Source organism: Pirellulales bacterium (genome assembly GCA_036490175.1).
GTDB lineage: Bacteria > Planctomycetota > Planctomycetia > Pirellulales > JACPPG01 > JACPPG01.
This window is the reverse complement of sequence record DASXEJ010000144.1, coordinates 1-56,834: the sequence shown is the minus strand read 5'-3', so window position 1 is coordinate 56,834 and position 56,834 is coordinate 1. Positions and strand designations below refer to the sequence as shown.

Annotated in this window: 45 protein-coding genes; 8 read left to right on the top strand and 37 right to left on the bottom strand. The window is 59.2% G+C overall.

Annotation, left to right across the window (positions count from 1 at the left end; translation table 11 throughout):
• The first annotated feature begins 589 nt into the window (after positions 1 to 589).
• Positions 590 to 2,545, top strand: coding sequence for a prenyltransferase/squalene oxidase repeat-containing protein (locus VGG64_11250; GenBank protein ID HEY1600173.1), 1,956 nt, complete (start codon positions 590 to 592; stop codon positions 2,543 to 2,545).
• 121 nt (positions 2,546 to 2,666) lie between these two features.
• On the opposite strand, the gene VGG64_11245 is transcribed toward VGG64_11250, so the two are convergent.
• The 3 genes from VGG64_11245 to VGG64_11235 form a co-directional block, all read right to left on the bottom strand.
• A complete protein-coding gene (locus VGG64_11245; protein ID HEY1600172.1) occupies positions 2,667 to 3,560 on the bottom strand; it encodes a hypothetical protein in 894 nt (297 codons plus the stop codon).
• A gap of 556 nt (positions 3,561 to 4,116) precedes the next feature.
• The gene (locus VGG64_11240; protein HEY1600171.1) at positions 4,117 to 6,429 is read right to left on the bottom strand and encodes a CehA/McbA family metallohydrolase; all 2,313 of its coding nucleotides are present in this window, start codon (positions 6,427 to 6,429) and stop codon (positions 4,117 to 4,119) included.
• A 94-nt stretch (positions 6,430 to 6,523) separates the two neighbouring features.
• Positions 6,524 to 7,141 carry a class I SAM-dependent methyltransferase gene (locus VGG64_11235; GenBank protein ID HEY1600170.1) on the bottom strand — a complete coding sequence of 206 codons (618 nt, stop codon included), beginning with the start codon at positions 7,139 to 7,141 and terminating at the stop codon, positions 6,524 to 6,526.
• A 1,081-nt stretch (positions 7,142 to 8,222) separates the two neighbouring features.
• Between VGG64_11235 and VGG64_11230 the strand changes: the two genes are divergently transcribed.
• Both VGG64_11230 and VGG64_11225 read left to right on the top strand, forming a co-directional pair.
• Positions 8,223 to 9,029 (top strand): PEP-CTERM sorting domain-containing protein, encoded by an 807-nt coding sequence (locus VGG64_11230; GenBank protein HEY1600169.1) that lies wholly within the window; start codon positions 8,223 to 8,225, stop codon positions 9,027 to 9,029.
• A 401-nt stretch (positions 9,030 to 9,430) separates the two neighbouring features.
• Positions 9,431 to 9,838, top strand: a complete 408-nt coding sequence (locus VGG64_11225) for an NUDIX domain-containing protein (GenBank protein HEY1600168.1) — start codon at positions 9,431 to 9,433, stop codon at positions 9,836 to 9,838.
• 68 nt (positions 9,839 to 9,906) lie between these two features.
• Here the strand turns inward: VGG64_11225 and VGG64_11220 are convergent, their stop codons facing one another.
• From VGG64_11220 to VGG64_11210, 3 genes are all read right to left on the bottom strand, one after another.
• Positions 9,907 to 10,848: a DUF6263 family protein gene (locus VGG64_11220; protein HEY1600167.1), complete on the bottom strand. Its 942-nt coding sequence runs from the start codon at positions 10,846 to 10,848 to the stop codon at positions 9,907 to 9,909.
• 218 nt (positions 10,849 to 11,066) lie between these two features.
• Positions 11,067 to 11,774: a metal-dependent hydrolase gene (locus VGG64_11215; GenBank protein HEY1600166.1), complete on the bottom strand. Its 708-nt coding sequence runs from the start codon at positions 11,772 to 11,774 to the stop codon at positions 11,067 to 11,069.
• A gap of 121 nt (positions 11,775 to 11,895) precedes the next feature.
• Positions 11,896 to 12,159, bottom strand: coding sequence for a hypothetical protein (locus VGG64_11210; GenBank protein ID HEY1600165.1), 264 nt, complete (start codon positions 12,157 to 12,159; stop codon positions 11,896 to 11,898).
• 17 nt (positions 12,160 to 12,176) lie between these two features.
• Between VGG64_11210 and VGG64_11205 the strand changes: the two genes are divergently transcribed.
• Complete coding sequence (locus tag VGG64_11205) at positions 12,177 to 13,382, top strand: 2,3-bisphosphoglycerate-independent phosphoglycerate mutase (GenBank protein ID HEY1600164.1); 1,206 nt, start codon at positions 12,177 to 12,179, stop codon at positions 13,380 to 13,382.
• Between the two features lie 37 nt (positions 13,383 to 13,419).
• Here VGG64_11205 and VGG64_11200 read toward each other — a convergent pair whose 3' ends face one another.
• From VGG64_11200 to VGG64_11155, 10 genes are all read right to left on the bottom strand, one after another.
• Complete coding sequence (locus tag VGG64_11200; GenBank protein HEY1600163.1) at positions 13,420 to 14,589, bottom strand: NPCBM/NEW2 domain-containing protein; 1,170 nt, start codon at positions 14,587 to 14,589, stop codon at positions 13,420 to 13,422.
• Positions 14,590 to 14,634: 45 nt separating this feature from the next.
• On the bottom strand, positions 14,635 to 15,690 hold the full coding sequence (locus tag VGG64_11195; protein HEY1600162.1) for a prenyltransferase/squalene oxidase repeat-containing protein: 1,056 nt from the start codon (positions 15,688 to 15,690) through the stop codon (positions 14,635 to 14,637).
• Positions 15,691 to 15,731: 41 nt separating this feature from the next.
• On the bottom strand, positions 15,732 to 16,556 hold the full coding sequence (locus tag VGG64_11190) for a hypothetical protein (protein HEY1600161.1): 825 nt from the start codon (positions 16,554 to 16,556) through the stop codon (positions 15,732 to 15,734).
• Entirely contained in the window at positions 16,553 to 20,188 is a 3,636-nt protein-coding gene (locus VGG64_11185) for a hypothetical protein (GenBank protein HEY1600160.1), read from the bottom strand. Before VGG64_11185 ends, VGG64_11190 begins: the two co-directional genes overlap by 4 nt.
• A 39-nt stretch (positions 20,189 to 20,227) precedes the next feature.
• Positions 20,228 to 22,609, bottom strand: a complete 2,382-nt coding sequence (locus VGG64_11180; GenBank protein ID HEY1600159.1) for a vWA domain-containing protein — start codon at positions 22,607 to 22,609, stop codon at positions 20,228 to 20,230.
• Positions 22,606 to 24,807, bottom strand: a complete 2,202-nt coding sequence (locus tag VGG64_11175) for a BatA domain-containing protein (protein HEY1600158.1) — start codon at positions 24,805 to 24,807, stop codon at positions 22,606 to 22,608. The genes VGG64_11180 and VGG64_11175 overlap by 4 nt, the downstream gene beginning before the upstream one ends.
• 64 nt (positions 24,808 to 24,871) lie before the next feature.
• Positions 24,872 to 25,774, bottom strand: coding sequence for a DUF58 domain-containing protein (locus tag VGG64_11170; GenBank protein HEY1600157.1), 903 nt, complete (start codon positions 25,772 to 25,774; stop codon positions 24,872 to 24,874).
• On the bottom strand, positions 25,731 to 26,786 hold the full coding sequence (locus VGG64_11165) for an AAA family ATPase (GenBank protein ID HEY1600156.1): 1,056 nt from the start codon (positions 26,784 to 26,786) through the stop codon (positions 25,731 to 25,733). The genes VGG64_11170 and VGG64_11165 overlap by 44 nt, the downstream gene beginning before the upstream one ends.
• 182 nt (positions 26,787 to 26,968) lie before the next feature.
• Positions 26,969 to 29,365, bottom strand: a complete 2,397-nt coding sequence (locus VGG64_11160; GenBank protein HEY1600155.1) for a PQQ-binding-like beta-propeller repeat protein — start codon at positions 29,363 to 29,365, stop codon at positions 26,969 to 26,971.
• A 299-nt stretch (positions 29,366 to 29,664) separates the two neighbouring features.
• Complete coding sequence (locus VGG64_11155; protein ID HEY1600154.1) at positions 29,665 to 29,835, bottom strand: hypothetical protein; 171 nt, start codon at positions 29,833 to 29,835, stop codon at positions 29,665 to 29,667.
• Between the two features lie 123 nt (positions 29,836 to 29,958).
• On the opposite strand from VGG64_11155, the gene VGG64_11150 reads away from it, so the two are divergent.
• Positions 29,959 to 30,327: a DUF983 domain-containing protein gene (locus VGG64_11150; GenBank protein HEY1600153.1), complete on the top strand. Its 369-nt coding sequence runs from the start codon at positions 29,959 to 29,961 to the stop codon at positions 30,325 to 30,327.
• Between the two features lie 141 nt (positions 30,328 to 30,468).
• Here VGG64_11150 and VGG64_11145 read toward each other — a convergent pair whose 3' ends face one another.
• The 18 genes from VGG64_11145 to VGG64_11060 all read right to left on the bottom strand — a co-directional run bounded on the left by VGG64_11145 (position 30,469) and on the right by VGG64_11060 (position 51,860).
• Positions 30,469 to 30,777 carry a hypothetical protein gene (locus VGG64_11145; protein HEY1600152.1) on the bottom strand — a complete coding sequence of 103 codons (309 nt, stop codon included), beginning with the start codon at positions 30,775 to 30,777 and terminating at the stop codon, positions 30,469 to 30,471.
• Between the two features lie 47 nt (positions 30,778 to 30,824).
• Positions 30,825 to 31,310: a DUF420 domain-containing protein gene (locus tag VGG64_11140; protein HEY1600151.1), complete on the bottom strand. Its 486-nt coding sequence runs from the start codon at positions 31,308 to 31,310 to the stop codon at positions 30,825 to 30,827.
• Complete coding sequence (locus VGG64_11135; protein ID HEY1600150.1) at positions 31,307 to 32,128, bottom strand: SCO family protein; 822 nt, start codon at positions 32,126 to 32,128, stop codon at positions 31,307 to 31,309. The genes VGG64_11140 and VGG64_11135 overlap by 4 nt, the downstream gene beginning before the upstream one ends.
• Positions 32,125 to 33,069 carry an ABC transporter permease gene (locus VGG64_11130; protein ID HEY1600149.1) on the bottom strand — a complete coding sequence of 315 codons (945 nt, stop codon included), beginning with the start codon at positions 33,067 to 33,069 and terminating at the stop codon, positions 32,125 to 32,127. The genes VGG64_11135 and VGG64_11130 overlap by 4 nt, the downstream gene beginning before the upstream one ends.
• A complete protein-coding gene (locus VGG64_11125) occupies positions 33,062 to 34,009 on the bottom strand; it encodes an ABC transporter ATP-binding protein (GenBank protein HEY1600148.1) in 948 nt (315 codons plus the stop codon). Before VGG64_11125 ends, VGG64_11130 begins: the two co-directional genes overlap by 8 nt.
• Before the next feature lie 132 nt (positions 34,010 to 34,141).
• Positions 34,142 to 34,633: a cytochrome C oxidase subunit IV family protein gene (locus VGG64_11120; GenBank protein ID HEY1600147.1), complete on the bottom strand. Its 492-nt coding sequence runs from the start codon at positions 34,631 to 34,633 to the stop codon at positions 34,142 to 34,144.
• 42 nt (positions 34,634 to 34,675) lie between these two features.
• Complete coding sequence (locus VGG64_11115) at positions 34,676 to 35,662, bottom strand: heme-copper oxidase subunit III (protein HEY1600146.1); 987 nt, start codon at positions 35,660 to 35,662, stop codon at positions 34,676 to 34,678.
• Between the two features lie 31 nt (positions 35,663 to 35,693).
• A complete protein-coding gene (gene cyoE, locus VGG64_11110; GenBank protein ID HEY1600145.1) occupies positions 35,694 to 36,614 on the bottom strand; it encodes a heme o synthase in 921 nt (306 codons plus the stop codon).
• Positions 36,611 to 37,648, bottom strand: coding sequence for a COX15/CtaA family protein (locus VGG64_11105; GenBank protein HEY1600144.1), 1,038 nt, complete (start codon positions 37,646 to 37,648; stop codon positions 36,611 to 36,613). The genes cyoE and VGG64_11105 overlap by 4 nt, the downstream gene beginning before the upstream one ends.
• Before the next feature lie 66 nt (positions 37,649 to 37,714).
• The gene (locus tag VGG64_11100; protein ID HEY1600143.1) at positions 37,715 to 39,532 is read right to left on the bottom strand and encodes a cbb3-type cytochrome c oxidase subunit I; all 1,818 of its coding nucleotides are present in this window, start codon (positions 39,530 to 39,532) and stop codon (positions 37,715 to 37,717) included.
• Entirely contained in the window at positions 39,529 to 40,287 is a 759-nt protein-coding gene (gene coxB, locus VGG64_11095) for a cytochrome c oxidase subunit II (GenBank protein HEY1600142.1), read from the bottom strand. The genes VGG64_11100 and coxB overlap by 4 nt, the downstream gene beginning before the upstream one ends.
• Before the next feature lie 78 nt (positions 40,288 to 40,365).
• The gene (locus VGG64_11090; GenBank protein ID HEY1600141.1) at positions 40,366 to 41,685 is read right to left on the bottom strand and encodes a cytochrome c; all 1,320 of its coding nucleotides are present in this window, start codon (positions 41,683 to 41,685) and stop codon (positions 40,366 to 40,368) included.
• A gap of 37 nt (positions 41,686 to 41,722) precedes the next feature.
• Positions 41,723 to 42,607, bottom strand: coding sequence for a hypothetical protein (locus VGG64_11085; protein ID HEY1600140.1), 885 nt, complete (start codon positions 42,605 to 42,607; stop codon positions 41,723 to 41,725).
• Between the two features lie 18 nt (positions 42,608 to 42,625).
• Positions 42,626 to 43,405, bottom strand: coding sequence for a methylamine utilization protein (locus VGG64_11080; protein HEY1600139.1), 780 nt, complete (start codon positions 43,403 to 43,405; stop codon positions 42,626 to 42,628).
• Positions 43,406 to 43,601: 196 nt separating this feature from the next.
• Positions 43,602 to 48,143, bottom strand: coding sequence for a hypothetical protein (locus VGG64_11075; GenBank protein ID HEY1600138.1), 4,542 nt, complete (start codon positions 48,141 to 48,143; stop codon positions 43,602 to 43,604).
• A gap of 128 nt (positions 48,144 to 48,271) precedes the next feature.
• A complete protein-coding gene (locus tag VGG64_11070) occupies positions 48,272 to 49,627 on the bottom strand; it encodes a hypothetical protein (protein ID HEY1600137.1) in 1,356 nt (451 codons plus the stop codon).
• Positions 49,628 to 49,768: 141 nt separating this feature from the next.
• On the bottom strand, positions 49,769 to 50,542 hold the full coding sequence (locus VGG64_11065) for a cytochrome b N-terminal domain-containing protein (protein ID HEY1600136.1): 774 nt from the start codon (positions 50,540 to 50,542) through the stop codon (positions 49,769 to 49,771).
• A gap of 232 nt (positions 50,543 to 50,774) precedes the next feature.
• A complete protein-coding gene (locus VGG64_11060; GenBank protein ID HEY1600135.1) occupies positions 50,775 to 51,860 on the bottom strand; it encodes a ubiquinol-cytochrome c reductase iron-sulfur subunit in 1,086 nt (361 codons plus the stop codon).
• 190 nt (positions 51,861 to 52,050) lie between these two features.
• On the opposite strand from VGG64_11060, the gene VGG64_11055 reads away from it, so the two are divergent.
• The 3 genes from VGG64_11055 to VGG64_11045 all read left to right on the top strand — a co-directional run bounded on the left by VGG64_11055 (position 52,051) and on the right by VGG64_11045 (position 55,362).
• Positions 52,051 to 53,367, top strand: coding sequence for a glutamate cyclase domain-containing protein (locus tag VGG64_11055; protein HEY1600134.1), 1,317 nt, complete (start codon positions 52,051 to 52,053; stop codon positions 53,365 to 53,367).
• Positions 53,368 to 53,609: 242 nt separating this feature from the next.
• On the top strand, positions 53,610 to 54,902 hold the full coding sequence (gene purD, locus VGG64_11050; protein HEY1600133.1) for a phosphoribosylamine--glycine ligase: 1,293 nt from the start codon (positions 53,610 to 53,612) through the stop codon (positions 54,900 to 54,902).
• A gap of 85 nt (positions 54,903 to 54,987) precedes the next feature.
• A complete protein-coding gene (locus VGG64_11045; GenBank protein HEY1600132.1) occupies positions 54,988 to 55,362 on the top strand; it encodes an STAS domain-containing protein in 375 nt (124 codons plus the stop codon).
• 218 nt (positions 55,363 to 55,580) lie between these two features.
• On the opposite strand, the gene VGG64_11040 is transcribed toward VGG64_11045, so the two are convergent.
• The 3 genes from VGG64_11040 to VGG64_11030 form a co-directional block, all read right to left on the bottom strand.
• Positions 55,581 to 55,796, bottom strand: coding sequence for a hypothetical protein (locus VGG64_11040; protein HEY1600131.1), 216 nt, complete (start codon positions 55,794 to 55,796; stop codon positions 55,581 to 55,583).
• 258 nt (positions 55,797 to 56,054) lie between these two features.
• Positions 56,055 to 56,591, bottom strand: a complete 537-nt coding sequence (locus tag VGG64_11035; protein ID HEY1600130.1) for a hypothetical protein — start codon at positions 56,589 to 56,591, stop codon at positions 56,055 to 56,057.
• Positions 56,588 to 56,834 (bottom strand): hypothetical protein (locus VGG64_11030; GenBank protein HEY1600129.1); only part of this gene is annotated, 247 nt, incomplete at its 5' end. The genes VGG64_11035 and VGG64_11030, both read right to left, overlap by 4 nt.

Here is a 56,834-nt window from a genome sequence, read left to right as displayed (position 1 = left end):
TGAGGTGGTCGCTGGCCAGTCGCCTAGTCCCAGTCGGGGACAGTGACGACGACATGCGACTGCGGAAGTATACCACTCTCGACCGGCAGTGGGCAAGGCGGGGGCCGAATTGCCAGGACTTCGTCAGTTGAGTGTCAGTTGAGTCCAGACTCGCATAGACACATCCGTCGCACGATCAGGTCGCAACGGTTGAGAATTAATGCTGCGTCAATGAAAGGGTCCTCGGCATCGCACCGCCATCATATGCGGTCTCTACACCGCTCCTATGATGACCCAAAGGCCTACATCGTTCTTCATATGCGCACAAATTCGGACCCAGGGCGCTTGATTGGAGCCCGGCATTAGGCACAGCTGGTATAATCCGCCCGGGCGATCCCATTTCAGCAGGCGCATTTCGCTCGCCAGGTCGCCGCAAATGGCTCTGCTGCTTGTACTTTCTTGCTCGACCGTAGGCACGCTGGTACAGTGGAATGTGTGGGCCGTTTCGGCCCATTAATGAGGTGCGGCCTGTCCGCGACGCCGGCCAAATCACGTCTGTTGTCGCTGAAAGTGATCGTGGGCGACCGCACTCGGACAGAGGGACTTGCTCATGGCGGATTCGGACTCCTTGCCGTTGCAAGGACCGCCCCTGCCCGCGCCTCCGGTGCGCGGTTACGCTGAGCCTCCGTCCGTACCTCAGCCGGGCTACGTTCACAGCCCGCCAGCCACGTCCCTCGTGCCTTCCCAGCAAGTGTCGGGTGGTACGTCTGCCGCGGACGCACAGGCGAGCACAGGCCCGGATAAAGGCAATGTTTGGTTATCGATTCCTGTCGGCGTCACCAGCCCAGGCAGCCTGCCTGTCGGACCGCCGCCTGCGCCTCCTGTGGTGCCTATGCCGCGCGGCGCGAATGGCAGCGTAGCACCTGTGCGGGCGGCCTCGCCCTCACCGCCACGCGTAGGGGCAAATCCACGTGCCTCGATGCAGCAAGTTACAGTTGCCGAAGTCCACATTTCTCAAGGGGCCAATTCGCGGACCGCAGCGCCGAGCGGCGCTGCGGATCCTGCGGGCACTCGTACGAATCCAACAGCGGCCCAGGCTCCGCTCGTGCCCACGGCGCGTCCGGCGGCCGGCGTCATCCCGCCTGAAACCGGACGTCGAAAGGATGATAAGACCTCTGATGATTCCTTCGAGGACTTGGCCTACCGGGCAGCGCCACCGTGGCTGGTAAGCGCCCTAGTCCATATGTTGATGTTGATCATCCTAGGTTTGATTTTTGCGGCGCCACGCATGAATCTGGGCCGCGACTCGTTCGAGATCGATCCGATCTATTCCGATCGACTAGGAGACCAACTGCTCGACCCGACGATCGATTCGGGCACAACCGCCCCGGATCATGCCGACAAGATGATGATCACGCCCACGGATCTCAATTCGGTCGAGGATCCTTTTGCCGCGCCCAAACAGCCAGAGATCTCGCTCGACGGCTCGTCGGCCGCGGCGGCGCTAATGGCGCCGACGATTGGCTTAGCACTTTCCGGGCGGCAGGAAGGAAGCCGACAATCGCTACTGGGGCGCTATGGCGGTAACACAATCACGGAGGGGGGCGTCCAGGGCGGGCTGGCCTTCCTCGCCCGGCAGCAAAGGCCCGACGGATCATGGAGCCTGAAGGGCCCGTACAGCGGCGGCGCCTACAATGAGAACGTCGAAGCCGCGACAGCCATGGCGCTGTTGGCATTTCAGGGGCACGGCAACACGCATAATTCCGGGCAGTACAAGAAGAATGTTGCTAACGGAATTAAGTACCTACTGAGTGTGCAGGCACCTGACGGCAACTTCTATCAAGGGAACCGCCAGGACTGGTTGTATACACATGCCCAGTGCACGATCGCCGTCTGCGAGTTGTACGGCATGACCAAAGATTCGCACTTGCGTCTGGTGGCCGAAAAGGCCGTGCAGTTTTGTGTAGAGGCGCAAGATTCTCTTGGCGGCTGGCGCTATCGGCCGCGCATGGACAGCGACACCTCGGTAACCGGCTGGATGGTAATGGCCCTGCAGAGCGCGCGGATGGCCGGCCTGGACGTGCCCAAAGAGACACTTGATCGCGTCGGCACGTATCTCGACAAGGTAACGACCGACGGAGTCCTGTATGGCTACCAGGTCGGCCAGCATCCAGATCCCGTGATGACGGCCGAAGCGCTGCTCTGCCGACAGTATCTAGGTTGGACCCAGTACGACCCGAAGCTAGTGGCTGGCGTCGAATACCTTGGCAGCCATCTCCCCACCTGGTTAGAGCGCGACGTCTACTACTGGTATTACGGCACGCAGGTCATGCATCACTTCGGCGGCGATCATTGGAAGCGCTGGAACGATGCGCTAGCCCATATGCTCGTCGAAAATCAGGAGAAGAACGGACCAGAGAAGGGAAGCTGGGACCCGAAGGGCAAGAGTCCAGATGCCTGGGCCGTGCGTGATCAGGGAGGACGGCTGTACGTGACCTGCTTGTCGCTCTACATGCTCGAAATCTACTATCGCCACATGCCGCTGTATCCGCAGGGCGTGCAGTGAAGAGAATGATGCGTGCCCAATGATGACTGATGAGTGGCCGAGGCGCGTTCTTATGGCGCGCAGTCGTTATTAATCAATTTGCCCTCATCATCTATCATTTCTCTCAGAGCTCTCGCGTCCCTCAGAACTCTCGCGGGCCTTGAGTGCGTGGCAACTCTTCGTCTAGCAACAGACCCGGTCGCGGCCTGGGCGCCGCTGAGGTATCTGCGGCTGGGGCCAACAGCGCGTGGGCCAATTCGTCACTGCCGGTCATGAGCTGGAGCGCCGTTTGCAACTCCCGTTCGGCTTCCGTCGCACGGCCGAGGTACCCGTAATGGTAGCCCAGCAGAAAGTGACCGGCTCCGACGTCTGGATGCAGGCGGACATAACTTTCTAGCGCACGCAGGCGGGCAGTGTATTCCTCCGGCGAGCGAAAATAGTCGCGCCGTTTGACGATGGGCCGGCCCCATTCCTCACGCGGCAAGACCCGTAACGCCACGTGCAGCGATTCGGCCGCCTTGCCGTAATCGGCCAGACCGAACATCGCCTGGGCGCGGAGCAGCCACACGTCGCCATCGTCCGGCGTCTCTGTCAACAGCGGATCGAGCTCAACCAGCACTTGGGCATAATTCGCCTCACGTAGCGCCGCGACGGCACGTTGGAGAAAATCGCCCAGGTTCGCAACCGGTCGATAAATGTAACCATTAGGCCCAGTCGGAATGATCTGATGACCCAGGGGCTGGGGATACCCTAGATTTGGCGCCGGCGGGCCGAAGACCGAAACGAACGGGAACGCATAGAACGACAGTTGGGGCACCGGCGATATGGCCGCGGAGGAGCCCAGCCCAAGGCGAATCGCCGGATCGGTGCGCCCGATTCGCTCAACAGCGGCTTGTCCGCCGCTGCGAACCTGTGCCGGCGATGCAGCGGCAGACTGTGCCGTCGCCTGCGCTGCGGACATGCCAACTATCACCGCACCACAGACCACTGCGTTGACACCCGGGAAGCTGCTCCACGAGAAAGCGAACCGCGTCATCGGCAGGAACTCCTTCGGCCTCGCATCGCTGCGATGCCTAAATTGACACCGGCCCTCGCTGTCAATCCTCGCAAAATGCCGCCAGTGCGGCAAGCAAATTGCGCGGCTGAGGGCATAGAGCTTATGAAACGAAAGCAGCCGACCGCGAACGGTCGGCTGCTTTCTTAAAGACTCGTCAGAATCGGCTGCCTGACGCGCTTCCCGAAAGAAGCATCAGCAGCCCGTCGGCTGATGCGTCAGACGAGCCACCTCTGGAATGGACTACACATATAGGGACCACCTCCTTCCTCTAGAGCCTCCCCGCTGGACTGCCGATTCCAGAACCGGCTTCTCGGCGGGCCTCTAGTCCGGTCGGGACCACGTTAGCCCACGACACCTGCGACCAGTGCATACTATGCAAACGCCCTCAAAAGGGTCAAGCAAATTCTCGCTGTTGGCTGGTCTAACCCGACGCAGTCAAGGTACGAATTCAGCCTGCTAACCCGACAGAACAATCGACACCGGTCGGGCATATCAGGTTCGCACAAAGGTCATTCGCTTGCCCGGGGGAGGAGTCTCACTCGGCCGGCGCCTCGGCCAGAGCCTTGCGATAGGCCTGCCGCGCCACCTCATAAGCCGCGGCGGCCGCGGGCTGCTCGCTTTCGCGCGTATTGCGCACCTTTTGCTTCCAGCACACGTCGACCGCATCGAGGCACCACTGCGCGCTGCGACGACTGGCACAAATCGGCTTTTTGTCGACTTCGACAAACACAGGATTTGTATGCGCCGCGGCGAAGACGCGCAGGGCGATCCAACAAGACGCTTGCGGGACGTAATCGAATTGCAAATCGGCGATGTGACCGTCGGCCTCGATTTCGCGTGTTTCGACGACGCGACCGTTAACAATCAACTCGACCGGTACTTTGCGCGATTCACCGACGCGAGCCCGCTCGACATGCCAATACGGCTTCTGATCAAGCTTGCGGCGGCGAATGTCATCGCGCGGCTTTTCTTCAAGCATCGCCGCGGCGCGGACGCGTATTGGCAATTTGTCGCCCGCCTTGACGGCCAACTTGCTGGCCCGGCCCCCGGCCCCAGGCTCGCCGACCCCGAGATCGTTGACAGTAAAGTCGAACAAATGCGCCAGCCCATCGGTGCAATAGCTGCGACCGTCGCGAATACCTAGGGCCCATTCGTCGTAATTGAGGGGTTGGTCGGCGCTCCCCTTCAGTTTGACATAGGCGCGGCCCAGCCCGACACGCTCGCCGTAGATACAGGGAAAGTCCGTCTCGCCACTGATGCGACACGTGTAGCCGCAGTTGAGTGTGTGATACCAGATGTTCATTTCCCATACGAACGGGGTGTCGACTGCGGAAATGAAGTCGCACGCATCGTGAACGACGTCCACGATGTACTCGTTCGCCCCGATGCCGTCGAAGGGGGGCATGTCGTAGGTGGGTAGCGTCGTTGCCGGAACTTGCAGTCCCCAGCCGCTGTGCGAGTAGCCAACGATGCCCCCCTGCTCTTTGCCCCACTTCAACACAGGCAGATCCCAACTGGGCCACTCTTCGATCTTGGTTGTGCCGGGATAATCGTCTTCCTTTAATCGCAGCAAGCACAGATGGCCGCAGTGCGAACTAGGGAACCCGGAAACTTCGACGTCATATCGCATCAAGTTGGTAGGAGTCGAGAGCGCGCTGACTTTGCCTTCGAAATACTGCTTCTGAAAATACCAGCACGGTCCCCACGACAATACGCAGCCGATATTCAGATCTTCGCCCTGAATATGCCGCATCATATCCTCGGGCTGCACTCCTTCGGCTGGCGATTCGTAGTGCGCGCAACCGGCGCTATGGACGTGATGATCGCCGGAATACCATCGGTGATCGGCCAGCTTGATCCACCGCTCAAGGCGAAAGCTTTCGCGATGCGTGGCTGCGTGCGGAACTTCGATCTCGCGAGTTAGAATCCGATACTCCGGCCCGCGTGAATAGGTCACCGTGAACTTACCGGGGGGCAGCAGCACAGTCTCGCCGCTGTGGCGATAAATCTGATCGTGGAAAAAGAGGTCCGGTGCCATGCGCCGCGCCCGAGACGGATAAACGCGCCCCAATTGGTCACGAAAGACGAATTGCCCGGTCGTCGGCTGGCCGTCGACATCCAAAACTTCCAACGCCACATGCACGGCAGGCTCACAATTAAAGAGGACGTTCAGCTCGTTGCGAAAGCCAAGATCTTGGGTTCCTTGCCCAACGTCGAACATCAGCTTTGCTTCGCGCTGGCCGACATCGCGACTGTAGAGTTCGATCAATCGATACTCGAGCGGCAAGCCCGACAATTCCTTGTTGAGAGGCTGAGAGGTGGTTAATTGCACATCGAGCCATCGCTCGCCGACATCCTGTGGAGTGATCGATTGGGGCGGCGCCGGATTGCCGCTAGAGGATTTGTGAAGTTTAGCAGCGTTGGGGCTGGTGACGCGCAGCGGGGCCGTAACGCCGGCTTCGTTGGCAACTTTGACGAGAAACACACGCCAGCCGTGTTGCACAAGATTCTTCTCAGCCTGCCCTGCGGCAACCTTGACGCGGCTTTCCGGATTGATCGTGACCCCCGCCAGGCAGAGCGGGTCCAGAACGGACTGAATCTCGGCCAGGCTCTTCTCCGCATCCTGCTCAGCGTAAGCCGTTTTGAGCGACTGTTGCTGCTCGGGCGTGAGCGGTGCTCCTGCCAACTCGAGTGCTTGAGCAACACGATCTACCTGCGCCCGAACTGGCTGCAACTCGACGCCGCTGACCAACGGCAGTGGCTCGACCGCGCTCACGGCCGTTGCCAACGCGACAACTGAAAGAATGCCCGCGGCGCGTAGCAGATACGTATTTCGATCGAAGCTCATTGACAGGTTCCTCACGGAGATATTGCGCAGCTACCGACCCGCGTTCGCTGGCCGGACATTGCTCCACAGCCATTTTGTACTCTGGCTGGCAAGCTTATGCCACTGTTGCGATACCTCGATAGTGAGCGGCCAAATACTGGGGCGTACGGGCCAGCACGAAGCGATCGAGCCGTTCGATCGATAGTCCGGCCGCGGTGATCAGGCGATCGATCGGACGATTTACGTGGCAACCGCCTGTGAAGAGGCCGTGTACGCGATCGAGCCGATCTTGCCAGCGTGCCACACGCGGATCGACGCTGAGGCCGTGTTCCAAAAACAAATAGCGGCCCGTCGGCTTCAATACGCGTCGTATTTCTCGAATTGCCGCCTCGACATCCGGGATCGTACACAGCGTCCATGTGCTGGCCACGCAGTCGAACCGACCAGCGTCGAAGGGGAGCGAGGCACCATCCCCTCGAGCCACGGTGATCGGCATCTTGGCCGCTCCGATGCGCTCGGCGACGCGAGTGTCGAGCATCGACACGGGATCGAGCAACGTGAGGCTCGTAATTCCGTCTGGATAACAGGCCAGGTTCAAACCGGTGCCGAAACCGATCTCGAGCACATCACCATGCGCCTCGGCCAGAGCCGTGGGGCGCTCGCGCATCACCTGCGGCTGGCTCATGGCGAATTCTAGCACCCGCGGCAAGATGAATCGTGAGTAGATTCCCATGAAAACACTCAACGCGTGCAGGCGCGACGGATAACGGACCGGTGCAGGCCGGCTTTTGATCGGCGAAACCGTGTGCGGCAATCTTAGACGAAGGCATGCGCAACCACCACCTTTGCAAAATCGACTGCAGCGCAAGGCTTCGCGCTAAATACCACGCGGGGCCGCGACGATCGAGAGGGGTGCGCTCGGCGGCGGCGAAGACGCCGGTTCAAGCGAACACAGATGGCCTCGACCTCGTCCCGACAAGCAGACTCGAAAAGAACATGGCCCGAGGGGGAACTGATCTGCCACAGGCCTGCAGGACAGTTGTGGGCAATTACATAGCCGGGCGTTGCAAACATTATTGACTCCTGAGAGGGGTGACCGCACGTCGAGGCGCGAATGTTGAAAGTTATTGAGGGGCATTTAGTGTCGAGAGGCTTTAGTTCCGTCCGGATGCCAAATGAGCGCCAGGAGGAGCGTTCGCATTGTCGGCCGGATTACCTAGCCAAGCCGCGCTGCCGCCGTCCTATTTGCGAACGGCATGCCAAGCATCTTGCCGGTCAAAAGATGCCAAACTCGGGATGTTTGGCAGGCTGGGAATGCGACGCGTCCTTCCCAGCTTACGTATAGACCGCCCCGCCTTGCCCCACGCTTTGTAGGATTGGAAAAGCAGCCGACCACGGACCAGTCCGGCCCCTCGACGTATCAGTTTGTTGTCAGAGGCCCAAATGCGGCCTGGTAATTGGGGGCTTTCTCCGATGATCTGAGGCGTCCTGGAGCACGGCATGACAAAGCCTCGCCCAGGCTCTAGAAGAAGGGGATCGGAAATCGGGCCAAAAATCATCAGGATTGGGGCCCGGATGGCCAACGGGGCTACTCACCGGGGCCCCGTCATCCCTTGGCACCTCGGATGGTGCCCCTTGAAAGCAATTGAGTTTTTCGTTGACAGGAATGGAATGCACCCCTAAAATCGGCCCCGGTCGGGCACACCGTGCGCCCGCTCTTCTAAAACCCGCGGTTGGCCAGCTAGTGAAATCCGAAAAAGAGTTGCGTTAGTCACTCTTTACGTCACTCGGATTCAACTAGGTAGGTACACACCGTGAGGTTTTTCTCGATGCTCGACACTCGAATTGTCTGTCTATGCGCCGCTATTTTCTCGGGCGCAATTGTTATCGGCTCTGCGTCAACCGCTAGTGCCACTCCCGCGAGCTTCGCCCAATTCTCCGAGGCGTCGCCGGGCGGCAACCTGTTCGCGCTGAACACAAACAGTCCAGAAACAGACTTCGGAACTTCCACGGGTGGCCCCTTGGGTGCCGCTATCCCTGTCAACTTTACGTACCTCACCCTGGGCGGGCTCCCCGCGGACCTGCAGGGCGTTCAACAAGCCACGCTGAGCATGACGTCGAGCACCGTTAGTCCGGTTATAACCGGCTTCGGTGGAACGGTCGCCACGCAAACATTCACCGGCGCCGGCACCCTCCCCAACTCGATCAGCCTCATTCGCGACACGCCGGCCGGAGAAGGTCTTGGCGCAAAGGACAATCTGCTAACGATCACCTTTACGAATTCGACCTTGATCGGCATTTTGGGCAACAGTGCCCCACAAATGACGGCAGACACTGCAACGGCAGGCGTCGTGGTCACCTATTCGTCCGATTTTCTGACCTTCGCCAACGGCGAGAAGAACTTCTCCCTGACGTTCAGCTCGTGGAATACGCCCGGTGACGGCAACGGTCTTGCCACCAATGGCGATGAACAGGCTCTGCTGTTCCTCGCAGCCACCGCTGCCGGTGCGGGCACTTTCGGCGGTAATGCCTCGGTCTTTATTCCAGAGCCTAGCACGATGGTGTTGGCCGGAATCGGAGTTGTCGGGCTGGCGTTGGCCGCACGACGTCGCCGGAAGTAGGAAGCACACGTCATCAGCCAGGGACGGCTGTCAGGCTACTAAATGGTCGCATGGAATCTTTGTTTTCTACTGCGACAAAGTGTGAAGCGCATTAGGTGCGGACGCCGACCGGAGTTCTGTTACGCGACAGACTCCGGTCCGGTGGGAGGGCGGGCAGGGAGTTCATGAACGGAAACTCTCCTGACATTTCACACGCATTGACCGCGCCGGATTCCGGACCTCGGCCGCTTGTCTGCCTAGGCCTGTTGATGTTCGTGGGCGGTGCGTGGCCACGAAGTACGCACCGTGAATAGCTCTGCTGTCAGGGCGGGTGCTCGCTGCTATCGGGCTGCACGTCGAATCGCACTCGTTGTTTATCTCTGTGTTTGATCCTGCGACGCCGCGATTGCTAGACTGCCGACATGAAGCAATCTGCCGGCGTGCTCCTCTACCGGCACGGCGAGGACGACTGGGAAGTATTGCTCGTCCACCCATCGGGCAATTACAACCGCCGCGCGCCGTGGAGCATTCCCAAAGGTTTGCCCAACGCAGGGGAAGACCTTGAACGGGCGGCGAGGCGTGAGTGCGCTGAGGAAACCGGCGTCGAGGCGGGCGGACTTATCTCGCTGGGCTCGGTCACGTTGACGAAAAGCCGCAAGCAAATCTTTTGCTTTGCCGGACCTGCACCACCCGCTGCGATACCGCGCTGCGCAAGCTGGGAAGTCGACCGGGCGGAATTTGTCTCGCTCGACCTGGCCAAGCAGTTTCTGCACGCGGATCAGGTCCCGCTCTTGGACCGACTGCTTGCAATCGTCGGCAGCCGACCGTAGGCCACGCCACGTTTGGGTGGGACAACTACCTGGCAGCGGATTCGGTTACCGATCTCTCATCGATCGCACTACAACTCGCGAGCGTTCGACGGCGCGACGAGATTCATCATCACCTTGGTCGTCACATCCTGCTCGATCGACATGCCGCCGATCGTAAGTTCGAACGTCATTTTGCTGTCGATCGTGGATGTCACCGGGTGGCCGGCCTCATTGTCCCACAGAACCTCTCCGCCAGCCTCGTTGCTCTTGATCTTCATCTTCGTCGGCGCGTTTTCACTCGTCTCGAATTTGGCGTCTAACGTGACGTCGATCTTGTCAAGCTTCTTTCCATCGTGAGTTTCTTCGCCCACGAATTTGTATTCTGTTTTGGTCAATTGCTTGCCAAACGGGGGTGCGGGGAGTTCTGCCGACTTTTCCCAGGTCGCGCCTGTGGAAACCGCCTCGGCCGGAAAGGGCATCATGCTCTGACTGATCATTTGCTTGAGGGAATCCTCGGTCACCGCGCCCCCGACGGCGCTCCCCTTGAGAGCCGCCACCATGCCTTCGGGAGATTTCAGGTCCTTCACTTCGCCGCTTGGTGTGACCGTCAGCACGAAGGGCTTTCCCACCATGGCGGCAAAAGTTTTGGCGATGCCGGGAGGCACTTTATCCTGCTCCGGATTCTGAGAATCAAACTTGAAGTCTGCCCCAGCCCCCGCGGGCATAGTCATCTCCATCCGAATTCGGTCGATCGTCTGGTGCAACGTGGCAGTGCCATCGTCAGCGACGCTCTTGACCTCCCAAGTCATGTCCATGACCTGGCTCATTTTGGCTTGGACGGGGGTATCGCCCGCCTTGGTATCCTGGGTCATCTCCATCTTCATCTCGTACTGAGTCTTGTCTCCCTGCTTGAATTTCCACCGCAATTCGGTTTCGGCCATCGCGGTGTGCGCCGCGGCCATCACAACCAGCGTGGGAATGACAATGCCAACGGTTCCACGGACCCTGCTTGAAACTTGCAGCCATGCCATACGACACCCCCATGTTCAGGACATATTCACAGGACGAATTTGATCCACGCAGAGAATTGTAGCCAAAAAGTAGATTCCGGTGGAGCGAACTTTCACCGTTACCAGCAAAACCGACGTCACGTGCACGCAAGAAATAGCGCACAAGCTCCCCACTAAGCATTGACTTACCTCCGCTGGCCGGCGCTGATCGCGGCGCGCAATCGATTGGACAAAACTCCTTACAATGCGTTAAGGACAATCTTCTCGCCGGGCGATATCACGCGCGGCTCCGCCGTGGTCTCGGCGAGCACCTGCTGGGCCCAGGCGGCGGCATTTTGATGGATCGGCGGCCAGGTGTCGTAGTGCGCAGGCACTACGATCTTCGGCTGAATGAGTTGGATCGCGCGAATTGAGTCCACCGGCCCCATCGTGAATTGGTCGCCAATAGGTAGCACGGCCACGTCGATCCCCTGCTCGCCAATAAACTTCATGTCGTAGAACAGTGCGGTGTCGCACGCGAAATACACCTTGCGCCCCGCAGTCGACAGCAAAAAGCCCGCAGGATTGCCGCCGTACGCTCCATCGGGCAACATCGAGCTATGATGCGCCAGCGTTAGTTGCACTCGGCCGAAATCATGTGACGATCCGCCACCCAAATTGTGCGGATGCGTACGCTGTACTCCTTGCTTGGCCAACCACTCGCAGATCTCGAAGTTCGAGATCACAAGCGCCCCGGTCCGCTTGGCGATTTTTGCCGCATCGGACACATGATCGAAGTGCCCATGCGAAATCAGAATATAATCTGCCGCCACATCGGCGGCCTTGACAGGCGCGGACGGAGAGTCGTCTAGAAAAGGATCGAGCAGAATAGTGTGCTTGCCCGTGCTGTTCGATTCTACAACGATCGACCAAGTCCCGTGGCCTAGCCAAGTGAGCTCAATTCCCATCCTTGCGGTCCTAAAATCAAAAAATCATGCTGTACGATCTCCGGTCGCCGTCCGGCAATTTCAGAGAATCCTGCACTGGCGCAGTGTTAAAGCTGGCAGAATCCGATGCGTCCGCCGGGTATCAGCCCATGGCACGCTTGCGGCGGACCGGTCCGCCGTGATGGTACTCGATGCCGGACCGAGGTTCCAGGATTTCGACTTGCCAAGCGAGCCGATTCTGATACCAAAGGAGGCACGCCGCCGACGCGCTCGCGCCCTTGGGATGCGCCGGCGTCACACGTATCGCTGCATGCCCGCCGATTGCTTCGACACCTCGCGACGGCGCGTTGTGCGAAGTATTGGCTGCCTGGCCGCCGCTTCCTGCGGTGGGGCAACTGGCTGTCATTGACCGAGGAACTGAATATGGACATGCACGAACTAACGCGCAGCTTGCACACGCAGAACGACTCGAAGATCGTGATGATTGTGGCCGATGGACTCGGTGGTCTGCCATTTGAATCGGGCGGTCTGACGGAACTCGAGGCCGCCCTGACGCCACGGCTCGATGTGCTGGCGCGGCGAGGAGTCCTGGGGCTCAGCACGCCCGTCAAGCCGGGAATTACTCCTGGAAGTGGACCCGGACATTTGGCTTTGTTCGGGTACGACCCATTGCGATATGTCATTGGCCGGGGAGCACTCGAGGCCACGGGTATCGGCTTTGAGCTGGGGCCGAACGATGTGGCAGCACGAGGCAACTTTTGCACGCTCGACAAAGCCGGGCTGATCAGCGATCGGCGCGCCGGCCGGATCAGCAGCGAGGAAAGCGCTCCGCTGGCCATCAAACTGCGACAGGTGAAGATTCCCGGCCTGGAAGTATTTGTCGAACCGGTGAAGGAACATCGCTTCGTCGTTGTATTTCGGGCCGCGGGATTGGGAGGCGACGTACACGACACAGATCCGCAGGCCACTGGCGTCGCGCCTTTGGCGCCGCAGCCATCCCGACCCGAGAGCGCCAAAACCGCCGAAGTGGCCGCCGAGTTTGTGGCACAGGCTCAGCGATTGCTCGCCGATCAACCCAAGGCAAACGGTTTGACATTGCGCGGTTTTTCCGCACGACCGTCGCTACCGACATTCGAGGATGTCTACGGCCTGCGAGCTGCCGCGATCGCAGTGTATCCGATGTACAAAGGATTGGCCCGTCTCGTCGGAATGCAATTGGTCGGCAGCGCACAAACGCTAGATGAACAGATGGCACTGCTCGAAGAGCAGTGGGACAACTTCGATTTCTTCTTTCTCCATTTCAAGTACACCGACAGCACGGGGGAAGACGGCAACTTTCAGGCAAAGGTGCAGCGAATCGAAGAGTTGGATGCCTCGTTGCCGCGCGTCATGGCGCTCGAGCCCACCGTACTGATCGTTACCGGCGACCATAGCACGCCTAGCCGGCTGCGCAACCACAGCTGGCACCCGGTGCCGACACTGCTGCTGTCGGACATCTGCCGTAGCGACCTGTCGGAATCCTTTAGCGAACGCGAGTGCCTACGCGGCGGGCTGGGGCAATTCGAGGCAAAGTATCTGATGACTTTGGCGTTGGCCAATGCTGGTCGACTCGGAAAATACGGGGCATAAGGCGATCCTCCGCCTGGCAAGAACTGAGGATCCCGTATTAATCGACCAATCGCGCGTCCAGCCAATTAGCGCGATCCAATTCGTCCCCGCGCTCCGCGAATTCGACGAGCAAACTGAGCCGCTTCGCGCCTGCGGTATTGATCTGCACGGGGATTGGCTGCATGTTTCCGCGAACCACTTTGCTCTTCCAGGCAAGCTTATCGTCGATGTAGACCGCGAATATCGCCGCACCACTTCCCTTGACCTGATCGTCGAGCGCGACGTCGGCGGCGAAGGCACGATAATGGCCGTCGAGACGATAGGTCAGCCGCGCGGCGCTGTGCATACCAATGCCCTTGGCATATGGATGACCGCCGGCCCGTAATTGCGTCCCGGCGACGTTCGCGTCGTTGTGATAGGGCCATGACTGGCTAAGGAACGGCAGGTGCTTGTAGCCCTCGGCCTTTAGATCCGACAAAAACTTCGCCTTGCCGGATAGCGGCTGTAATGCCACCAGCGAATCACCCGACAGAGTCCATACAGTTCGATCAGCCATCGTGAAATTCATCTGTTTCGCAGTGCCCGCGAGTTGGCTGATGAGCAAGCGGCTTCCGTCGCGCAAGCCGGCCAGAACGTGCAGGCCGCCGATCGGAGTTGCCGCAACGATAGTCGGATCGAAGCCCACGGCCGCAATGCGCGATCGCTCGACAGTTACTCTTTTTCCCTGAGTCTCGAAATCGACATCCTTGTCACCGATTGAAATGACCGTACCGGGTAGTTCGTCGCCGTTTTCCAATAGCAACTGGTCGTTGCGGGCGGAGTTTTCCCGCACGCGGTTGACCAGACGGTCGCGTTGTTGAGGATCGTAAGGCGGGCGAAATATAATACCCGCGACGAATTCCAAAGGAATGACACGTTCACCCAGTAGGCTCGATTCGATATGAAGCTGTTCGTTTTCGGTGTGCGCCTCTGCGGCGGCAATAAGTCCTCCGCCGGCAAGCAGAACTTGCATACCGGCCTGTGGCTCAACAAATGTGCCCCAGCGAACCACGTCTGCCAAGGGGATGGTCATCGATGATTCGCTGGTAGCAAACACTGCGTGGCCGTCGGCCGAGATGCTCTCCAGCGCGGCCGCCGTCCGCGAACCTCGCACCGGAATCAGAGTATCGGTCTGTGCAAATGCCGGCTGCAAATTGTCCAGCAGTGCTAGCGCAAACGTCAACGCCATATGAAACGGTCGGAGTAAAGAAGCTCGTGGCGGCAATCGTTTCATTTAGCGCTGGAAAATGGGCAGATAGTTTGTCGGCATCTGCAAAATGATGCAGGCCATGGCACTCCCGTACTCCGGGCAGATCGAGTCCATCCACGAACCATCGTCCCGTTGCCGTGCGAGCAATTCGTCGCGTATCGCCGGATACCACTGCCGCCAACGATCGCCGCCGGAGTGCCACATTGCCTGAACCGCGTAGTAGTGGCCATAGAAATAATGGCTGTCACGGGCCAAAATGTTGCCGCGTGGCAGGCTCTCCATCAGGTAGCTCAAACCACCTTTGATTGCCGGCCCATCGTAAATACCGGCGCTGTACAAAGCGACCACTCCGGCCGCCGATCGTGGGAATGCGCTCGGACCTCCCTGCAACATGTACATGAACCCGCCGTCGGCGTTCTGGCTGCGCTTGACGTACTCGATGCAGCGCTCGATCGTCGTATGCGGCACATACAGTCCCGCATTACGGGCCGAGCGGAGTGCCATCACCTGGCATATTGTCACCGATATGTCCGCGTCGCGACGTTGAGGTTGATAGCGCCACCCCCCTTCGGCGTTCTGCGTATCAACGATTAAATTAACGGCCTTGGCCAGCTTCTCGCGCACGTCGGCGCGTTTTGTCATGCCGTATGTCTCAGACAAAAACAGTGTCGCAAACCCGTGACCATACATGGGGCCATGCCCGGTATCATCCGGCACGTGGATGAAGCCTTCGTCTCCCGTGTTTTCGAGAATGAAATCGACGGCACGCGCGACATCCTTCCCGTAGGGTCCTTCTTCCGGCGTGCTGCCCGATGCGACGAACGAGAGTCCTGCAAGGGCACAAACGGCAACGTTGTGGCTCCAGCCTCCAGATCCGAGCGAGCCGTTGTCTTGCTGCCGCTTGGAAAGATATGCCAGTCCGCGATCAACGGCGTGCAGCGTTGCGGGGGTCATCAACTCGACACCGCTGCGGTCAGAGTCGTCATCGCGATCAGCGGCGACCAGCATATTACCGAGTGTCGCCAAAAGCGCGCTCGCAACAAAAACCGCAATGACTCCTTGTCGAAGATTTTCTTTCACAATGCCCGTCCTCCGCGCGAGAGCATCTCTTCCGTCTCGTACTATCGCTTTTGCCGCTGTTCGTCCGCCAGCGAGCGGAAATAATCTGCAATCATCTGCTCATACTTGGGCAAAAACTGCTCTTCGTAAGATTGTAGCATCTGCTCCCGCTGCCGCTCGGGCAACTGCCCCCAAACGCCTTTGAGCACATCGCGCATGTCGGCCATATCGGGTTTGCGGACCTGATCTTCACGCGCCTGCTTGGTACTTTCACGCGCCGGCGCGTCGCCCGATTGCTGTGAATGAGCGGGGCCCCTTTCTGGCTGAGAAACATCGCGGCGGTCGGACGTTTGCTGGCCGGCCTTACCGTTGGTGCCACCGGATGAAGAACTATTTCCCCCTTGGCGCTGCTTTTGTGCCTGCCTTATTAGCTCTTCCAACTTGCGGACGATTTGTGCTTGCCGCCGCTGAGTCTGGACGTCCGCGCGATGCCGCGCAATGAGCGACTCGACCTCGCGCATTTCAGAATTCAGTTTTGCCAGTGGATTGTCGACCCCTGGTTCGCCGAGATCTTCTCCGTCTCCAAGTCCTTTGAGCAATTCCTGGTCGAGTGCGTCACCTGCGGAATTTTGTTTGGATTTGAGCGCTCGTCGCGGCCTGTCTTCCATGGTGCCGTCTGTTGTTTCACCAAGGCCTGCAGAATCAGATCCCAGGTCCTCGAGCAACTCGTCATCGAGCGCAAGTTTTTTGCGGCCCTCTGGCGATTGCGCCACGGTTGTGCGTTCGGGGACTTTTTCTTCTGCCTGGATCGACGTTTCGACACCCGCACAAACGATTATCGCGGTCACAGCGGCGCAGATCGCGCGGATAATAGTCAATGCGCTCATGGGATCATCTCCTGCGCATGCTCGGGATCGGCCGTGGACGCGGACGGCTCACGAACGTCTGGCAACGAATCCGGTTCGTCCTCCGGACGCTCTGCGGTCTCTTCGATCATGTTCGCGATCAGGTCGGCCAGCCGTCCCTGCTCCTTGCTTAGCGCCGCGTATTCCAGCTGCTGCTCGTCAGAACGACTTGAAGATTGGTGGCGGCCCTCATCGAGAGCCCGCGTCCGACCATTGATTTCCTCCTGCACCGCCTTAAGAAGTTTCAGCTCAGCGACGGAACGCACCTTCGGCTGAGGCTTCTTTCCTCCCCCGCTGCTATCCTCTCCTTCGTCTTGAGACTCTTCAGCAACCGGTTGCTGTGGATCAGTACTGAGCGCCGCCTGCAACCGCTCGATGTGAGCGAGCGCCGCCAATTCGGCACGCAGTGTCTCATCACCGACGTCGCGGCGATCCAAGCGAGCGCCAGCACGATCCATCTCTTGCCCAGCTTGCTCTAACACGAATTGGAACACTTCAGCGCCGGCCAGCGTTTTTGCCAATTCTTGCGACTCGTCGCGGAGTGCCTCCTGCCCGCGAGCGAGCTCGCGCACGCTGATGGACTCGGCGCGAGTCAAGTGACCACGCTCGACTTGCCGCTGTTGATAGTGCGTCGTCTCGCCGACCAGCGATCCCTGCCGCTCGTGCATACTCGCGATGGCATCCTCCATGCGGGCCAACTGTTCTTGGGCCAAATCGACCTCGGCCTGTTGGCGCCGGGCGGCGAGCTTCTGTTGAGCCTCCTCCAGATCTCGTTCGGCGGCGGCGGCCTGCTCGGCGGCTGTTGAATTGTCGCCCGCATCGCCACTTTTGGTGCCCTGCTCCATCTTGGCGCCGGCATTTGCGACGCTGTCACCTGCCTTATTAGCTTGCAGCCTCGCCAGCGATCGAGCGAAGCGTGCCGCCTCCTGTTGCAATTGCTCTTGCTGCCGTGAAAGGCGCTGTAATTCTCGCTGCCGTTGGGCCTCGTCCACCTGCTGGTTGGCCTGGAGTTTCTTGGCGAGGCCTCGTTGCTCGGCCGCCAGGGTGGATAGCTTTTGTTCCGCCTCGCGGAGCTTCTTGACCAGGCGCCCGAGTTCGTGCTCGCGGCGGTTGGATAGAATATTCAATAGCTCGTGCAATTCTTCGGCTGCACGGCGCTGACCTTCTGCCGCCTGCCCAATTTTATTTTGTTCTATATTCTGGCCCGATTGCATCATCGACTCGGCAATGCCGTGGCTGCGGGCGTGCGCCAAGGCATCCGTCATGCCATCAGCCGCAAGCGGATCTTCTTGCCGCGCCGTCTCGACGGCATCGTCCATGCGTTGTTCGAGTCGCTCCAGTCGGCGCGCCAGCTCCAACTGTCGCTGGGCGAGCTTCTGCAGGTCGGCCCGCTGCTGCGGATCGAGATCCTCGATCGCGCGAGAGAGTGTTTGACGCCCCAACGCGGCGGCCTCGTCAGCCATCTCTTCCTGCGCTTTGCTCACCTGTCCGATTTCGCGATGAAAATGGCGGTGGTTCACCCATTGCTTCATGTCATCCATAACGCGCGAGAGCGAATCGACGACGTCATCCTGCGCTCGACCGGCAGCCTTTAGCGCCGTACGAATCTGTTTTGCAGGTTGCACGTCAGGCGAGGACGTGTCCTGCAAATCAACCTGGGCCGCCTTGGAGGCGGATGTCAACTCGTGCGCGGCATCCGGCAGCGGACCTCGCGACAGACGCGCCAATTCGCTCAGCACATTTAGCATCTGCCGGTGAGTGTCCGGGCCATCGATTTTGTTGATCGTTAGCTCATCGAGAAAGCCTTCGATCTGGCCATGTATTCCATCGCGTTCGCTCGTTAATTCGCGCTCGACTTGTTGTTGATTCAGACCCGCCCCTTGCAAAACGTCGATATCCGACTTGTGAAATTTGCCGGTCTGATCAAGCTGAACTTCCAGCCCGGCCACGTGCGACCTCGCGGTTTGTTCCAAAAGCAGCACGCGTGCCAACTCATTGAATATCACGGATTGACGTTCGGCCAATCGATCTTGAATCTCTTCCGGTGTGACCACAGTCACGCGACGGGACAAGCTCTGGGCGGTTTGCCCAGCGTAGTCGACCACCGTTGCATGGAATGTGAAATACGTGCCAGAATCGAGCCCCAGCGGCTTCAGCTCCCACTGGTAAGAGAGCGCCCGGCGATCGCCCGCATATCCGTCGGCTGCGGACGCGGCGGCTACCTCGGCCGATACTTGCTCCGGTTCCGCAACGATTTCCAGCGTTTGCTCCCCTTCTTCGCTCTTGTCAGAGCGCAGATAGTTGAGTGTGATGCGGTGAATCGCCAGGTCATCTCGCGCGGTGATCGACACCGGCAATGTGGCATCGGAAGCGACATGGATATTCGCCTGCGGACGTTCGACCTCGACAGACGGCGCGGCGTCGGGCACCGCATGGAGCTCATATTTCGGCGACGCGGCACTGTGGAAACCTTCACGATCCACCAGGTCAAACCAATATGATCCCGAACCCTTGATGACGAACTCGTGTTCGAAGTCGGCCGGAACGGAGAGGCTATGACCGTCGGCGGCCAGTGCCGCGGGAATCTCCTGCTCGTCTGCCAGTCGCACCGACGCGGATTCCAGTTCCTTGGTGGCTTGGGCTCGGATCTCGATTTTTGTACCGATCAGCGCATGTACGTTTAATTCGCCCGTTCGATCCGGCCAGCCGGAATAGGTAGGAAAGTGCAAGGTGAGAGAACTGTCGCGAACCCCCGGTGACTCGACAATTTCTAGTTGTTGCCACGGCATGAGGCGATCGTCCCCTCCCACGGCGCGATATTCGAACGGCCGATGGACGCCTGAACGTTCGTGGCGTGCGACGTCGCCGAGCAACTGCATCGGTTCGGACTCTTCAGTCACGCTGCCGTCGGGGTTTTCCCAACGGTACTGAACCGCTATATCGTCAGGGAGTGGGGCACCGCTACTGTCGACGGCCTGCACCACGAAATCCTGTCCCTGCGGCAGCCGCAGGACGGGATCGAGAATTGCCAGTTGGTTGACACGCGGCCACTCGACATTGCTGAGTGGATTCACCAGCCTGATCGCGGCGATTCGCGCCGCGGGGGCGTCTATGGCGACGAGCAGCACGACCGCCACGATCGCCAAGGCAGCCGTCAGGGCGGCGCGGCGGGCAGGGCGAGCGTCGAGCGTGGCCCGTAAGTCGTACCTTTGCACGTTGGCCGTGGCATCGCTAATCACGGCGCGCCGCAGTTCGGCCGAACCGGCCAACGGATCATCCTCTCGGTCGCGCAGAAATTCAATGGCGCTGGCGAGCCGACCACGCAATTCCGGATAGAACTGCTCGACCTGTTGGGCAATCTGCACGTCGCGATAGCGACTCTCGCGGACCGCCCGCACGATCCAACGGACCCCAGCGGCCGTTGCCGTTAGCAGGGCCAGCGAAAAGATGACCCGGAGTCCACGATCCTGGAAATGACACGCCACATCGGCCAGCGCCAGCACGCAGGTAACGGCCACGACCAAGAGTATGGCGCGCGATGCCGCTTTGAGGACTACATAAAGCCGTGCCCGACGGCGAAGTCGCGCGAGTTTTTGCTCGAGCGGATGAGGCATGAAAACTCCTGTACGCCAACAACTTCCGTTACCCGTCGATTATACCATCGCATACCGTTTCCGCAGCAGCCATTCGATTACCAATAGCGTCACGAGTGCCAGCACCAGCGGCCAGCGGTTCCAAAGTTCGATCGGCCGCAAAGTCTCGATCGGCACCTGCCTGCCGCCAGGCAACGATCGTTTCAGTTGCCCCACAGTGCCGAGCGTAAAGTGCTGGCCCTTGGTATCCGCACTGACACTTTGAAGAAGTGCAAAATCGGCCTCGATCCGTTCAAATTCGCCGCCAGCAGACGCCACCATGAAGTCCGTGGCCGGCGCGCTCCCTTCGAGCGTCGGTGCGGCGATCCAGGCGTGGTATCGTCCCTCGGCAAGATCCACGAGAGAACCCTCGAAGACACCGCGCCCCGAAGAGAGCCGCTGCAATTGCAGTCGTTCGTTCTTGCCCCCCTGTTGCTCAATCATCACGCTGACGCCGTCATCCTCGACTGGGGCCAGCCGTTCGTCGGTGAATCGCACGCGCAATGTGACGGGCTCACCCCGATGGTACTCGTGCCGATCGGTCGTCAACGTGGCCGAACGATCCTTGCCCAGCAACTTGGCGCGGCTCAAATAACGGATTGTTTGTACCCAATAACGTGCAAAGAACACGTCTCCCACGCGATAGCGCCAGCGCCAGGTGGCATCGACGGCGTGAAACAGGACCTTGCCGGCGCCAACGTATTGCAGACAAATGACCGGCAGCTTGGCGCCCTCATCGCCCGAGCGAGAGGCGTGCTCGGCCAACACACGCACGGCAGGCTTAAGCTTCGAGACTTCAAGCATCCAAAACAGGGACGGCAATTTGCTCCAAATCTCACGAGTTTGCGCGGGAGTATCGCCGAGTTGCATCGTTGGACTGGCCAGGCCCAGATCTGTGGGAGCCGCCTGAAATCCCTCTTCACGGCCGACGATGGGCTTGCCGACCGTGGCCCCCTCGAACTCCAACGGAAAGAGCGCCTGCAGTGGCGTGTTGCGATACGCCAAGGGGGTGTATCGCGGCCCGGAGATAAACACCATGCCGCCCCCTTTTTCGGTCACAAAATCCGCCAGATTGCGCATCACGCCTGCACCGATCAGCGAGGGATTGAGGTCGCCGAATATGACCACGTCATATTTGAAGAGCTCGTCACGCCGCACGGGAAATGAACGCAGCGCCGACTGGTCGATCTCGGCGTAGGCGGGATCAGCTTCCTGCAACACGGTATGTAACTCAATGGTGGAATCGCGCTCCAAGAGGTGCTTCAGGTAACGAAACTCGTAATTCGGATAGGCCTGCGCCAGCAATACGCGAATTTGGTCTTTGCGCACGCTAATCAGCCGCTCTTGGCGGTTGTTGTCCGCCTGTGCTTCGTCCGGCAGGCCGGGCACTTCGACGATGTATTCGAAATCCCCAATGGCCGTTGGCCGATACGGAATCACGACTTTGTGCGCTTCTCCATCCGGCCCTACCGTGGCAGTGATCTTGGCCAGCGGCGCGGGGCTGCCCTTTTCGCGAAGCACAACTTCGACGCGCTTTTGTGAAAAGCCGAAACCAGTGAGCTTGAATTCAAAATTCACCATGTCGTCAACGAACACCACGTCGTCAACCAACAGGTCGCTCACGATCAGGTCGCGATTGGGCCGCTGGTTGCCTAGCCCCACAGTAAAGAGCGGAACCCCCTTGCGACGGGCATGAGTGGCCGCGTCGCCGAGCGACTCGCCATCGGTGTTGATGCCATCACTGAACAGCACGATCGCCGATGGTGGCGCTCCGCGCAAATCGTTAAGAATGCTCCGCAGCCCCTGGCCCAAGCGCGTGCTTTGGCCCGTCGGTTCCATCGCGCGGATACGATCGAGCAAACCGGCCAGATCATCAGGCTCGGCACGCGCAGTGTCCGAGACAAAATACAATCTCAGCTTGTGCCGTCGCGCCGCCTCACGCAGCAGGTCGCCCTGGTCGGCCAACAACAATGATTTAGCGAGATTCAAACGTGTGGCCTTATCGAATCCGGCGCTGCGCACTTCGCGCTCGGCGAGCGAGTTGGTCTGCGGATCGTCATATCGGTCGACGATACTCATGCTCGCTGAATCGTCGATGGCGATTACGAGGTAGGGTAACCCCGTACGCTCAAGCGAAAGGGCCGCTTGCGTGATCATAAAGCAGAGAATGGCGACTGTTGTTAATCGAAGCGCGATCAGCCCGGTGCGCGTCGCGCGGCGCGCCGTGCCAGCCTCGCGTAGGTAGAACGTCACAATCCACCCGACTACGCCGACGGCCATCAACAGCGTTGCCCAGGCAGGCCAAGGCCAGTGAAAGTCGAACCGCCAGACCGCACCTTCGCCCGGCTCGGCCGCATCGAGGCCAAGAAATGGTTCTAGCCAGGTTGGCAGAGTTCCTCTCATACGGCGTAACGCCCCGTAAACCAATTCAAGAAGCTTTCGACCAACAACAGGGCCATCGCCGCCATGAGCAACCACAAATGCAAACGGCTGCGAACGATGATCTCGTCGTCGACGGTATCCGCATCGCGCACATTCGTGCGATGAAAATATCGCACGCCAGGCCAGACGTCCTTCGATAGCTCTTCGGGAGATACTTGTTCGAGATCACTTTCAGCGGTGTTCACGTTGACGGCGAACACTCGATCTACAGCCCCCTTTGCGCCGGCACCTATGACCTGAGCACGAAATACACCGCTGGCCATTGTGTCGGCGAACGTCCACGAGCGATCGGCGCCGTCGGGCCGGACGGCGGCACGTTTCGTCTCGCCCGATGGTAATTGCACGGCCACCGCCTGAACCGGACCGCGCGGCAGCATCGCTCCGAAGGGCTGGCCGACGATCGAATTATGCTCCTGGAACTGTCCTCGAACAGCCAGCATCAGCAGTTCCTGCACGATCGGCACGTAGCTGGGCCACATGGGCATCGCAGTCCAAGAAACATCGGCCGAGGTCGCAACCAACATGGATCGCCCACGACCAATCGGTTCGTCGACAATGAAGGGATCGCCATTGTCGACGGCCACGGCCACCTGGGCGCGCGACTGACTGTCCACGGCGAGCTTAAAATATTTGTGTACCGGCGTGGTCAGCAAGCCAGCCTGCTCGGCATCGCGAAAGACGTCGACGATTGCGTGCCGATAACCGAGCGGATCGAGTCCGTAGTGCGCCTCTTCAACCGGTTGCAGCAGTTGGGCCGGCAAGACGTGCCGATCATCCCGGCCCCGCGTCGCCAACTGGCGGTTGTAGCTCTCAGCCAGGACCTGGTCCCCCAGGAAGAAAACCAGGCCACCACCAAAGTTCAGATAGGAACGCAGCACGCGTGCCTCGCGCTCGGTAAACTGCGCGACATTACAAATGAACACGCAGTCGTATTGTGTCAGATCGTTGTCCAAAAGCGCACTTTCCGTGACGGTCTCGGGACGTACGCGCGTATTACTCTGTTGTCCTGCAGGGGGCGCCAAAGCCGCGCTCAGAAAGTCCGTTGCGGATTTGAATCGACCTCCGGTGGGATGCCCATCCACGCATAACACGCGCACTTGGTCCTTGACGGGCAGCGCGAGAAAACGGTGATTGTCCACGTCTAACTGGTCGGGCATCATCCGCAATTCAAGCGAGTGCTCGCCGGCTGCATCGAAGCGACAAGGGAAACTGACCGTCGCTCGGCCTCCGGGCGGCACGTCGACCTGACGTTCGCCGCGGCGCTCGCCATCAATGAACAATTCAACGGTCTGCCGCGGCTTGGGCTGACGACCAAAATTGCGGATCTCTCCGGCCAGAGACGTTTCTTGGTCCACTGTCACGATCGCATCCAGGAGCCGTAGTTGCTCGACGGCCAGATTCTCGGCATCCGGCTGGCCAAGATCGACGATGGTAAGTGCTGCGGATTCTCCCAATCGAACGCTGCGCTCGCGGAACTCCGCCGCTGCGGCGGCACTAAGGTCAGGGGCCCAGCTGTTACGGCCAAGGTCCGTGAGAAAGAATATCTGTTCGTGCGCGAGGCGCGTGTTTTCACGGCGGGCCGTTTGAAGGATCCGTTCGATTTGAACTAGCGTGGCTGCCACGTCGGCGCCACTGTCCGTGACTTTGGTGCCGGCGATCTCGCTCGTGAAGTCCAGCGGAGCAAGCGACGGCGTGCCGACAATCACCTGCGGCGGATCGGCCATCAGCACCAACGTGAAACCGTCCCCCTGGTTGCTCTCGCGCACGATCTGCTCGGCACGCTGTTTGGCGCGCTCGAAACGCGTGCGATCGTTGGGTTTATAGGCCATCGAGTACGAGGCATCGAGCACCAGTACCTTATGCGTCGGTTGGCCGGTACGTGTCACCAGTCCGGTGCGCTCGAGCATTGGTTCGGCGACGGCCAGCACGACTAACAGCACCAATGCCGTGCGCACGGCCAGCAGGAGCCAATTCTCGATGCGGATGCGTCGTGAGTTCTTACGTACCGCGGCGAGCAGATACTGCATGGCCGCCCATTGAACTTCGCGATATCTTCGCCGACTTAGCAGATGGATCAGCACGGGCGCAGCAGCAGCGACCAGCCAGCCAAACATGGCCGGATGAACCCATAAGCCGAGTAAAGTCAGATCCTCTCGCATTCGCTAGAGTTCGCTCAAACAGAATCAAAGGACAGTCTTGGCACACGGCCTGCCGAGCGCCAGATCAGCCAGCACGTGTCAACCGCGCCGACAAGTAGGCCGACAGGGCAACGTCCAGAGTCTGATCGGTCCGCATTTGCACGTAGTCGGCCCGCTGCGCCCGGCATCCTTGTTGGACCTGGCGGGTGAAGGCTCCAAATTCGGTTAGATAGGCCCGCCGCAGGGCACGCGGATCACTCAAAACCTCGGGCAGTTGCTCCAAGCCCTTGAATAACGTCGCCTGTTGAAAGGGGAACTCGATTTCGGCCGGATCCAGCACGTGGAACACCACCACTTCGTGACGGCGGTGCCGGAAGTGCTTCAAACCCGCCATCATGGCCGACACGTCATCAAACAAATCACTGAGAATTACGACAATGCCGCGCTTTTTCAATCGCTCGGCGAGGTCGTGAAAGATCGGTCCCGTAGCCGTCTTTCGTTCGGCCCGGGCCTCGTCCATTACGTGGATCATCTGCTTCAGATGCGAGGCATTACCGCTGGGTCGTAATAGGGTGCGAATCTCTTGATCGAACGTCACAAGCCCCACGCTGTCTTGCTGGTGCAAAATCAGGTACGCCAGGGAGGCGGCAATACACTGCGCATATTCCAGCTTGCTGAGCGCGGCCTGATCGCTCTTGTAGCGCATGCTTTCGCTAGTGTCGAGCAGCAAGTAGCAAACGAGATTGGTTTCTTCTTCGTATTGCTTGAGATAGATCTTGTCCGTCTTGGCGAAAACTTTCCAATCGACATAGCGCAGATCATCCCCCGGCACGTACTCGCGGTGCTCAGCAAATTCGACCGAGAAGCCGTGGTATGGGCTGCGGTGCATGCCGGCCACGTACCCTTCGACAATGCGTCGGGCGCGCAGCTCCAGGCCGTGCAAACTAGCCAGCATCTGCGGATCTAAATACTTCTGATACTCGTCCACCGGCGGCGGCCTCCAGATCGGACTCCGGAACAATTTCGATCAACTTGCGAACGATATCATCGGTCTTGATGCCCTCGGCTTCGGCGTTGAAGTTGGTCACGATGCGATGCCGCAATACCGGCGCGACAACCGCTCGCACGTCTTCGCACTCGGCATGATACCGGCCGTGCAATATTGCCCGCGCCTTTGCCCCCAACACCAGATATTGGCTTGCACGCGGGCCGGCGCCCCAGCTGACATAATCCTTGACGAATTGTGGCACTTCCCCCTTCTCACGCCGCGTGAGCCTCGTAAAGCGGAGCGCATAACGCGCCACGTGATCGGCCACGGGTACACGCCGCACGATACTCTGCATCGACAGAATATCGTCGGCCGACAGGGTCGCGGCCAGGTTGGGTATCGTATCGGCCGTTGTGCGGCGCACGATTTCCAGCTCCTCGTCTTCGTCCGGGTAATCGACAAACGTATTGAACATGAATCGATCGAGCTGCGCCTCAGGCAGAGGATACGTTCCCTCCTGCTCGATTGGATTCTGTGTGGCCAGCACAAAGAACGGCTCTGCGAGTGGGTGCCTCGTGCCGCCGACGGTCACCTGATGCTCTTGCATGGCTTCCAGTAGCGCCGCCTGCGTCTTGGGGGGCGTGCGGTTGATCTCGTCGGCCAGGATCACATTGGCAAAAATCGGTCCGGCAAGAAACTTGAACTGTCGCACCCCCGAAGCTTTGTCTTCCTGGATAACCTCGGTGCCGGTTATGTCCGAGGGCATCAAGTCCGGCGTGAACTGGATGCGGCTGAACTTAAGCGACAAGGTATCCGCCAGCGTGCGAATCAACAGAGTCTTGGCCAGCCCAGGCACACCCACCAGCAGGCAATGTCCCCTGGCGAACATCGCGATCAGCAACTCTTCGATCACATTTTGCTGGCCGACGATCACGCGGCCCAACTCGCCGATCAGCCGGCGATAGGCTTCGTTCAATTTATGGACAGCCTGGACATCATCGTCTGCAAGCATGATGGATCCTTTGAGGAGGCAACCCGTGGCGGCAAATTTTTTTTTGGGGGGGTAACAGCTACAAGTTGTGTGGTATGTTCGTTCAGCGAGTCATGGCAATAGCTTGCGCCGCAGTGACACGGCGACAGCTCTCGCGTTTATCACGTCCGGTCCCGACGACAAAGAACTTGCGTTGGCGAGATTCAATTCACATTGGGAGACTTTCGCGGCTGGGAAATGGCGCGCACGTCCTTGCGTGGTAAAGATTCCTCGATGGCCCGCATCGCCTTCGGCGCTGCCGATGACCTTGTGGGTCCTAACGCCGTCAATCGCTCGCTGCCGGCTATTAACAGGAACTCGCCGGCGGCGACCAGGTTGCCCGATGGAATGCCGCGCGATTCGAGTTCGATTGGTGCGGACTCTTCGCCGGTGCGCTGATCAAATACGTGGATCGACTGGGGCGTGGGCCAATACACCTTAGTGCCGGCCAGGATTCCCCGTCCGAACCCCTTGGGCATCGGGCCCTCCGGCCACGGGTAACTGACTTTGCCAGTTGACACGTTGATGCGCCACAGCTTTTCGCCGCTGCCCCAGAGAGCCTCGCCCGCCACACCTAGCAAATGAATCACGTCCTTTGCCAAGCTCGTCTCCCACAGCAATAGCCCCGTCGCAGCATCGTAGGCCAAGATGCTCTGGCAGTCCGAAGGGGCGACGATCAATCGCCCTCGGTCGTAAAGACAGGGAGTCAAATCGCGATAGAAATGCGTCGCGCGTTGATTCAGGTCTCCCTTCTTGGCGCGCGGATAGCGCACGATCCAGGCGGGCCGACCGTTCTCGGCCGATAGGGCAGCGACGGCGCCCAGGTTCGTATTGACGAATATCATACCGTCAACCAGTGTCAGTAAATTATGCGTACACTCGCCCGACTGGCCACGAGCAGGAGTTTCGGCGCTAGCGACGAACTGTCGCCATAATTGATGGCCGGTGCGCGCGTCGTAACAGGCCACGTGCGACTGCGGACGCGTGCCATGCCTCACAGCCACATAAATGTGGCGCCCATCAGTTACCGGAGTGCCTTCAAAGGACCATTTGTCCTCCAAACGAATCGGCGGCCATACCAGCCGGCCCTCGCCCCCTAGGTCCAAGCCAACCAAATAGCTCGGCTGGTGGTAGATCGAATTGTCCTCGGGCCGCGTCGTGAGCGGGTCTCCGAGCCGTGCGTATAAATGCCCGGCCTGCGCCGTCAGAGTGAACCGTGCCACACCCAGCGTGCTGGGCGTGCCATGCGAGCGCTCGGAAACTGGCTCGCCCGGACGGTATATCACCGCATCATTGCCCCAGGCGGGCTTACCCGTGTGCAGGTCGTACGCGCGAACTTCGTTCTGCGTGTCGACCAACACCAGATTCCCGACAACGATCGGGTGGTAGCTCAGCAATTCATTCTTGGTTTCGGCAACACGAGGAGACGGATACGACGAATCCGTCGCCGGAGCCTTGGGGAGCACGACCGGCTCGGCCCACAGCGGCGTGTAAGGCTCGAACGCTACTGGAGCGACCTTGCAACGCGACATCGCGCCGGCAAATGTTGGCCACTCTCTATCGACGGCGGTCGCCGGCCAAGAAGGTGCCGCAGCCAACATGGCGGTCAGGGCTTCGGCATAATTCACATCTAGGCCACCCAGCCTCCCGGTGGCAGTTGCATGGATCGACTGAAATCCTGCTAGCTCACCGCGTGCGCGCTCCAGCGAGCCTTCCAGAATTGAAACCAACACCAGACGGGCGCGAACTCCGGCCAAATCGAGATCGGAACGCGGATACGCCAAGCGACCCGCCGTCAGTCCTCTATCCCGCCAAAAGTCGACGAGCGTCAAACGTGTGGTATCGTCCAACGATTCGTCGCGGCGCAGCACGTACGCTGCCGGGGGCTCGGCACTGTCGGGCGGATACCAATACTCGACCTGCACGCGCTGCTCGGCCGTGATTTGTCCGTCAACCATCGATTTCTCGAACGGTGCGCTCGGCACCGTTTGAGGCGGAGTCTCGATCAACTTTTCGTACCAGGCGCGGGCTTGGCCATGCTCTCCCCGCTCCAGCGCGAGGTCACCCAGTGCGAGCAAGGCGTCATCGCCCGAAGCACTAGCGAAGAATTGATCGGCCACGCGGCAGAGGGCGGCAGTATCATGGCGAGCAATCGCCTCGTCAAACAAGTGCTTCGCCTGCGGATCAACGCGACTGCGATAGAGATCCACCGCGTCGGCGGGCAAAGCCACGATCAACATATGGCAGAATTCGCGAACGCTGACAAATCGGCGATCTCCGGCCGCAATAACACGCCCGGGGGCGCTCTCCATGACCTGTCGAAATGTCTCGATCGCTTCGTCCCATTGGCGGTCGGCGACAAATGCCTTGGCTTGCTCTAAGCGGGCGCGCGTGTCGGCATCGGCTTGCGGCACCTCGATCGCGTCGGAAAGCTCGAAGCGGGTCGTAAAACTATAGAAGAACGCTTGAGCCTGGCATGAATCCGCGACTATCAGCCACAGCGACAGCCACGCGCCGGCAATTACCAACCATGTTGTCCGGCATGCGAAACCAATATTCACGTTCGCGCAGGCCTCTTCGAGCTCGAACGGGCTTGATCCGGACGTACGGCCGGCTCGTCCCTTGCCGCAGAGAGAAGTGACTTGTCGACGCGTCCCTGCACTCGCCGTGGGCAGCGATTGCGCCAGACATGCCTCAAGTATAGGCCGCCAGGCGGTTCCCGGAAAGCAAGACCGGGCCCCCAGGCCGATCGGCAGCGGCTACGTCGAAGCTACTGAAACGCGCCAAGGCAAATCGCGGAATTCAACGGCCAGCACAATGATGAAGTTCCCTGACACGGCGTGGCGACGCACGACATACGCTAGCGACTCGCGTAACCTTCGAGAATGCGACCAATGTAGAACAAACTGAAGGCGGCCACCGCCATCACCAGCATCTTGCCGACAGTGATTTGGTCGGCGACTTGCATCAGAACCGCGACGACGGGGAGGCCGAGCCCGGCGAGTTGAAACAGCCGACCTACTGCGCGCAAGACATTCCTCCAATATTGCAAAGCTCGCCGCTCGAATGGGGCCTGATGGCCGCACGGCTGGCAGTAGAGTATCGTACGAACAGGTACTGATGCAACGCATGCGAGGGCACAGTGACACAGCGAATGAGCCTCTGGAAGCGTCTGGCAAGGACGTTGCGACTGCGCTGCCCTCGCTGCGGACAGGGCCGGCTGTTTTCGGGCTGGTTCACCATGCCCAAGGAATGCGAAGCCTGCGGCCTGCATTACGAGCGCGAACCGGGCTATTTCATCGGTTCGATCTATTTCAATTACGGCGTAACTGCCGTCATCGTAACCGCGGCGGCATTGTCGCTAATGATGTTCACGCACGTCTCAGAGCGGACTTTATTGTTGACGTTGGCCCCGTTCTGCGTGCTGTTTCCGCTGTGGTTCTTTCGCTACGCACGCGCCCTGTGGATGGCCTGGGATCACTTCGCCGATCCACCGCCCGAGCAGGCGCAAAAGTCGAGGTAGCCTCCAAAGCGCCCACGTACACTGCGGGTTCCGGCCTGGAAGGCAGCTTCAATCCCCAGGCACGTCCCCACGACCGTGGGCAGACATCCGGAACCCAGAAGTTAATACGAGCACCACGTCCGCGCGGTCTTGTTGGAGCGCTTATTTTGGCGCGGTGACTTTGGTGCTATCGGCATTCGGAGTGGGTAAGACTTGTTGCCGTCGAGCGCGGCGCACCAGCATATAAAAGTAACCACTCATTGAGCCAAAGATCGCAAACGGCATCGAGAGCATAAACAGGATGCTGTAGAAGAAACCCGTAACCAGATCGCCGCCGTGTCCATCTTGATTCGCGAGAGCAGCCTTGCAGCTAGGACAGGCCGATACGGTGTCGGCTACGAACAACAACAGAGTCAGTGCCAAGCATGCCGTCACAATGTGGACGAATCTGTGCCGGAGAATGTGATTCATATTCGTGCTCATACTTTGGTCGTACCAAGTCGCGGCGGACGATGAAATTATAGCCCCTCTGATGGTCCCGGGTAAAGGTGGTATAGCATCAAGTACACAATCACGCCCGTTATCGACACGAACAGCCAAATCGGAAACGTCCAACGGGCAATCCGGCGATGCCGCGGTCTTTGATCGGTGAGGCCAAAATAGATTGTGGCGACGGCTAGAAACGGCACAGTTGCCGCCAGCAGCACGTGCGGTAACAGAATTGCGTAATAGACGTATCTGACGGCATCCGGCCCCGTGAACGGCACGTGACGCTCCTGAAAGTGATAGGTCAGATACGAGATTAAAAACAAGACGCTGACCGCAAATGCCGTTAGCATGGCCCGCTTATGGGCCTGCTCGCGGCCACTTTTTATCAAGTAAAAACCGAACAATAAAAGCAGCGTTGCCGCAGCATTCAAAAGCGCGTTGACCGTCGGCAGATCCCGCACGGACATAGCCAGCAACGGTACAGCGGTATCGCAAAGCGCCACGTATGCTGTCACGGCTTCGCCTCGGTGTCGGCCTTCGCCGGCCCCGCGGTTGCCGATGCGCCCTCGAGAGGCGTCGAGGATTCGGACGCTGCGGCGGCGGACGATGGAGCATCGGCAACCGCGGGGCCGCCATTGGACACCTCATCTTTAGGCGACTCCGCTTCGCGAATAGCGACGACCGAATCTGAGTCATCCGTTTTCGCGGGCGGAGTTTCCTCGGCCAACAATTCCTTGATTTTTCGATTCAGCGCCAACATCTGAGTCGCATCGCTCGTCAGGTACATGCTGCGGACGTTTTTCCATTTGTCGACCAGGATCACCCGCTCGGTGTGCATCTTGGGGCCAATAGGCACTTGAAATGCTTCCGTGCCGAGAGCTTGCACTTTGGCAAATGGGCAACTTAGGAACGTCCAGCGCTCAGGATCTGCGTGAAATGTGCGGGCGTATTTGGCGAGCACTTCCGGCGTGTCGTTCGTAGGGTCGACCGTGATGCTCACGAATTTCAGATTGTCGTCCTTCCAATCGTTCTGCAATCCGGCGATGGCGCGATTCATCTGTGCACAAGGGCCCGGGCAACTGCTGAAGAAGAAGCTTGCCAGCCACACTTTGCCCGCCAGAGAATCGAGCGAAAACGGCTTGCCGGCGGTGTCGACCAGCTCGGAATCGGCGATAGATCCCATTGCGCGCGTGCGCTCGATATGGCGCGAGCGGCTTTCCGTCGCGCGCGAAACAAAGTCGTCGCGATGGTAAAGACGCCAACCGGAATAGGACGTGTAAGCAATTAGCAACGACAACAAGAGCGATAACCAGATCTTTACCTGTAGGGTCATAACAAGTCTCCTGTCGTGCGCTGACCAGCGATCCAGCAACCCACGGCAAATGTTCCGATGGCAAATATCGCAGTGACGGCGAGTGCCATGGGCAACGACGGCAGCACGGCCAGCCAATCTGGCACACTCTGCGCGGCCTCGCCCAGATACAACAATCGGCGCAACCCCGCGACACCATAGGTCAACGGATTGGCCCACATAATCCAGTTTAACCAGCCATGCTCAGCGGGGAAGAAGGCACCCGACAGCAGCCACATGGGTAGCAAAAACACACTCATAATGGCATGGAACCCTTGCGTGGAGTCCATCCGCCAGGCAATTACAAACCCTAGCGACGTGAGCGCAAACGCCACAACAAACGAAAACAGCGCCGCGGCTGCAAAACCGGCTAGAGAAAAGTGCAAACCCACTAAAAGTCCCAAAAGTAGGAACAAGACTCCCTGCCCTGTCGCCAGGATCGATCCTCCTAAAACTTTTCCCAACACCATCGACCAGCGCGAAATAGGGGCCACGAGCACCGACTGCAGGAACCCCTCACGCCGGTCTTCGATAATCGAGATCGTCGAGAAGATGGCGGTAAACAACAGAATCAACGCCAAGGTGCCGGGAAAGAAATATTCGCGGTAACTGACGTCGCCATCGATGCCTGGCAATTGAAAGGTCGGTCCCAGGCCCGCGCCAAAGAGCACCCAGAACAATACCGGTTGGCCAATCGCGCCCACTATGCGATTGCGTTGCCGAACAAAGCGAATCAGTTCACGGTAACACAGCGACCATACGGCCGAGCCGGTTGCGCGCCGCACTGCGCTGGGCTCGCCACGAGAATCTCCTCCGTTGCTGGCAACGCGCGCCGTTGCCGAAAACGCCGAAGCTGTGCCGGCGCGATTACTGTCAGGCTCGATCTTGCCCCCTGGTGCGGGGTCTACGGTATGCTCAGCCAACGCCCACCTCCTCGGCCTGCCAGAAGCGGTGGCCGGTGCGGGCAATGAATACATCTTCCAGTGTCGGTTTACCCAGCGATATCGAGCTGATCTGGCCGGGGAAACCTTCGACGAGTCGGGCAATCCATTGATGGCCGTCGGGCAACTCCAAACGCACACGCGCGCCGACCACGTTTGCCGCGCACCCCAAACGCTCGGTTATGTCCGCCGCCATTTGCTCGGGGCGATCAGTTTCGATCCAGATCGTGTCACCGCCGACCGTGGCACGCAGGCGATCGGGTGTATCTAGCGCCACGAGCTTGCCGGCACTCATGATTGCCAGACGGTCGGCCTTCTCGGCTTCTTCGAGCAGATGTGTCGTCAGCACGACGGTCACCCCGTCTTCGTCGCGCACACGGTGCAAATACTCCCACAGGTCGCTGCGTGCCCCGGGATCGAGCCCAGTGCTGGGCTCGTCGAGCAACAAAACGCGCGGACGATGCAGCAAACCCTTTGCCAGCTCAACGCGGCGCCGCAACCCGCCCGAGAGCGTTTCCACCAGGTCACCCGCTCGGTCGGTCAAACCAAAGCGTGCCAGCATCTCCGTCCGCCGCGTGGAAAGCACTCCACGCGACAGCCCGTACAACTGGCCATGCTGCCAGAGGTTCTCATTCACGGTGAGCTTGCGATCGAGGCTCGGCGCCTGGAACACGACGCCGATATTCGAGCGAACCTCATCAGGTTGCCTGCGCACGTCGAGACCGAGAATATCGATCGCGCCCGATTGAATGGGGACGAGCGTCGACAGCAGGCGAAACAGCGTCGTCTTGCCGCCGCCATTGGGGCCGAGAAAGGCGAAGATCTCGCCCTGATCCACGGACAGGCTGACATCCTCGAGCGCCAGGCGATCGCCGTAGCGATGCACCAGCCGCGAGACATTCAGAGCGGCTGAGGAAACCATGGAGAGAACTCAATTGTCGCACGAGGAACGTGTCGAGCAACTAACGCTGCGCTCAGCTTGTAACGAGCGGCCGAAGTACCGTCTGTTGACGGCCAGCTCAGACAATTCCCCAGACCAAAGACATCGATTCCACTAGTGTGCCGGCGCGATGGCAGCCGGTGCCGACGTATCGTGGACCGGTTCCAATTCCTTCACCTTCTTTTGCAGCTTTTGGAATTGCACCTCGGGCAGCGCCGCATGCTCGCGACGCTCGGGCGAGTAGGTACGCATGCGCAGACCCACATCGGGCACCAGCGCCAGCATCAGGAATATCGACATAATCGACGCCGGAATCGTCAGCACATACTTCCAGTCGGCTTCGTACTTCAAGTGCATGAAGAACAAAATCACCAACATGGCCTTGGTGCATGATACCGCCATCATAAAAAATCGCCCCACCGCCGGCTGATCGTGCCACGGCCACGCGCTGGAATACGTAAAGAACGAAGCCCCGGTCAGTACGCACAGCGCCAGGAACACGTAGATGTATTTGGCAATACCGCCGTGGGCATGCCCGTGATCACCGTTTGCAGGTTCACCGTGCGCGTGGCCGTGTGCCTCGGATGAATGGCCGGCGTCGTGCATAACTAAGAACTCCACAATGAAGCCGCCGCAGCGGCCGAATGGTCAGAACAGATACAGCAACGGAAACAGGAAAATCCACACCAGATCGACGAAGTGCCAGTACAGACCGATATTCTCGATGGCGCCGGCTTTCGTGGCGTCAAGCGTGATCGTAAGCATGATGGCGAACACGATCAGCCCTACCAACACGTGTACGGCGTGAAAGCCCGTCAACAAGAAATAAGTGCTGGCCCACATATTGCCGCCAGGAATCACCATCGGCAGCTTGAACGACTCGACGAGCTCGCGGACGTATTCCACCTTGTCGTGCTCCGCCGCCAGGTAGGGGAGTTGGACCCACGGATGCTCTTCGCTGAGCGTCTCCGGATGCGCGGCGACGCTAGTATGTTCCCCTTCCAGCGACGGTGGCGGCATGATGTCGTCGGCCAGGCGCTGCAAAGTTACCGGGTTTGTGGCGGAAAAGTCGTCCTTGATCTTCTTGGCCAAAACTAATTGATCCGCTTCCTCCTTCGACAACGTTTCGGCGGGAATCTTGGCCAGAGGCTCGATGATCGTCTGCAAACGCACACGGGCGGCCGAGCCAAAATCCAGATCGGCTCGCTCGTGAATCCGGCTGCGCGGTGTGGCAGGATAAATGCCGTGCGAGAACTTGGCGTTGTACTCGTAACCCTTGACGCCCAAAAATACACAACCTAATGCCAAAGTGATCAGCATCCAAACCTTTGCCAGACCGCTTTTGTTGGCTCGCGCGCTTTCCAGCGCCAAGACAATGGACACGCTGGAACAGATCAGCACGAAGGTATTGAACGCGCCAATGGGTTCAGACAGATGCACGTCGTGCGTCGCCGGCCAGTCTGGCGCACCGAAGCGAATCACGATGTACACGCCGATCAGGGCGGCGAAAAACATAATCTCGGTCGACAAAAACAGCCACATGAACAACTTGCCGTTGGGTAGCGGTAAGCCGGGCTGGTATTGCAATTTCAAGTGTTGAGCGTGCCCATGAGGGGCGTCTGTGGCAATGGCCATGACAGGTCGCTTGTACCTTTCTCGAAGAGCTTCAACGCACGATAGGGGCCGACAACAACAGGAACACAAGCACACAGGGCAAGTAGATGAGCGAGGCACGCAACAGCATCCGTGCCGAGCGCTCGTCCAAGTGACGGGCAAACTGCACGGCTGCGGCCAACTGGGCCAGACCCAACAACAACGCTACCACAAAATAACCAGTGCCGGCCAACCGCCCAACGGCGGGCAATACGCTGACAGGCAACAAAACGAGCGCCCCCACGACAGCTTGCAAACCGGCTCTGCGACCCGACGGATCAACGACCGAGAGCATCCGGCAGCCAGCCGCGGCATAGTCTGCCCGATAGATCCAAGCAATAGCCATGAAATGCGGAAACTGCCAAAGGAAGACGATCGTGAACAACGTCGCGGCCGAAAGGCCGAGCTGACCGCCCACCGCCGTCCAACCCATCAGCACCGGCATGGCGCCAGCCACCGCGCCCACGGCGGTATTATGTGACGTCCGCGACTTGAGCGGCGTGTACAGGCAAACATAAGCAATCCAAGTGGCCATGCCCAAGCTGGCCGTCAAGAGATTCACGGCCGCAGCCAACCAAGCCGCTCCGGCCACAGTGGTAAGAGTGCCAAAGCAGAGCACTTCACGGCTCGACAGACGGCCGGCCGGCAGCGGCCGATCCGCGGTGCGAACCATCAGTCCATCGGAATGTCGTTCAATCCATTGATTCCAGGCACTTGCGCCCGCCGCGACGAGCCCCGTACCGACCAGAGCGGACCCAAGCAAATACAAGTCAGGGGAACCCCAGCTCGCGACGAATGCGGCCACGATGATCGTGACTAACTCTAGCACGACGATTTTCGGCTTCGTCAGCTCGATATAATCGCGCACTCGCGGCCAGATCTTTACACGACCGGTCTGGTTCATAGCTGTCGTTGCAGCACTGAGAGTGCTCATGCCAGCACCTCCGAGGCAACAAACCTTTGCACCGGAATTGATCGCGCCGAAGGTAGCAACAACGACCGTAGCGCCACCATCAGCGAAGTGGCCAGGATCAGTGAACCTGCGGCCACATGTGCCGTCGTCATCAGCGCCTGCGTCCGACTCTCATGTGAGACAACATACTGCTGAGCCCACTCGTAACGACCGAACCAGGCGGGCCAACCGTAGTTGACTACCCACGCACCGGCACCCAAGCCAAGCTGGAGCATCAGCATTGCCGCTAGCGCCACTACAGGTACCGCTATGTAACCATTGGCAGAGAACGACCGGAGTCCACGTGCCGCCAGCAAAAGTATGTGAACGGCCAATACCGCGGCCATCAGCAGATGAAACCAAACGGCAGCGCGAAAAGTCGCCATATCGACGCTTGGTCGAACGTGACGCAACTGCGAACCGAGCACGAGTTGCACATAGGCCATCACCACGGTCAAGAACGCCAGTCGCTGAAAACGCGCGGCCGCGCGAGCCTGTTTTGGATCTTGCGCAAGTGTGCGACCGGCCCGCCAGCGCGGTGAACTCCAGACAGCCAAGGCCACCGTGACTGCGAAGAAAACCGGCGCGACACATCCATGGATCTGCGCCAACAATCGTTGGTCTAGCCGTACACGTAACCCGCCCAGACCTCCCTGAGCGATCACCAGAGCCAGAGCGCCGAGCGTTGCCCAGCGATACCAAATTCGACCGTCGAGACGGAACGCCGCGGCCACAAGCAAGATGGTCATCATGCCCACGAGCGCGCCGAACAACCGATGCCCGTGCTCGATGAACAAATCCCAGGGACCGGCAAGCCATGTTTGCCAGGGATACAAGAACAAATTGTAACCGTAGGTCGAAGGCCAGTCGGGCACAGCCATGCCGGCCTCGTATGTCGTGACCAGCCCGCCCACCCAGATCAGCGGGAACGTCGCGCACACTAGCAACACGGCCAGCCGATGTGGCCAGGCGCTTGCCGAGAGAGTGCCAGCATTGTCTCCGCGCGATCTTTCCACTGTTTACCAGGCGTTCCGCATTATTTGTCGTGCCGATTTGCCGCGCTCGGATGGCCTCTGCTTACTCTAATGTCCGCCGTGTCCGTGATCGTCCGTCGGAGTAAATCCCTCAGGAGGCGGTTGGGTCTGCGGATAATAATCGGTGCTTACTTCGGGCGAGCCGTATTCGTACGGTCCACGGTATACGATCGGCTGGGCGTCGAAGTTGCCGTGTCCCGGAGGGCTGGGAGCAAACCATTCCAGGCTGTTGGCATGCCATGGGTTGCGCCCCACCTTTGCTCCGTAAAAGATGCTGTAGAAGAAGTTGATCGCGAAGATGATCTGCGACGCCCCCATGCCAAGTGCACAGATCGTCATGAACTCGTTGAGCGACTGCATATTCCGGAAGCTGGCGTAGTGATACGGGTCGGCCAGGCGGCGCGGGAATCCACCGGCCCCCAAAATGTGCATCGTATAAAACGTGCCGTTGAAGAAGACGAACGACAGGAAGAAGTGAACCTTCCCCCAAAACTCGTTCATCATCCGGCCAAACATTTTAGGAAACCAGAAATAGATGCCGCCGAACACACCAAAAGCGGTGCCGCCGAACAACACATAGTGAATGTGCCCTACGATGAAGTAGGTATCGTGAATGAATATATCGACCGGCGTCGCGGCCATGAAAATGCCCGACAGCCCGCCGATGATAAACATCGACACGAACGAGAGCGCGAAGAGCATCGGCGTGGTGAACTGGATTCGCGCGCCCCAGATCGTGCCTAGCCAATTGAAAACTTTCACGGCACTCGGCAACGCGATGAACATCGTCGAAACCATGAACGTCATGCCCAGGTATGGGTTCATCCCGGACATGAACATGTGGTGGCCCCACACGATGAATCCCAGTCCGGCGATACCCGAGATCGAGTACACCATCGGCTTGTAGCCGAACAGCGGCTTACGAGCGAAGCAGGCAATGATATCCGACACCATTCCCATCGCCGGCAGGATCATGATGTACACGGCCGGGTGCGAATAGAACCAGAACAAGTGTTGCCACAAGAGGGTCTGGCCACCACCGGCGCCCGTCGAGGCGTTATTGACGATCAATCCTTCCGGGATGAAGAAACCCGTGCGAATCGTGCGATCGAGCAATTGCATGAACAGCGCGGCGGTGAGCACCGGCAGAGCGAAGGCCTGCAGAATCGCGGTGATGAACATGGCCCAAATCGTCATCGGCATGCGAAACATCGTCATGCCCGGGGCGCGCATCTGAATAATCGTGGTCATGTAATTGACCGAGCCCATCATCGACGAGATGCCGACAAAAATCAGCCCAATCAGCCACAGATTCTGTCCCATCTCGCTGCCAGGCGCGGCCCCCCACACGGCCGAAAGCGTGGGGTACGCTGTCCAGCCCGATGAGGCCGCTCCACCGGTAACGAAGAAGCTACCTATCATGCAGATGAAGGCCGGCCACATAAACCAATAGCTGAGCATGTTCAAAGTGGGGAAGGCCATATCGTCGGCCCCGATCATCAGCGGGATCAGGAAGTTGCCGAACGCGCCTGCCAGAATCGGAATGATCACGAAAAAGATCATCACCGAGGCATGCATCGTAAACAGCATCGTGTAGAACTCGGGCGAAATCTGCCCTCCTTCGGCCGAAAAGAGCATCGGCCCCACGATGGGCATGCTGCTCCACGGCCACGCCAACTGCCACCGCACGGCCAGCGCCAACAGTCCCCCCACGACGAACCACAGCAGCGTCGAGAACAGGAACTGGATGCCGATGACCTTATGGTCCAGCGAAAAGACATATGTGCGCAAGAAGCCGGCCGCATGGGCCTGTTCGTGCCCGTGGGACGCGTCGTGAGCATGGGAACCGAGAGCGGAAGTACTCATTTGGTCGCCTCTTGAGCCGCAAACATTTTGTCCAGCCACTCGTCGTAATCCTCACGGGAATTGACGGTCAACCGGCCCTTCATCTTGTAATGACCCCAACCGCATAGCTCGGCACAAACCAGGTCGAACGTGCCGCGTTCCGTCGCCTTGAACCAGACCGGAATCGCCATGCCGGGCACAGCGTCCTGCTTGATGCGTAAATTCGGCAAGAAGAAATCGTGCAGCACATCCTGGCTCTTCAACGAGACCAGGATCTCTTCGTTTACCGGCACATGCAGGTCATTGACATGGTAAATGTCGTCTGGCGTGCCGAGTTTGCCATCCTTGCCCGGGTAACGAAGACGCCACTCGAACTGTCGCCCGGTGACCTCGACCGTGACGGGCAATCCCTCGCTTCCCGGGTTGCGAATCTTTACATCCGCCCACGCATTCATTTGATAGATGGCAATGAATAGCAGGGTGGCGGCCGGCAGAATGGTCCAGATGACTTCCAGATTATGGCTGCCGTGCGTGTACTTCACGGGGTCTGCGTTCTTTGCGCCGTCGTATCGCCACAAGAACCAGAACAACAGCACCTCGGTGGCAACGAACACCAACCCCGTAAGGATCAAGATGAACGTCCACAAGTGGTCGATCTGGTGTCCATGCTCGGATACGTCCCGCGGCAACCAATAGCCGGCACCGGGGGCCCACACAAATGCGGCCACGCCGAAGACCGGCACCGCAAGAAACAACAAGCTCCAAAACCTACCCACGATCGACCTCCACCTGACGCGCCCCGAAGCTAAAGTGATTCACGTACGCGCCGCCTGCGGACTGACTATGTTGCAACCTTACTCGTGCCATCCATTGAGTCCGGCTAGCTTTCCCTTGCCGACTCCCGGCTCGCTCATCTTGTCGTACGGCAGCGAGCGGACATAAGCGACGATGTGCCAGATTTCCTCCGGCGTGAGCCCGCTCGGATTGTTTGCATCGGCTCCCGCCTGTGGCATCGGTGTACCGTTCACACCAGCAAAGATCCGTCGATAAAGATCAACCGGTCGGCGCCCGAACCGATACGTTCCCAGACGCAAATTGCGCGGTTGGATCTGCTGTTGAGGCAAGAGCCACTTGTAATCCTCGACAGTCAGCTTGGTTTGCAAGTCGCTGAGGGTCTCCGAGCGCTCTGTGCGGTCCTCGATCGCTTCGGCGTCGGCGATCTTCTTCGCCAGGTCGGCGAATTGCTTGACCTTATTCCAATCGTCGAACAGCAACTCCTCGCTGCCGTCCCCGAGCGCCGTCGGACCGTGGCACTTGGCACATTGCGCCTTGGCGCCGCGGAATAACTCCGCCCCCTTGGCAATAGAATCAGCCAACTGCTCCGGCGTATCCACCGGCGGGCGATCAGGTGGAACGACGATGGCCGATTCGGCCGAAGCCCAAGTTTCGGCGATCGGCGTCACGTACTCGCTGACTAGCTCGCTCAGCTTGACCTGTTTGAAATCGATGGAATCTCCGTCGTCAAGCACCTTGATCAACAGCAACTGCTCGGTCTGGCCGCGAATGCTGAGGTATTTCACGTACTCGGACAACGCATCAATCTCGTCGTCAGCCAACAGAAGGAACGAGGGCATCGCCGTGCCGGCAATCCCTTCGTGCAAGATGCGGTGTAGATCTTCGGTCGTGGGCTTGTCCGCTCGCGCGGTGCTCTTGAACTTGAAGGCGCCTTGGCGGTAATCGCGCGGATAAGGATTCAAGAAGGCGGCCGTCGGACCAGCGCCATCGCCACTGATGCCGTGGCAGTGAGCGCAGTGCTGACGGTACAGACCGCCCTGGCGGCCCGTTTCGTCTCCGCCGGTACGGCCTGCCGCGAGCTCGATCTTGCGCGGATCCAGCCCGGTTTCTGGCAGCACGAAGGGCGCGTTGGGCTCGCCGAACATGGCGTACAGCACCGTGGCGACCGCATCGAGCGATGTGGCATTCTGCTGCTTGGCGTCGCGCTCCGCCTGATCTTTTTCCTTGCCCGTCAGCAGGAAGTCGTGCGGGTCGCGCCCTTGCAGATTCAAGTGAAACACAGGCGGATCGACCTTCGTACAGCCGGCCACCGCAGGCAGCACGGTCGCGGCAACGACAAGACCGACACATCGCCAGGAAATGAACGAATATCTTTTCATGATCGGATCTCGAATCCTACGCGCGATCTCAATGACTCTAGTGGAAGGTGGCAGCCGGCACTTCGATCGTTCCCAGATCCTGCTCGCCGTCAGCCGGTATCTTGATTTTGAACCGCCCCTTGCTCCAGCCGGGCTTGGCCTCTAGGCCACCAGGGGCCTGCTCGTGCCATACCTGGAACTCCACATCTTCGCCCGCCGGCACGTTCTTAATCTCGAACGAACCGTCCGGGCCTGTCACAGCAAAATACGGATCGTCGCGAGCGATGATGTAACCCTTCATCCACGGATGGATGCTGCATGTTGCCGCGGCCGGTGCGTTCATCGCGCGGCTGAACTTGTACGTAACCGACGAGTTGGGTTGCAACAGCGGGTTAGCCGGCGTGTTGCCACCTCCCGGGTCGAAGCTGGTGTTATGCGAAACGGGATCGCTGTTTTTGATTTCGAGTGGAACTCCCATTTGCGTCGCGAACACGTGACTGAGAAACAGACAGCCCTTTTGATCAAAGACGGGTGCGGGTGGCGCCGCGGCAGCTCCCTCTTCCGGCTTAAAGACCCGCGAAACTTTGCGGGCAAAAACCACGATGTTGGCGACTCCCTTCGACGCCGAATCGACAACTAGCTGCTGGTTCGGCACCTGCTGACCACACACGGCACCGTCCTTGCCTCCGGTGGAGAAAAAACTGGCGCTGGGTGCATCACCGGCGTATACAAACTTGCCTTTAAGCGTGCCCCAGCCGGTGCCTGTCGGTTCGGCCGCGGCCGCATGGCCCGATTCGCCACTGCCAGAGCCCGCGCGCAGCTCCTTGGCAACCTTGACGTCAACGGTCGGGTTTAGTGCAATCGCCTCGCGGCAGCCCGAGACGGCGGCCAACAGCAAAGTCGCAAAAAATAACATCGTTAGGGCGGCAACAAAGCGTGTCACGATTTTCCTCGGTAGCAATTACTTGTTGAACAATTTCGGATCGAGCTTGACGGTACCCAAGTCATTGTCGCCGGCCTTGATGTCCATCGTGAAGCGTCCCTTGGGCCACTCCTTAGTATCGACGTTGCCAGCCTTTTCCTGCCATACCTGGAACTCCAACTTGCCGACTGGCAGGTCCTTAATCTCGAACTTGCCGTCCGCGCTCGATACGGCGAAATACGGGTTGTCACGTGGCAGCACGAAAGCCCTCATCCAGGGATGGATGTTGCACGCCACGGGCTGCGGAACCATTTGCGAGCGGACGTACTTGTAAGTGGCTTCTTTGCCCGGAGCAATCAACGGGTTCGCCCCCTGTCCGCCGATTTCAGTAACGTTGCTATTGTGCGAGAACGGATCCGAGTTCTTCACCAACAAGGTCTGACCGACTTGCAACACCAGCAGGTGCGGCTCGAATCGGCAGTTCTTATTGTCGATCTCAATCTGGGCCGGCGGCTCGCCCAGCGCAGGGTTGATCTTCAGGTCGGCCTTTTTGGTGCGGACGAATATCACCACGTTCTTGATGCCGCCGTCAGGCGCAACTAGTAACGACTCATCCACCAGATTGTGCGGCACGCAAACGGGCTCTTTGGTCGTATCCAGCTTCTTGGGTTCAGGCGCCTTGCCGTTATAGATGAACTGTCCCTTCAGGTTGCCCCACTGAGCGCTGACGGTGCCCGCGCCCCCCGAGACCACAGTAAGACTGAATACCGTAAGACAGATTACGCACGCTAGCGAGTTTCGCGAAGTTAGCTTTGCCATGTTGATTTCTTCTCCTCAATCCGCCCGCCTGGCCCACTGGCGCCAGGCTTTGAAATTCCAGATTGTAAAACTAACTGAAACCTTAACCGGCTCGCTATCGGACGTCCGCTCGTGCCGGCGACTCTGTAATCCGCAGCGGCAGATCGCGTTGATCTGACCGCTATTATCAAGGCTGTCTCTCTCAAGTCGAAATCCGTTACGGTGCCGCGACCTGCGTTGCGTCCGCCGTAGATCGCGCCGTGGGTATTTGTGCTGCCGGCTGATCGGCCGTCGGTAACTGCGCTGCCGGCGTCCCGGCTGCGTCGGTGGCCGGCGGCGCCGGCTTGACCATTGGCTTGATTGACGTGCGATCCGCCATGTAGGTGTCGTAGTTCATCAAGAAATCGACGATGCCTTCCACCTGGTCGATACTCTTTCCCGGGAACAAGTTCTGATCGACAGGCTTGTCTGGCGCGAAGTTCACAGGCATCCCGGTATAGGGGAGCAACCGCTTCGGATTGCCGATCCATTTTTCGAGATAGTCCGGCCGCAACCGCTGATAAACGCGATCCAAATTGGGAGCGAGCGCCGCGGGACTGCCGGCGGGCACGAAATCTCCCACCTTGTGGCATTTCACGCAGAATTCGTTGCCTGTAATGACCTTTAGCGCATCCTCAAAACGGTGCGCATGCTCCGCATCTTGTCGCGCCAGATAACTAGGATCGGTGCGATGATCGACCAGATAGGGGTACTGCGCGTCGTCCACCGCGGCAAAATAGTTGGCCAGTTGAGATGCCTCTTCGCTCGACATGTTGAACCGAGGCATCCGCAGTACGACCGCCGGCCGAATCGGATACGGATTCAGCAAGAAGTCGTGTAGCCATTGCGTCTGCACCTTGTTCCCCTCGTTCACCAGCGGCGGCGGAACCCAGCCCCAGGCATCGCTGGCTTTGGCGTTCGGATTCGTAACTTGCTCCATGGCCAATGCCACGGGATGCAGCAAGCGTGCAAAGTTGCCACCGATCGGAGGAATCTTATTAATGATACGACTTTCAGCCACCGGTACCTCGGGACCACCCACGATCCACGGCTGGCCGTTAATGGGCAACGATTGCCACAGGCCGAAATAGAACTGCGGATTGCCGTCGTCATCTTCGGCAATCTCGGGATTGACCATGCCCGTCACCGTGGCATGACCTAGACCGCGACGATCTACTTTCTTCGACTCGGCCAATTGCGCCGGAGTGAAGTGCGGTATCTCGAACGCATAATCCTCAAACGGCGGCGGCTCGGGGAAATTCTTCGGATCGTAGTCGAAGGACCACGTCTCCATGCGAAACGTATGACAGCCGTCGCAATTGAATTTGGTAATCAGCCGCTGTCCGTCGATAACCGCCTGACGGCGCGGGTCAGCCTTGTACACGTATTGCGCGGCGGGCGGTTCGGCCACTAGGCCAAGCACGAACGTGATCACTGCTTCGCGCTGCTTGTCCGAGAGATTGAACTTCGGCATTCGCAGCCGTTCGATGTAATCCTTGTTCTCGGTCATTCGATAGTCATAGCTGCGCGGCTCGCGTAACTTCTGCCAGATGAAACCTTCGCGCTCGTGGTGCAAAACTGCCTCTGTGAAGAAGCCTGTATCCGGATCCATATGGTGCGGATCGAGCGCCTCTTCAATATTGTGAATATGGCCGTGACCATGCACGAAGTTCTCTTGTGCCAGGTACTGCACTACCTGTTCGAAGGCCAACTTCGACGGTTCCTTGCGGCCCCAATCGGCCAGTCCAGTACCGATCGCCTTGGCATCCTCGAAGCCCGGGATGTCGTGGCAGCCGGCGCAGCCAAGCCGCCCGATCGTGCGTCGCCCTACGTACAGCAGCTTGTGCCGCTGGTTCTCTTCCGGAGTCATGCCGTCGGTCGCAATCAGCAACTGCTCGTCGACCTTCAATTGGTTGCGGAGCGAAGCGGGAATACCGTTCTTCAGATACTCCTCTGACTGCCGATAGGTGAAGCTGCCGCGAAGATATTCGGCAGCCAGATCATCTAGATCCTTTTCGACAACCGCAGGCAACGCCTCTGCCTTCCACCCGTCGCGCGAACCGAGCAAGAACGCCGTCACGTCGGCTGCCGGGTCCGATACCTTGCCCTCGGCGTCGGTGATCGGTTCCAGGAACAAGTTGGGCATCACCGTTCGGGCATGGTAATGCTTCGGCTCGCGTACCCAACTGTATAGCCATTTTGCGCCGGCCTGGGTGGCCAGCTTGTCCCCGATGCGCGACAGATCTGGACCTTGTGTCGATTTGCCCTCGGGGAAATCCTTGTGCTGATGGCAGGCCAGGCAGCCGCGCACCTGGAACACGGTCTTGCCACGTTCGGCAGACGGCTCGTCGGTCACATCCTTTGGCTTTGTGAGATATTCAAATGGCTGACTTACATCCAGCAGATATTCTGCCGCCGCGCGAACCTCGACCGGCTCGAAGCGCTTCGACAATTCTAAGCCTGGACTTTCGTCGTAAACTGGCTCCAGGATGGACTCGCCCTCTTCATTCAATACCTCGTGCCCTTCAGCATCGAGCTTGGGAATCATTTCCGGATTACCGAACTCATCTCGCTTGATCTCATGCAGGTGATCGTCGAGTCCAAAGAATTTGGGCATCCGCGTGGTAGGACGGAAATCCAGCGGGTTGCGAATCCAACTCGTGAGGAAATTCGCGTCGACCTTGCTCTTTACATAGCGCAGGCTCGGACCAACCTTGCGGTACTTGCCGGGAGTTTCGTCGTCTGTGCCCAACAGAGTCGCCATTCGCAACGTGTCGGCAGTCAGTCGGGCTGGTTCTGGATCGGCCCCACCGGCGGCGTTACTCTCCTCCTGGGCCTTGAGCACTTCGGCCAGTAGTTTGCGTGTGGGCTTTCGTTCGGGGTGCTCGACGATCTCCGTCGCCAAATGTCGCTCTTGATCGTTCAAACCGGGGTCAGACAGCACCTCGGCCGCGGCGGCCGCATAGGTCGGCTCGACGCGCAAATCGGGCCCACGGCGGCGCAACGGCCCGTCGAAGCCGTTAATCTCGTGGCAGCCGAAGCAACCGAACTGACGGATAACGTCGTAGCCTGCCATCAATTTGGGTGCCGGAGGCTCGGGGAACCGTTCGCTGGGCTCGAGTTCGGTAATGTCGAAGTGACACTTCAAGCAGCCACTTTCCATGAACCGCTCGGGACGCATTGGGAAGATCCAATGATGATTACTGAACCAACCATGCTCATCCTCCCACTTCTTCACCTCGTGCGGATCATTAGGCGTGTGCGACGCCCATTGGAAGCTGGTGGCGCTCCCCTGCCCTTCGTGGCAAATCGTGCAACCAATATCCATCATCTTGTGAGGGCTGAGCGAGCCCACGAAGAGATCGAGCCGTGGGTGCGAGCTGAAAGGATTAGGCAACCCACGATCGACCTTGACCGCCAGGGGCTGTCCCCAATTCACGCTGCCGATCAGGTAGCGATAGACGTAGCGACGATCCTTCGAGACATCGACATCGCCGACAAAACGCAACACGTCGCCGACCTGCACTTGGGCTTGGGCAGCGAGACTTTCGGGGCGGACCACGCTTACGACAACGTCGCGAGGATCGATAATGCCTTCGCTCGCCAACTCCAAACCGTATATCTGCGCTAGGGCCTTGCTTCGCTCCGCGTCCGTGGCGGGCGGAGCATCGTTGAACTCCTTGGGCAAGTCGGCAGCTGCCGGCGTCTTGAGCGTCACTGTCACTAACTCGGCCGGACGGGGCGGATACGCCGGCGCTACTGCCGAGCCGGCGCCCGACTTGTCGATTGCCTGGTGGCAAGTGATGCACCGATCGAAACGGGCCACGTCGCTGAAGTTGTTGTTCAGCGTCAGCTTGGGCAGCCAGATTTGCTCGATCTTAAGAGGACTATTGAAAGCATTGATGATCGGCAGGTCGAGTAGGTCCTTGGCGGTCGTCAGCTCGCGATCTTCCTTGGCTTTTACGAGCCGGTCCAAGTCGCCGTTATAGTCGTTGAGCTTCTTCCGCGCGGTGGCCACCTTTGCCGTTGCAAGCCCCACCGATTTTTCCAACTCTTGACGGTGGGTCTTGGCCTGCTGGTATTCAACCGTCATGCGGTTGACGTCTTCGACAACGTTGTTGACACCCTCTTGGCGATCGACCAGTTCCTGTTCGGGCAAACCTTCGCCCACTCCCAGGTTGTACCTGCTGCGCTCTACGTCCAAGTCCGCACGACGAAATTTAAGCAGACTGAATCGCTTGTCCTCGTCGAACTGTGCCTTGCGAACGATCGCATCCATGGCGGCGATCAGCTTGTCGCGGGCCGCGATGACCTGGTTTCGTGTCGCGTCGATCTCATCCGGCTTCGCTACCAAATCGCGCAACGACTTGTCGGCGTTTTCCACGACGGACAGGTCGTAACCGTTTTGCTCAGCATGCGCGCGAGCTTCGGCCGTAAATGCCTCGATCACCGACTCGGCGGGAGGCTCGGCTTGCGCGGCGACCAGTTCGGCCTGCAGGGCGGCCTTCGTCTGCTCGTACTCAGCACTGCTCTGGTCGGTAATCTTGGCCTGGGTGTACCAGGTTTCGATCGCGCGAAATTTCCGTTGGATTGGCTTCCATTCGCGATTATGGTCTTTCGCGAGCATCCAAACTGTTGTGATAAGCATCGCCACACCCGACACGCCAAAAACGACGTGCATCCATTTGGTGTCGCGCCAGGTTTGTTCAGTTGCCGGCATTGCAGAACGCCTTTAGTGCGTCGGGAGCGTACAAAACGATTCCATCCGTATCTCGCGGTCGTGCGTGGTACACCGGTCCAACGGTGGCACGCCGGGCGAGCAGCGGCGGAACGTTCCGTCACGCGCTCTTAGAAATTCAGGAAGTACTCGGGAATGCTAATAAAGTATTTCAAATTCGCGCTCCACCGCGCGACCATCTTTAACGGCAACGACCCCATCATCAACAGCAAGTTCGACATGAGCATGAAACGGATAAAGCCCATCTTGACGAAAAACTTGCGAAAGATCGTGGCAGCCATGATCGGCGGCAACAACACGAAATACGCGAACACGATAATGATGCCCGGCAGCTCGCGCAGAAGAATGTAACTCAGCTCCGTGCCCGCACCGGAACCGGGTGGCGCCTTGGGCATGCTCTGATCGAGCCATTTGATCCAGAAAAACTGCGATAGGTCGATATTGTTCTGCGCAAGCACTTTGTGAGCGTCCCAGGTCTCGAACGGCCCGAAGAAATTCCAATTCGGTCCGCGCAGAAAGGTCCCCAGAATAATAAGGATTACCCACAGCTCGAGAAAACCGAACTGAAACACCAAATATGCGAACTTGCGCTCCGAAATGGTGTAGTACCCGCTCCCCTTTTTGTTGAAGTCCAGGTACGGGATTGCCATCAGCCCTAGCAACACCACGCTCGGCAGCACCACTCCTGCCATCCAAGGGTCGTAATAGACGAGCATCTCCTGCAAACCGAGAAAGTACCAAGGCGCCTTCGAGGGATTGGGCGTCTTGACGCGGCTCGACGGCTCTTCAAGTGGCGCCTGCAAGGCAATGGCCCAAATCAATAGGAACGCGGTTAGCGCCACCATACAGATCAGCTCGGTGTAGACCAGGTCGGGCCACACCAACACCTTCTCTTCGCCTTCCTTTTCCATCGGCGGCAGCCCCTGGGCTGCGCGATCGTCATTGATCACGGCCTTATGTGTTGCCAGCCAAGTGAAGAATCCCAACAGGAACACCAACCCGACGATCGGCACATTGTCTGGCTTAGCCACAATGGCGGTGAAGTTGGGGTCGGTCATCGACATACCCATCACCAATAGCGCCAGGTTCAGCAACGTCCATGCCACCGGTGGCGGTGTCCACAGCCGGCGAAACACGAACAGACAGGTGAACAGAATCAGCGATCCGAGCGCCAAAGTGACGGGGCCGGATAGCTCGTTGACAACTTGCTTCACTTCCGGAGGAAGCTCGGGCGGCATGCCAATCATGGCCAACGGCGCGCAGATGAAAAACGCGGCCCCCACGAGCAGCCAGACAAGCACGTCGGTAATCGGCACTTTCAAGGGACCGAACTCGGGCGTGGCGTACGTCTTGGCACCTCGCCGCCACAAGAATAGAGCCGCCCCCCAATTGAGCGCGCATAGCACCAGGTAATAGAAGCCCAGTGGCGTCGCCACATGCGAGAGAAAGTTCGGATCACTATGCATGTCGAATTCCGATCCCTAGGAATTCCGCCGGTCGAGACCGCGTACGGAACTCTCTCGAAACGCTATATAAAACTCGGTCCCCTGCGACGGACGCGGCCCACGTCCATCGCAAGCGCGCCCACAAACCTTCTCGCGAGACCGCTACAGCGGCCCGCTGATTCCGCCGTCTTTCCGCACCCGCCAGAAGTGGATCGCCAAGAGCAGAGCCACGGCCAACGGAATCGCAATGCAGTGCAACACGTAGAATCGATTCAACGTATCCTCGCCGACGAAACGCGCGCCAATGGTAACGAATCGCGCGTCCGAGGCATTGGTGATCATTGAAATGCCGCCGACATTCAATAACTTGGCCCCAGGACCCTCGTGACCCATGATCGGCGTGGCGCGGGCCATGTTCGAGCCGACCGTAATGGCCCAGATGGCCAACTGATCCCAGGGAAGCAGATAGCCGGTGAACGAAAGCAGTAACGTTAAGAGCAGCAAGAGCACGCCTACTACCCAGTTAAATTCCCGCGGCGGCTTGTAGCTGCCTGTGAGAAATACGCGGTACATGTGCAGCCATGTAGTTATCACCATGGCGTGCGCACCCCAGCGATGCAGTTCGCGCATGATGCCCAAACTGGTCACATCGCGTAGCGAGAGAATGTCGTTATAAGCCCACTCCAGCGTCGGCCGGTAATAGAACATCAACAGCACGCCGGTAACCGTCTCTACCAGAAACAAAAAGAAGGTCACCCCGCCCATGCACCAGGTGTAGCTCAGCGCGATGCCCTGCTTCTTGATCGATACCGGATGCAGGTGCAGAAAGAAGTTGGTCAGCATCACGACGATGCGATTCCGTCGGTCGAGCGGCATCGGATGACGAAAAACGCTCTTCCAAACCTGCGAATTACGAATGGCTTCGCCGAGCGACATGGATTAATCCGCTATTAAATTTCACGACCAAAAAGGAAAGAAGAACCCACCAAACCGACCCTCGCGCCGATACGTTTCTGCAACCGCACAAGGGCAAAGCAAACTGTGTTCATCGAAAATTAGGGCGAAACGAAAAAAGCGGGGAGCCCTCGCCCAGGGTCCGCCGCTACGCGTCGACCAGCTTCCATGCACGCAATCTACTATCCGGACACGTACGGGCGCTCGAAACCGCTTAAACCTGCACGAAGCAGCCCGGGTCGTTCCACTGACCCAACTCTTCTTGGAACGTTCGGCTCTTGTCGACCTCTAGCTGACCATCGTCGGACAGACGAATCGCATACCGTTCAAGCGGTCGCGGCGCCGGACCTTCAAAATTGACTCCGTCTTTATAAAAGCCGCTGCCGTGGCAGGGACATTTGAATTTCTGCTCGGCTTCGAGCCAATTCGGTGTGCAGCCCAGGTGCGTACAAACGGTCTTTAAAGCGACGATTTGCCGCAAACCCTTGTATTCAACATTGACCGGCCAGATACCGAACTGCGCCTTGAACTTCTCCTCGACGACTCCGGGAGGAAAATCGCCAGGGAATCCAATCTTGAACTTGCTGGGCGGCTCGGTAAGCACGTTAGGGAACATGAACCGAAGCGTTGCCAACGTCCACAGGCCCAGCGTTGCCGCCAGTGTCGAAAATCCAACCGCCAAGAACGATCCGACTAAAACGCCAAGAAAGAATCGTCGATTCTCCACAGGCGCGGCCGGCGCTTTACCAATCTTCGCCTTGGCGTATTCCGGCTTGGCAGGCATTGGCGGCACCACGCCCGCCGACTCGCCCTTAGCGGGCTTGGCCGGAGCAGAGGGCTTAAGGCGCGCAGCGGCTTCTGATTTGGTGACAGGCCCCGGCTTCGCGGCAGCGCGAGCCGCAGCGAGAATGCTCGATGTATCGCGCACGCCCGCGCCTGCGGGCGCAACACCCGCTGACGCGGCAGCGGGCCTTTCGACCTTCGGCTTGGGTGCCAGTTTTTCAGGCGAAGCCTTGGCGACTGCCGCAGCTGGCTTGGCAGCTTCTGGGGCCGCTCCTGCGGCTCCCTTATTCGCACGAGCCGCTGCCAGAATCTCGGCGACACTCGGCTTTGCACCACCGGAGGCGGGCTTGGCGGCGATCGGCGCCGGCTCTGCGGCAGCAACTGGTTCTGTACCCGGCGCCTCAGGAGGTTGTGCTTGTTCCGGAGCTGGCTTGGTCGCGGGCTCATTGCCACCAGCAGTACCCTTGCGAGCGGCCGCCAGAATGTCGGCCGTCGACATTTTCTTTTTTTCTGCCATACGGCTATGCTCGTCGCCGCTAGATGCCTACCACACCGTTCCGTGCCGCGACCCGAAGGTCGCAGACGAGGTGCAAAGGGCTGTCAAAACGCGATTTAGGGCTCGGCGGAGTTCTTGTGACGATTTTCACGAACTCCCCGCATTAATTTCTATCTAATCGCACCCAGTTGTCAACTGCCTGCCCCACAGAATGCAGGCGAGAGCCTGCCAGCGACCGATTCGACCTTGCGGTTGCGATGCCCATAGCTCTCGGAACGCCCACCCCCTCGGAAGTTGGGGGCGGCCGACTACAATAGTCTCCGAAAGTCGGATGCACGCGATCCCACAGTTACCGATAGAGTCCAACTCGCGTCGAATGGCTGCCATGGCCCGAGCGCCATGTCGTTCTGCGCCGCAATCCCTTGCCCCAGACCGGTTCGCATTGTCGTCCGACCATTCCCTACCGTGGCCCGCCATTGAATCTTTGGTTCGCCGTGACCCAGCGCGCCGAGGCGTCGCCAGTTACACGAATTTCGGCACCCCGTTGTGCGGTGGCCACCTGGCGACGGCCGCACATGACTTAGCACAGCGCGCCCGATGCGTAGCAATCGTGACAGGTTTTTGCATCGTCGATGCGCAACCTCCGACGGCCGAGACCGACGGCCCCCCCGGTGCGCTCTTCCTGGCGAGCTCGCTCGCGGCACTGGGGGTTGAAGTCGTGTTGCTCACCGACAAGTACGGCATGGACGCCCTCCAGGTGGGCTGCGATCAGTACGGCCTCGCACGCTCGATTATTCGCGAATTCCCGCTCGAAGAGACTGAAATAGCAGGTAGCGGCGCAGCCACGGCGCCGAACCCCGCAGAATCTCCCCGTGCGGACAATTGGATCGAACAGTTCCTCAGCGATGGCCCCGGCGCGCGGCTCTCGCACCTGGTTGCCATCGAGCGGGTGGGCCCGAGCCACACCCCACGATCGTTTCTCGCGCAACGGCGGGCTGCACCGACGTCGCTGGACGAATTCGATCGGGACGTGCCTGCGGCAAGTCGCAACGTCTGCCACAACATGCGGGGTGTGCCGATCGACGCCTACACGGGTCGCACACATCGGCTCTTCGAGGCGATCGCGGAGCGCTATTTGCCCGTGACGACGATCGGTATTGGCGACGGCGGAAACGAGATCGGAATGGGGACGATCCCCTGGGAGTTGCTACGCGGTGCGATTACCGTCGGACCCGCTGGCATAGTGGCCTGCCGGGTCGCGACTGATTTTACCGTGCTGGGTGGAATCAGCGACTGGGCCGCCTATGCCCTAGCGTTTGCAGTGTGCCGACTGAGGGGTGAAGCGTCGGCCGCGTCAACTCACAACGAACAGTCCGTCCGCGTGCTGATCGAAGCCCTGGTCCGCGATGCCGGAGCAGTCGACGGCGTCACCGGCCGGCGTGAGCTAAGTGTGGACGGTCTGCCGCTGGAAACCTACTTGCAGGTTTTCTCAGGAATTCGCGATCTGTTTGCCGGTGCCGCGCGATAAACAATGTTCTTACCGTCGGCAATCGCAGAACGGCGGCGAGAGCCCCACTATGCGTTACGTCAGCGAGCTGTGCAGCTTGTGTGCTTGTGACCCCTGCGCTAGAATCGCCTGCGGCGGCGGTCGCGCAGCTCGAGGTTTCTTTTGGGCCTGGCAAGGCCGGTCGAGAACTTACGTCCGTTCTGCGGATTGCCGGGGCGCTTCGCAGCGCGATGGGGCCACGGTCGACCAAACAGGTCTGGTGTATCCCGGCTATGAACGTCCTTGTCATTGGAAGCGGTGGGCGCGAGCACGCATTGGTTTGGAAGCTGGCACAAAGCCCACTGGCGGATCGCATTTTCGTCGCGCCAGGCAATGCCGGTACGGCGACTGCCGCCGAGAACGTAGATATCAGCCCCACAGATTTTGGGCGCCTCATCAAGTTCGCCAAGCAAAACAACATCGGTCTGACAGTGGTCGGTCCCGAGGCGCCGCTGACGATGGGTATTGTCGACGCCTTCACGGCCGAGAACCTGCGGGTCTTCGGTCCCAGCAAGGCGGCCGCTGAGCTGGAAGGCAGCAAGGTGTTTTGTAAGAACCTGCTGCGTCATGCGGATGTGCCGACCGGCGACTATCGCGTGTTCCGCAATGCAGAGAGCGCTACCACGTTTCTCAAGGATCGGGATGACGTACCGGTCGTGGTCAAAGCGGACGGACTGGCGGCCGGCAAGGGAGTCATCGTCTGTGCCGGTCGCACCGAGGCTTTGGAAGCGGTCGATCGCATTGCCCGCCAGCGGGAGTTTGGCTCTGCCGGCGACCAACTGGTCATTGAGGAACGCCTGGACGGCGAGGAAGCCAGCGTGTTGGCGATCACTGATGGCCGCACGATCGTCACATTACCACCGACGCAGGATCACAAGCGCGCCTATGACGGCGACACAGGGCCGAACACCGGCGGCATGGGCGCTTACTGCCCCGCGCCGCTCGTCGACGAAGACACGTTGCGCCGCATCGAAGAGCACGTGCTGGTACCCACTATTCACGCCATGAAGCGTTCGCGCCGTCCCTTTCGCGGTGTGCTATACGCAGGCATTATGCTGACCAATCAGGGCGCCAAAGTCCTGGAATACAATGTCCGTTTGGGCGACCCCGAGTGCCAGCCGCTACTAATGCGGCTGAAGAGCGACTTGATGGAAGTGCTGCTGGCGACCACCGACGGGCGACTGGATGAACTCGCGCCGTTGGAATGGGATCCGCGCCCAGCAGTTTGCGTGGTCATGGCCAGCGAGGGCTATCCTGGCAAATACGCCCGTCATCGACCCATTCGCGGTCTCGAGGAAGCGGCCCGTCTCAAGGACGTGCAAGTTTTCCATGCCGGCACGACCATTCTCAACGATCAGGTTGTGACGGATGGCGGTCGTGTGCTGGCCGTCACGGCGCTGGGCACGACCATTCCCGCGGCAAAGCTCAACGCTTACACGGCGGTCAAGGCGATCCGCTGGGAAGGAGCCTGGTGCCGCAAGGACATTTCCGACAAAGCACTCTGGAAGTCGCGTTGATTGGCTTGGCCAGCGGAAATCAACAAGAAACGCCCTCGTAGAAAACACGTTCCGGCAAAACAAATCTCAGGGGAAAGGGCCTCTCGTGAACTACACTCACTTGCGCTTGCAAGACCAGGGAGAGGTTCTGATCGTGTACTTTCAAGGGGCCACGCTGACTGATCAATCCATGATCGAGCAGATTGGCAACGAACTGAACGACGTGGCGCTCGAGGCTTCCGGAAATCGCAAACTGCTAGTGAACTTCCAGGGCGTGAAGTTCATGTCGTCCGCGATGCTCGGCAAGTTGCTACCGCTGCACAAGCGGTGCAAGAACGACAAAATCAAGCTGAAGATGTGCAACATCTCGCCCAACTTGATGGAGGTTTTCAAAATCACCAACCTCACCAAATTGTTCGACATTTGCGGGACCGAGCCTGAAGCCGTTGCGTCGTTCGAGAAGCGCGGCTTTTTCAGCTGAGATCCCGGCCGCAGTCGTGCGCAGCCTGCCTGCGACGGAGTGCCGTCGCAAAAGTCTGATTGAGCTAATTTGTCGGGCGCCAGTGGCATGCCTTCGGCGGCGCAGCCGTCGTAGGCCTGGAACGTCTCTTCGTATCGAGTGTGCCTGGTCGCTGGCGCTGGAAAGACGATGCGACCCACAGATTATTGATTGGGTTGCAATACCGGGTCGAAGCGCGCTTACGCGGCCTTGCGGCGTTTGTCCGTCGATGCACCGGTCGGCTTACTTGTTCGCAGCGCGACGTCGACAGGCAAAATCGTCGTATCTTGATTCGTGCGATCTCGACGTGACGAAGCCGAGACGGAATACATGCCGCGAACTCCGCCGAAGATCGCAAAGATCGCAACCGCGATGCCGACATTCAGAAGTAGATCAATCTTGGTCAGATCGAGCATGGGCCTGCCGTCCAAAACGTGCCACGCAAAACATGCCACGCCGCGCACGTTGCCGCGGCGTGCTATTTCATTATTCGATATCGACGAGTTATCGGGCAAGACTTGGGAACGGGGCCGGATAGGCGTAGTATCCTCATCCGGCAAACTGTGCGGTCCGCTGCCGCCCGCTGGAGCCACTCTCTGGGCGTCCCTACACGTTGCTGAGGCCCTAGAGTTTGCCCCGCCGGAATGCCCACGCCGAGATGGCCGTCGTGGCGATCAGGAAAGTTGCCGAAGCAATAGGTCCGGCATTAGCAGTCCGACCGCAATGCCATATGGGTAATCGATCCAGAAGAATCGCAGGAAGTTTGCCACGTAAATTACTACGACCAGCGGCAAGCTAACGATCGCTAGCAGATTGAACCGGGCCGCTGCGGCCCGCGCCTCGTACCAGAGGTTTTTTGCATCCTGAGTTGAGGGAAGTGCGTGCATCCCGATCGAGACGCCCAACCACAGCAGGAAATAACTGACGATATCCTCACGGCCGAATACGCGCACCGGCACGAACGCCGGAAAGCAAAACACGATGCATAGCAAAGTATTCAAGAAAAACGGCCCCATCGCGACCAGAAACGAGCTCGTAAAATCTCGCGCTGGTTCGTGTACGACATAGCCCGCCGGGTTCCCCATGCGAAAAAAACAAACGTCCATGACGGCCACGCGCCGCAGCTTGCAGAACAGCAAATGCGCGGACTCATGCACGATCACGCCTGGAAACGTGAGCAATGAAATCAGAAAGCCCGGGATGATGATCACGGTTCGTCCTGTTGGCCGTGCCAACCCTTAGGGAAACGTCGCTCGAATTCGGCAGAATTGACAATTTGTCTCGTCGCCAATCGAAAACGGATTCGATCTTCATAGTTGGCGAATTCCGCTGTGTCGGTGCCGGCCACGCTCTGCGCCTCGGTTAACGTGTCGCTTGCTTCGCGGGCAAAACCTTCTTCTCCGGTCGCGGCATACTGGCAGGCCAAAGCGCTGGCCACCGAGGCCTTGGCCATG

Coding starts and splice junctions, on each gene's coding strand:
- VGG64_11190 (HEY1600161.1), bottom strand. CDS start 16,556: ATGAGCGCATTGACTATTATCCGCGCGATCTGCGCCGCTGTGACCGCG.
- VGG64_11135 (HEY1600150.1), bottom strand. CDS start 32,128: ATGACCCTACAGGTAAAGATCTGGTTATCGCTCTTGTTGTCGTTGCTA.
- VGG64_11245 (HEY1600172.1), bottom strand. CDS start 3,560: ATGACGCGGTTCGCTTTCTCGTGGAGCAGCTTCCCGGGTGTCAACGCA.
- VGG64_11185 (HEY1600160.1), bottom strand. CDS start 20,188: ATGCCTCATCCGCTCGAGCAAAAACTCGCGCGACTTCGCCGTCGGGCA.
- VGG64_11040 (HEY1600131.1), bottom strand. CDS start 55,796: ATGCTCGATCTGACCAAGATTGATCTACTTCTGAATGTCGGCATCGCG.
- VGG64_11115 (HEY1600146.1), bottom strand. CDS start 35,662: ATGGCCATTGCCACAGACGCCCCTCATGGGCACGCTCAACACTTGAAA.
- VGG64_11225 (HEY1600168.1), top strand. CDS start 9,431: ATGAAGCAATCTGCCGGCGTGCTCCTCTACCGGCACGGCGAGGACGAC.
- VGG64_11070 (HEY1600137.1), bottom strand. CDS start 49,627: ATGCATAGTGATCCGAACTTTCTCTCGCATGTGGCGACGCCACTGGGC.
- VGG64_11065 (HEY1600136.1), bottom strand. CDS start 50,542: ATGTCGCTCGGCGAAGCCATTCGTAATTCGCAGGTTTGGAAGAGCGTT.
- VGG64_11175 (HEY1600158.1), bottom strand. CDS start 24,807: ATGCGAGAGGATCTGACTTTACTCGGCTTATGGGTTCATCCGGCCATG.
- VGG64_11100 (HEY1600143.1), bottom strand. CDS start 39,532: ATGAGTACTTCCGCTCTCGGTTCCCATGCTCACGACGCGTCCCACGGG.
- VGG64_11090 (HEY1600141.1), bottom strand. CDS start 41,685: ATGAAAAGATATTCGTTCATTTCCTGGCGATGTGTCGGTCTTGTCGTT.
- VGG64_11215 (HEY1600166.1), bottom strand. CDS start 11,774: ATGGGAATTGAGCTCACTTGGCTAGGCCACGGGACTTGGTCGATCGTT.
- VGG64_11150 (HEY1600153.1), top strand. CDS start 29,959: ATGAGCCTCTGGAAGCGTCTGGCAAGGACGTTGCGACTGCGCTGCCCT.
- VGG64_11205 (HEY1600164.1), top strand. CDS start 12,177: ATGGACATGCACGAACTAACGCGCAGCTTGCACACGCAGAACGACTCG.
- VGG64_11125 (HEY1600148.1), bottom strand. CDS start 34,009: ATGGTTTCCTCAGCCGCTCTGAATGTCTCGCGGCTGGTGCATCGCTAC.
- VGG64_11120 (HEY1600147.1), bottom strand. CDS start 34,633: ATGCACGACGCCGGCCATTCATCCGAGGCACACGGCCACGCGCACGGT.
- VGG64_11055 (HEY1600134.1), top strand. CDS start 52,051: ATGCAGGCGAGAGCCTGCCAGCGACCGATTCGACCTTGCGGTTGCGAT.
- VGG64_11200 (HEY1600163.1), bottom strand. CDS start 14,589: ATGGCGTTGACGTTTGCGCTAGCACTGCTGGACAATTTGCAGCCGGCA.
- VGG64_11250 (HEY1600173.1), top strand. CDS start 590: ATGGCGGATTCGGACTCCTTGCCGTTGCAAGGACCGCCCCTGCCCGCG.
- VGG64_11240 (HEY1600171.1), bottom strand. CDS start 6,429: ATGAGCTTCGATCGAAATACGTATCTGCTACGCGCCGCGGGCATTCTT.
- VGG64_11060 (HEY1600135.1), bottom strand. CDS start 51,860: ATGGCAGAAAAAAAGAAAATGTCGACGGCCGACATTCTGGCGGCCGCT.
- VGG64_11180 (HEY1600159.1), bottom strand. CDS start 22,609: ATGAGAGGAACTCTGCCAACCTGGCTAGAACCATTTCTTGGCCTCGAT.
- VGG64_11145 (HEY1600152.1), bottom strand. CDS start 30,777: ATGAATCACATTCTCCGGCACAGATTCGTCCACATTGTGACGGCATGC.
- VGG64_11165 (HEY1600156.1), bottom strand. CDS start 26,786: ATGCTTGCAGACGATGATGTCCAGGCTGTCCATAAATTGAACGAAGCC.
- VGG64_11235 (HEY1600170.1), bottom strand. CDS start 7,141: ATGGGAATCTACTCACGATTCATCTTGCCGCGGGTGCTAGAATTCGCC.
- VGG64_11220 (HEY1600167.1), bottom strand. CDS start 10,848: ATGGCATGGCTGCAAGTTTCAAGCAGGGTCCGTGGAACCGTTGGCATT.
- VGG64_11075 (HEY1600138.1), bottom strand. CDS start 48,143: ATGCCGGCAACTGAACAAACCTGGCGCGACACCAAATGGATGCACGTC.
- VGG64_11080 (HEY1600139.1), bottom strand. CDS start 43,405: ATGGCAAAGCTAACTTCGCGAAACTCGCTAGCGTGCGTAATCTGTCTT.
- cyoE (HEY1600145.1), bottom strand. CDS start 36,614: ATGAGCACTCTCAGTGCTGCAACGACAGCTATGAACCAGACCGGTCGT.
- VGG64_11210 (HEY1600165.1), bottom strand. CDS start 12,159: ATGACAGCCAGTTGCCCCACCGCAGGAAGCGGCGGCCAGGCAGCCAAT.